This window comes from Streptococcus catagoni, from assembly GCF_011421425.1.
Lineage (GTDB): Bacteria > Bacillota > Bacilli > Lactobacillales > Streptococcaceae > Streptococcus > Streptococcus catagoni.
Window position 1 is genome coordinate 519042 of the sequence record NZ_WPCW01000001.1, and the last position, 57671, is coordinate 576712.

Here is a 57671-nt window from a genome sequence, read left to right on the forward strand (position 1 = left end):
AAGCAAGGCATTTTTTTGCTGACAATCAATATGATGATCCTCAACATACTGACAAAGAGCATCAGATAGGGCAGCGATATTATTCTCAGGCAGGGTCATTCCTGCTGCTCCACTGTGCCCTCCAAATGCACTTAAGAGCTTACTACAAGAGCTTAGGGCTTGGTAAATATTCAAAGCATCAATACTTCTTGCAGAACCTTTTGCCAGACCATCTTCAATGTTTAAAACAATAACTGTCTGTCCAGTTTCCTCCATAATACGCCCAGCCACTATACCAAGTACACCAGGATGCCAGCCAGCTTTAGCTAAAACCTGAACACTTTTAGCTGGATTAACCATATGCACAGCTTCTTCAAAGATCCTTTGGACCAAAGCTTTTCTTTCTTCATTTTTCTGATTAATTTGCAGAGCAATTTCAGAAGCAGTTTCATCATCAAAGCCTGTTAACAGTTCAATAGCTGGATTTGGATCATCCAGGCGGCCCAAAGCATTGAGTTGTGGTGCAATCTTAAAGCCTATGGCATCTTCATCAAAGTGATCAAAGTTTACCTTAGACAATGTCATCAATTCTTGTAAGCCAACTCTCTCTGTCCTTTTGAGGACTTGTAGGCCGTTTTTAACCAGGACACGGTTTTCGTCTTTCAATGAAACCATATCTGCAATGGTACCTATAGCCACCAAATCTAAGAACTCTGTCGGAACAGTTTCTAAAAGAGCTGAGGCTAATTTAAAGGCTACCCCACAACCTGCAAGTTTCTTGAAAGGATAATCTGCTTGGGGATGCTCAGGGTGAATAATGGCAAAGGCATCTGGTAAAGTCCCAGGTAGACTGTGATGATCTGTAACAATAACATCCACTCCACACTCCTGGGCATAAGAGATAGCCTCATGACCTGCAACACCATTATCTACAGTGATAATCAAGGATACTTTTTCTTGTTCAATGAAATATTTATAGACACTAAGGTTGGGGCCATAGCCATCTGTAAAACGATTAGGAAGATAAACGAGAACTTCAGCACCCATCATCTCCAAAGTCTCTTTCATAATAGAGGCTGAGGTCATGCCATCTGCATCATAGTCACCATAAATCAGAATGTTATCAGCATTCTCAATAGCTGTTCTTATCCTGTTGACAGCTTTATCCATGTCATTTAAGAGATAGGGATCATGAAGTAGAGATAAATCAGCACTTAAAAAGTCTTCCACAGCTTTTGTTTGGGTGATCCCCCGATGGTAGAGAATATCAGCTGCTGTCTCATTTAAACCTTTTGATTTGACTAGTTTAAAGAAGCCATCATCTGGCTTCTCCTTTGATATTTTCCAATCATACTTAGCATTAATCATTTATAGTTAAAAACCTTTCTTGCGAGAAAATCAGAAATTCTAGGAAACAAGGTATAGAACTTGTGGGTCAAAGCCAAGGTGAAAGGCAGGTTTACCTCCCGCTTATTTTTTCCTAAGATGGCAATGACTCTGGCTGCTACTTTTTCTGGTTTCAATGTCAGTTTACCAACACTTTTGAGGTATTGGCCTGAAGGATCGGCTTGATCAAAGAACTTGGTTGCAATAGGTCCTGGATTTATAGAGGTCACATAGACATTTTGGTCAGCCAATTCCAAACGAAGTGCATTGGAAAAACCAATCATTGCAAACTTGGTAGCGGAATAGATAGTTGACTTACTTGAGGCAATGAGCCCTGCTATAGAAATAATATTGACAATATGACCACGTCCCAAAGAAGCCATTTTCTTCCCTAGTAAGCGTGCAAAATGGATACTAGCTAGGGTATTAACCTCAAACATCTCTTCTATTTGCTGACTAGTAAAGTGATCAAATGTCTTAAAATCTCCAAATCCAGCATTATTAATTAAAATATCAATATGGCCAAAGTCTGCCCATAAAAGATCTACAGTCTTCTCTATGGCCTTAACATCTTTAATATCCATACCAATACAACGTTTATTAGGCCTGTCTGCATAGAGCTTTTCTAATTTTTCTTTACTTCTACCCACCAGCAAGAGAAAATCTTCTTCAGGTAATTGTTTCACAATCTCTTCTGCAAGTCCACCACTAGCTCCAGTAATTAGGATGATACGCTCTGCCATTATATACTTATTTCCTCTAAATCTTTAACAATCTTAACATTTTCAAAAATACTTGCTGCATCTTTTTCCATTTGACGACAGTCACGGCTTAAAAAACGAGCTGAAACATGGTTTAAGAGTAGTCGCTTGACATTGGCTGCCTTAGCAATTTGAGCAGCCTGCATATTGGTTGAGTGTCCATGGTTTTTTGCCAAACGTTCATCACCCTTGCCATAAGTTGATTCATGCACAAGAACATCTGCATCCTTGGCCAAGCGTTCACTGGCAAAGGTCTTTCTGGTATCTCCAATGATAGTAATAATTTTACCTTTTTTTGGAGCAGAAATAAAATCTTTAGCTAGGATTTCCCGGCCATCTTCTAAGACAATATCTTGTCCATTTTTGATTTTGCCAAATAAGGGACCAAAAGGGACACCTGCATTTTTTAAAGCTTCAGCGTCCAAGGTTCCTTCCAAGTCTTTTTGAACAATACGGTAGCCCAGACAAAAAATAGTATGTGCCAGACGTTCTGCATAGACCACAAACTTGTCAGTTTCTAAAATCTTACCTAAGTTATCTTCTGAAAATTCATGATAATGAATCCGATAAGGTAGTCTTGATCCTGAAACTTGTAAACTGTTTTGAACAAAGGCTCTTATCCCTATAGGTCCATAAATCTCTATATCTGTTTGCTCGTCACTGGCTTGGAAGGCACGACTAGATAAAAAACCTGGAAGGCCAAAGATATGATCTCCATGGAGATGGGTGATAAATATTTTTTGAATTTTTCGAGGTTTAATAGTGGTTTCAAGAATTTGTCTTTGTGTTCCTTCTCCACAATCAAACATCCAAACTTCATTAATTTCATCCAAGAGTTTCAAGACTAAGCTTGAAACATTACGCTGCTTTGCTGGCTGACCAGCTCCTGTCCCTAAAAATTGTAATTCCATACATTCTATACTTTCTAATTTTCTATATACAGTTTGAATTCTCTTTGTTCACAGCCATAATAAAAACGACCAGAGATTTTTTGACTGAGCTCTAATATTTCTTGACTGTTGTAGCCACTCAAAAGTCTTAATCTGTCATTTAACTGGTATTCTTTGGTCAACTGTCCTAAATCTTGATACTTGTCTGTCTGCTCAATGTCTTTAAAGACATTGGGTTTCATCTTGATAACCTCACTTTCAAGATAGACCAGATAATGTGGGAAGATCTGAGCAATTTCAAAGAGTAATTCCTGACTTGGAAAAGATGGTAGCTCAGAAAAGACGATAGCAATTTCTTCTTGCGAATTTTCATAAGCAAAACCATAGGCCCTTCCTGAGAGGTTGAGTCTGACAAAAGGTTTGTCTTCTTTGAAACTTGGAGATTTCTGTTCTAAGCGTAAGGCACTTGTCAACTCCAAATAGTAGTCTGTTGCAGCCTTTGGAAATTGCTTTTGGTAGATTTCAGCAAAATAAGCATTAATGACACTTGGTGGTGGGGTTATAAAGGATAATTTTTCTTGATCACTTAGTTCTGATAATATATTTTTCAAATAGTGACGGTCTAAACTTGTAAAACCACCATAAGTTAAAGCTAATTCTATATAATCACTCATAAAAATCTTCTAATCTCCATTTATTTTTGCTTGCAATATAACCAGAGATTTCTTCTACTTCCTGATCAAAGGAATAAGGATCTAATAAGGCAACCCTATTTAAATCATAAAGTTTATAAGCCTTATCCTGACCTACCTTAAGGGAAAAAGGTTGATAAAGATCACGTATCTGATCAATAAGTAGGTTTCTTAAAATTCTCCGACTTTCTCTATCTTTTGCAGAAATTCTAATGTTGGGAAATGCTGTTGCGCTCAAAACTTCAGTCTTATCCATTTTATTATAGATTGCTAAGCGTGGAATCTTTAGCATATCTAAGTCTTTTAAAATATCTAAAACAACTTTTTCATGTTCAGAATGGTTGGGATCACTGGCATCTATAACATGTAAAAGTAAGTCTACATGACGGCTTTCTTCCAAAGTTGATTTAAAGGCAGCCACTAACTCCGTTGGCAAATCCTGGATAAAACCGACGGTATCTGTTAAAGTCACCTGAAATTGATCCTGCAAGTAAATTCTCTTTGTTGTGGCATCCAAGGTTGCAAAGAGTTCATTGGCTTCATACTGCCTATCATCTGTTAAGAGGTTCATGATGGTTGACTTACCAGCATTGGTATAACCAATTAGGCCAATTTTAAAGGCATCCGACTCCAATCTACGGTCACGAATTGTTTGACGGTTCTTTTCAACAATGGCAAGTTGTCTTTCAATGTCTGTAATTTGATGACGAATGGACCGACGATTTAATTCTAACTGACTTTCTCCGGGGCCACGACTTCCGATCCCACCGGCCTGTCTACTTAGCATAACCCCTTGTCCAGCCAGTCTAGGTAGCATATATTTTAGCTGAGCTAGATGGACTTGTAGTTTTCCTTCATGACTTCTAGCTCTCATTGCAAAGATGTCTAAAATCAATTGCATGCGATCAATGACCTTAACTTGGAGAATGGTTTCCAAATTAGCATTTTGCCGGGGGCTCAGACGGTTATTAACTATCACCGTATCAACCTGGTCTGCTTCAATGATTTCTGTTAGCTCTGCTAATTTCCCAGAGCCAATAAAGGTTTTACTATCATATTTTTCTCTTTTTTGACTGTAATTTCCAACAACTTGAGCACCAGCAGTTTCAGCAAGGCTAGCCAATTCTTGCATAGACATGTCAAAGTTTTCAGTTCTTTGTAGACATACGCCTAGGAGTATCACACGCTCTTTTTTGAGTTCTGTTTTTGTCATTGCCAATTAGCTAATCCTCCAAAATCCATAAAGCTTATTATAACATAAATCTAGTTCTTTTCATTTTTTTAAAAGGCTACTGATTCTTTTTTTCAAGAAAATCTTTCACTAGGGAAAAGATGTTTTTGGGATAATCTTGGTCCGTAATGGAATAAAAGGAAACGGACATCCTATTTCGAAACCAGGTCAATTGCCTTTTAGCAAATCGTCGTGTGTTTTGTTTTAACTTCTCACTAGCCTCTTCCAAGCTCATATCACCTGAGAAGTAGGGAAAAAGCTCCTTATAGCCAATACCCCGGCTGGCTTGAACATCAGGATGCTCTTCATATAAATACCTAGCTTCCTCTACTAGTCCCTTTGCAATCATGTCATCAACCCGTCTATTAATACGGTCGTAAATAATCTGGCGCTCATCATTTAAACCAATCACTAAACTTTGATAAGGAAAGTCTTCATTACTTAAATCTTTGCCAAAGCGGTCTAATTCCAGAGCTCTGATGGCACGTCTTCTATTTAGTTCCTTGATATGAATCCCCTTGGTCTCAAGCTGATCAAAAAGGCTCTGATCAGAAAGTTTTTCAAGCTCAGAACGATAAGCTAAAAGAGCATCTTGATCCAATGAGCCTCCTAAATGATAGCCTTCAAGTAGGCTTTGCAAATATAGGCCAGTGCCACCAACTATGATCGGTAGCTTACCTTTAGCTCTGATCTCTTCAATGGCCTTTCTAGCATCTTGCACAAAATCAAAGGCAGAATAGCCTTCAGTGACTTCTCTAATATCAATCAGGTGATGTACAGCCTGCTCTTGCTCTTTTTTACTGGCTTTAGCAGTTCCTATATCTAAGCCCTTATAAACTTGTTGGCTATCACCAGAGATGATTTCTCCTTCAAAGCGCTCTGCTAATTGTATACCTAAATGTGTCTTTCCAACTGCTGTTGGACCAACAATAAGAATGATTTTTCCTTTTGAATCCATTTTAACTTTCTATTTTAAAAAGAGGTTTATGAAACATCTTTTTCTTGATATTTCTAGCTTTTTCCGTTACCATATATTATAACATAAGTATTCAAGACACTGATTGTGTCTAAGTATAGAAACGGAGAAAGTTATGACTAAGAAATATCAATTCGCAAAAGGCTTAGCAACAGGTGTTTTTGCTACAGTTGCTACGGTTGCAGGAGCTGTCTTTGCTGTTAAAAAAACAATTATTGAACCCGAAGAAGAAAAAGAAGCCTTCATCGAAGAAAACCGTAAAAAAGCTGCACGTCGCCGTGTAGCACGCTAAGAAGAGGCTGGATCAAAAAGATTTTCTATGCAGAAATTCTTTACAGACAAGTCTTAATCTCATATCAGTAATAAAAGTGAAGAACTTATACCTTCTATTAATCAAAAGGTGTAAGTTCTTTGCTTTTCTATTACATCTAAAGGCTTAGATCTGAAATACCAAGGGCAATACTTCTCTCAAAGCGCAAAATCCAAAAGTTAAAGCAAGTAAAAAAGATTCAGAGGAAAACTGAATCTTTTTAGTCTTTATGCACCTGCATATTCTGGCAAGCTTTCACCAAGGGCTGCAAGTCTATTTTGCCATTCTTCTCGGCTTAGTCCATTTTCTGATACGTAGCGGTTCTTTTCATGAGCGCGACACTGAGGAGAACAAGCTCGAAGGTATTTTGCTTCATTTTCTTCTGTTGCAAAAATTTGTTTGTTACAAAACGGATTAGCACAGTTAACATAGCGTTCACATGGTTGCCCATCAAAATAATCCTTAGCAATAACAGTTGGTTGGACATGATTAATAGGCACTGCTATTCGTTCATCAAAAACATACATAGCACCATCCCAAAGATCTCCTTGAACTTCTGGATCTTTTCCATAGGTGGCAATCCCTCCATGCAATTGTCCAACATCCTTGAAGCCTTCACGAACCATCCAGCCTGAGAATTTCTCACAGCGTACACCGCCCGTACAATAAACAACCACACGTTTTTCCATAAATTTATCCTTATTATCACGAACCCACTGAGGAAGTTCACGGAAATTACGGATATCTGGACGCACTGCTCCACGGAAATGTCCCAAATCATATTCATAATCATTACGAGTATCAAGGACAACTGTATCTTCGTCAAGAAGGGCTTCTTTAAATTCCTTAGGTGATAGATATTGTCCTGTTGTTTCCAAAGGATTAATATCAGCATCAAAGCCATTATCTTCTAGGCCTAAATGAACAATTTCTTTCTTATAACGCACAAACATTTTCTTGAAAGCTTGTTTGTCTTCTTCATCTTCTTTAAACCAAAGATCTGCAAAACGTTCATCGCTGTGAACCCAATCCATATATTTCTGAGTTGTTTCATAGTCTCCAGAGACAGTTCCGTTAATGCCTTCTTCAGCAATCAAAATGCGTCCTTTAAGACCTATTGATTTACAAAAAGCTAGGTGTTTTTGAGCATAGTCTTTAGCATTTTCAATGTTAACATATTTATAGTAGAGAAGTACTCTAATTTTTTTTGACATCATATCTCCTATAATAAAATAATTCTATAATTTCTATTATATCGCCATTCTTTAGACAGATGCAAAAAATAAGCTTGTACACTTTGTCACAATGTTAAAGGGATTTCCTGCTTAAAAGTTTCAACTATTTGACTTGCCAAAAATAATATGTCAGAATGTGCTTAAGTCAAAGACGTCAGCTTTTCTGGAAAATTCAGACCTTGACGTCAAACTGCCTATGGCTAATAGGTCACAAGAGAGATGACTGCTCAAAGAAGAATCAAACTACAGCTAAACTACTGCAAACAGACTAGGCTGATCTTCCATTTTAAAAGACCTCAAAAAGGAGTTAGAACATGACTTATGAACTATGCTTAGAATACGGCACCTACCCCTTAACAGTTACTGATGCTCAACTTGGTGAAGACAAGCAAATACCTGAATTCATTAAAGAAGATCAGGAATTACTGGATAAATTAGACAAACTAAATACCCTTTTTCATGATCTCTTTTTAACAATTGAAAGTCAGTTCCATTATGTTGGCCACAATTTTCCTGAAAAAAGACAAGAAATAGAGCAAGTCTACAGTCAAGTTGTTAAAGATTTAAAAGCCAAGTATCCTGACCAAGATATCATCATTACCAAACTTCTCATTAGCTAAAAGAACATTAAAAAGAACGGATTTTTTCCGTTCTTTTTAATATAAACTCTTATTTAGAGTGCCAAATATCTTCATTGTACTGTTCGATAGTACGGTCAGATGAGAAGAATCCTGCTTTGGCAATGTTATGCACAACTTTAGTCATCCAAAGTTTTTGATCTTCATAGTCAGCTAACATTTTTTCTTTGACCTCGATATATTCTTCTAGGTCAATCAAAGTCATAAACCAGTCTTTCTGAAGCAGCTCTTTATAGAGACGCTCTAAACGTTCTTTATTTCCAATGTCAGAGATTTCAGGGCTAACGATAAAGTCAACTGCTTCTTTAATTTGTGGACAAGCATCGTAATAAGACTTAGAAACATAGCTAGCGTCAGCATAGAGTCCAATAATGGTATCAGAATCTTTACCAAAGGTATAAATATTATCCATACCAGCTAATTCTGCAATCTCAACGTTAGCACCGTCCATTGTTCCAAGGGTTAAGGCACCATTCAACATGAACTTCATGTTACCTGTACCAGATGCTTCTTTAGAAGCTAGTGAGATTTGTTCTGAAATATCAGTGGCAGGAATCAGGTGTTCAGCTACTGTCACATTATAGTTTTCAACCAAATGAACATTGAGATATGGGCTCACATCAGGATCATTATTGATTAACTCTGATAAGCAAAGAATTAAGTGAATGATATCTTGAGCAATGATATAAGCAGGGGCTGCCTTTCCTCCAAAGATAACTGTGATTTTACGTTTTGGAAGGTTGCCTTTTTTGATTTCAAGGTATTTGTGAATAACATAAAGAGCGTTCATCTGTTGACGTTTGTACTCATGGAAACGTTTGATTTGCGTATCAATGATTGAATTTTCATCCAGATTAATACCCTTATTCTCTTTAAGGTAGCGTTTTAAGGCTAATTTATTAGCATGCTTGATGTCTGCTAATTTGTCATGGACAGCTTCTTCATCAGCAAAAGCCATCAATTTTTCAAGCTTGGTAGCATCAGTTAGGTAGTCGTCACCAATCAATTCTTTAATGTAGGCCGCTAAATCTTGGTTGGCAAACTCTAACCAACGACGGAATGTAATACCATTGGTCTTGTTGTTGAATTTTTCAGGATAAAGGTCATAAAACACTTTTAGTTCACTGTTTTTCAAAATCTCAGTGTGAAGTGCTGCTACTCCATTAACGCTAGTTGCAAAGTGAATATCCATATGTGCCATGTGCACACGACCTGTTTCATCAATAATCTGAACTGCTGGATCTTTGTGTTCAGCACGGACAAGAGCATCTAATTTTTCAATGATGGTCACCAAGTGAGGAACAACTTCATTGAGGTAATCTAAAGGCCATTTTTCAAGAGCTTCAGCCAAAATAGTATGATTTGTGTAGCCAACCATAGCCTTCACTACAGAAACTGCTTGATCAAAGTCAAAGCCATGTTTTTCAGTCAAGAGACGGATTAATTCTGGAATGACCATGGATGGGTGAGTATCATTGATTTGCACATAAGCATAGTCAGCAAGATCATGCAAGTTTGATCCACGTTCGATAGCTTCATCAATGATCAATTGCGCCGCATTTGAGACCATAAAGTACTGTTGATAAATACGAAGTAATTCCCCATTTTTGTCAGAATCATCTGGATACAAGAAGAGGGTAAGGTTTTTCTTGATTTCAGTTTTATCAAATGAAATACCATCTTTAATCAGACCGTAATCAACACCTTCGATATCAAATAAGTTAAGGTAGTTTTTGCTATCACGTTTGTAGCCTAAAACATCAAGTCGATCAAGACGAGATTTCAAGGTAAAGTTTTTGAATGGTACATCATATGAAATGCTTGTTGGAACTAACCATGATTGTTCTTCAATCCAGTAGTTTGGTTCAGCTTCTTGTTGATTATCGACAAAAACTTGTTTAAACAAACCGCAATGATAGTTTAAACCAACACCTTCTCCATTTATTCCTAAACTTGACATTGAGTCTATAAAGCATGAAGCTAGACGACCTAGTCCACCATTTCCTAAAGATGGTTCCAATTCCACATCTTCTATTTCTGCAATATTTTTCCCTGCAACTGCCAATTCTTCTTTGACATCTTGGTAGATTCCTAGATTTATCAAATTATTGGAGAGCAATTTACCAATCAAAAATTCTGCAGAAATGTAATAAACTTTTCTTTTGGCAGTATTTTTAGGTTTTTCTTCTGCTACTGCTTTTACATAATTTAATAAGGAAATATAGAGTTCCTTGTTTGAAGCATCTGCAAGTTTTTTCCCATAATTGTTTTCAGTAAATGTTGTAAAATTAGTCATTATAGCCTCTTCCTATCAAATTTTTTCGTCATTATTAGCACGACCATAGCGTTCGGTTAGTTCTCTTAAAAATGTTTTATGCTCTTTTTGTAAATCATCTTTTAGCATACGCCATTGCCAGTTTCCCCCAACTGTGTTTGGTAAGTTCATCCGAGTTTCGGCATCTTTATCAAGTAAATCCTGCATACATAAGATAGCAATATCACCGACAGAAGCAAAAATGGTTCTAAGCATTGCTTTTGAAATGGGCTCATCATGAGAACGACCTATATACTTATCTACAAATCGAGCCTGTTTAACAGTGAGATTTTCATACCAACCATTAACAACTTCATTGTCATGAGTTCCTGTATAAACAACACAATTGTTATCATAATTATGAGGCAGATCAAAGCTTTGACTTGTCTCGTCATACAAACCAAACTCTAGAATTTTCATTCCAGGGAAAGCTGTTTCTGCTAGAAGTTGTCTAGCTCTTTCATCTACATAACCTAAGTTTTCTGCAATGATAGGCAGAGTCCCCAATTTTTCTCGAATTGTTGAAAATAGTTCAAAACCGGGCGCAGACTCCCAATGACCATTAACAGCCGTTTTATCTCCACTTGGGATTTCCCAAAAATCAGAGAAGCCCTTAAAGTGATCAATACGAACCTTGTCATATAACTTGCAGCTTTCTTGAATCCTATAAACCCACCAGTCAAAGTTTGTCTTCTTATGGTTTGCCCAATCATAGATAGGATTGCCCCAAAGTTGTCCGTCATCACTGAAACCATCAGCTGGCACTCCTGCAATGTATATGGGCTTTTTCAGTTCATCCACTTTAAAGAGTTCTGGTTTAGTCCAAACTTCTACACTATCTGCAGCAACGTAGATTGGCATATCACCGATAATCTCAATACCATTTGTATTGGCGTAAAGTTTTAGTTCCAACCATTGTTGATAGAAAAAGTATTGACAAACCTTATAGTAAAAGATTGTACTAGCCAATTTTTCACGATAGTAGTCTAGGGATTCTGCTTCACGTTTAATAATGGAAAGATCATCCCATTCCTGTAAGGCCTTAAAATTAAAGTGTTCTTTAATAGCCATAAATTCAGCATAGTCATTTAACCAAGTAGCTGTTCCTTCAAAAGCAGTTAAGCGTTTTAGGCCATCCTCACTTTTTAAAAAGTTAGCCACTGCTTTTTCCAGAATTGGACGTCTCTGCTTAAAAATCAAGGCATAGTCAACTTTTTCTGGGTCACTGCCAAAATCCACATTTTCATAATCTTCTTTTCGTAAAAAACCACTTTTACTTAAGAGATCGAAATCAATAAAATGAGTATTTCCAGCAATAGCAGAAAACGATTGGTAAGGAGAATCTCCAAAACTGGTTGTAGACAATGGTAAGATTTGCCAATAGCTTTGCTTTGTTTCTTTTAGAAAATCAATAAAGTCATAGGCAGATTGTCCAAAAGTTCCTATTCCAAATTTGCCAGGTAAAGAACTGATATGCAGTAAAATACCACTTGCACGTTTATTCATAAAAGTCTCCTCATAATAGTGTAATTATGATAGATTATAACGCAACCGGTTGCACAAGTCAATATGAATTGTAAGATATTTAACAAAATTCTTATCTTAAGCATAAAAATTTCAGTTAAAAGCCTTAATTAGCTTAACTTTTACTAGCTATTTATCATTCATTTTCTTTTCAATCATTGGCTTCCTTTCAATAAATTATAGAAAGATCTTATTACAATAAGAGCAAAGCAGTAGAATGAACTTAGCTGCCGCTCATCATATTTAATAAGAAAATAGCAATTATTAAGCAATCGTTTTCCTTGAAATGCAAAAAAATAAAACAGAAATTTAGCATTTCTGTTTTTCTTTGTCTATTTATTTAAATCTCGGATACTTTCTCGAATTTTCAAACTAAATGGGACGAGAATCTTCTGACTTAAAGTTTGCTCATGATTTTTAATGATTTCTAAAAGTTGTTTGAAACTTGTCTTGCCTAGATTATCAACATTAATATCAAAAGTGGTTAAGTAAGGATGCAAGAGCTTACTGTAGGTTGAATTATTGAAGGTTATGATTGAGATATCATCAGGAACTTTTAAGCCATAAAAAGAGAGTAACTGAATCATCCTAACTGATAGGATATCACCAATAACAATGAGAGCTGTCGTTTTAAAATCAACTATTGATTTCATCAACTGGGCAACATTCAACGGATCTTGCCGATCAAATAGAAGCATCTGTCGGGAATTCAAACCGAATTTCATACAACCCTTTAAATAACCAATATAACGTTCCGAAGCCACTTCTGACTCTAAATCATCAGTAATGAACAAAATATTGCGATGACCTTTACTATATAAATGATCAACTGCTGTTTTAGCCATCAATTGATTGTCATTATCAATATAGGTTATGCGGTTTTCATCTCCTTCTGGAGCTCCTACAATTACAAAGGGAATAGCATTGGCCATTAAGTATTTACGAACAGGATCATCATGTTCTGAATATAATATGATAAAGCCGTCAACCCGTTTTTGAAGATGCATGAGCTTCACTTGTTCTTCTAAGGCTTCCACGGTCATAGCCGTTGCTATTGAAACAGTAAAATGATTTTTTTTAGCCTCACTGGTTATGGTTGATAAAATTTGCATGAAAAAAGGTTCACTCAAACGATCTTGAAAGGTAATGGGAGGAAAGACCAGACCCACATTATGTGTTAGACCACTAGCAAGAATTTGGGCAGCAACATTAGGAACATAACCCAATTCCGACATAGCTTTTCTGACCTTATCTTTGGTTTTTTGGGAAATAGAACGGTTATCCTTTAAAACCCTACTAACAGTAGAAGGATTCACACCAGCTTTTTGTGCTACATCTTTTATGGTTACCATTCTTACCTCTTTCATCAATCAGTTTACTATAATTCATAAGCATTTTTTTCCATTATACAATTATCTCCTTAAAAATCAATAATTTCCTAAAATATTAATTTAATGACTATTACTTGTAATGACACTATTCAAATATTTAAAAAAAGTATTGACATTTTCTGCAAACGGTTGCATAATAGATATATAAAATATTCCTTAGGAGGACATAGCTATGAAAGCATGGCAAAAAATTATCGTTGGTAGTGCAAGTTTGACACTTGCTAGTACCTTGTTAGTAGGTTGTGGAGCTGGTTCAAAAGATAAAGATAAAACAGCTTCTGGTTCTGATGCAAAAACAATTAAACTTTGGGTTCCAACTGGAGCTAAAAAATCTTACACTGATATTGTTGCAAAATTTGAAAAAGATTCAGGTTTCAAAGTAAAGGTTGTTGAATCAGAAGATCCAAAAGCACAAGAAAAAATCAAAAAAGATGCTTCAACTGCTGCCGATGTCTTCTCGCTTCCTCATGATCAACTTGGTCAACTTGTTGAATCTGGAATTATCCAAGAAGTTCCAAAAGAATACAGTAAAGAAATTGCTGCAACTGCAACTGACCAAGCTGTCGTGGGTGCCCAATACAAAGGAAAAACTTATGCATTCCCATTTGGAATTGAATCACAAGTCCTTTTCTACAACAAATCAAAATTAGCTGCTGAAGATGTGACTTCTTACGAAACCATCACAAGCAAAGCTAGCTTCGGTGGTACTTTCAAACAAGCTAATACCTATGCTACTGGTCCATTGTTTATGTCCGTTGGAAATACCCTATTTGGTAAAGATGGTGAAGATGTAAAAGGAACTAACTGGGGCAATGAAAAAGGTGTTGCTGTTCTTAAATGGATTGCAGACCAAGCTTCAAACAAAGGTTTTGTCAGCCTAGATGCTAACAACGTTATGTCTAAATTCGGTGATGGTTCCGTTGCCTCATTTGAATCAGGTCCATGGGATTATGAAGCTGCTCAAAAAGCAATTGGAAAAGACAAACTTGGCGTTGCTGTTTATCCAAAAGTAACTATTGGCGGCGAAACAGTTCAACAAAAAGCATTCTTAGGTGTTAAATTATATGCCGTTAACCAAGCCGCTGCTAAAGGTGATACTAAACGTATCGCAGCTAGCTACAAACTGGCTTCATATTTAACAAATGCTGAAAGTCAAGAAAATCAATTCAAGACTCGTAACATTGTTCCAGCTAACAAAACTGTTCAAGCTTCTAAAACTGTTCAATCAAATGAACTTGCTAAGACAGTTATCACAATGGGCTCTTCTTCAAACTATACTGTAGTTATGCCTAAACTTAGCCAAATGGGAACATTCTGGACAGAAAGTGCTGCTATTCTTAGCGATACTTTCAATGGTAAAATCAAAGAAGGCGACTACCTTGCTAAATTGCAACAATTTGACAAAGATATCGCTGCTACAAAATAAGGCTAAGGCTCTTTACTAATACTATGTCAAAACAAGTATAGAGGTGAGTAACTTCTAAAGGCTATCCTGTCTACTCATCTTAGAGGGAGTGGAACTAAGCTCCATTATGATCCATTGGGGGCTTGGTCCCACTCCTACTTGTTTTTGATCTTACTAAGTAGCTAGGTGCTACTTAAATTTTTAAGACCTTAAAGATTTACGTAACACTTAGCTTTTGACTATTTGAAGAAAAACTTTAGAACACATAGCAAGCTTGTGTCCTAAAACAAAGGAGAACGTTTATGACTCAGTCAAGTTTGACACCACAAGTATCCGTAGGAGAAGCCTTAAAAAAAGGTGGATGGGATATTAAACTTTCGGCTATTATCATGGGGTTTGCCAACCTTGCTAATAAACAATTTGTAAAAGGGACCCTATTTTTAATTAGCGAGATCGTCTTTTTAATTGCTTTTATATCACAAATCATTCCAGCTATTACCGGGCTCTTCACGCTCGGTAGTCAAAGTCAAGGAATGGTCACAAAAACCATTGATGGCATTAAAATTCAGGTTGCTGTTGAGGGAGATAACTCCATGCTCATGCTTATCTTTGGCTTAGCATCCTTAATTTTCTGCCTGGTTTTTGTCTATATTTATTGGTGCAACCTAAAAAGTGCAGGCCGCTTATATTTACTAAAAAAAGAAGGTGCTAAACTTCCTACTTTTAAAGAAGATTTTGCCACATTAACCAATGGGCGTTTCCATATGACCTTAATGACGATTCCATTGATTGGGGTTCTTCTCTTTACCATCCTTCCTTTAATTTATATGATTTGTTTGGCCTTCACTAATTTCGATCATAATCATCTACCACCAAAATCACTTTTTGATTGGGTTGGACTTGAAAATTTTGGAAGTATTTTTAGTGGCCGAATGGCTGGAACCTTTTTCCCAGTCCTTTCATGGACCATCATTTGGGCTGTATTTGCTACTGTTACCAACTTCTTCTTTGGAGTTGTTTTAGCTCTTTTAATTAATACCAAAGGTCTTAAGTGGAAGAAATTGTGGCGCACTATTTTCGTTATTACTATAGCAGTTCCTCAATTTATCTCCCTTTTAATCATGCGCAACCTTTTAAATGATGAAGGACCAGTTAACTCCTTATTATATCAACTAGGACTGATCAAACATGCTCTGCCATTCTTATCAGATCCTATCTGGGCAAAATTCTCCATTATTTTTGTCAATATGTGGATTGGGATCCCCTTTACAATGCTGATTGCCACAGGTATTATCATGAATTTACCTAGTGAACAAATTGAAGCCGCTGAGATTGATGGTGCAAGTAAGTTCCAAGTCTTTAAATCAATTACTTTCCCACAAATTCTCTTGATTATGACACCAAACCTCATACAGCAATTTATTGGAAATATCAACAACTTCAATGTTATCTACCTCCTAACTGGTGGTGGTCCAACCAATTCCCAATATTATCAAGCTGGATCGACCGACTTACTTGTTACCTGGCTCTATAAATTAACAGTAACAGCAGCTGACTACAATCTTGCTTCAGTTATCGGTATCCTCATCTTTGCAGTTTCTGCAATCTTCAGTTTACTTGCCTATACAAGAACGTCATCATATACGGAAGGAGTGACAAAATAATGAAAAATAAAAGTAGATTTCAACTAGGACTAGTTTATGCTACCCTAACCTTATTATCAATTATTTGGCTTTTTCCAATAGTCTGGGTTGTCTTAACCAGTCTTAGAGGTGAAGGAACTGCCTACGTCAACTACTTCATTCCTAAAACATTCACATTGGAAAATTATATTAGGCTTTTCACCAATGAATCCTTCCCATTTGGACGTTGGTTCATTAATACCTTCATCGTTGCAAGCTTTACCTGTTTAATTTCAACCTTTATCACCGTAGCAATGTCCTACTCATTAAGTCGTATTAAATTTAAACACCGTAATGGCTTCTTAAAATTAGCACTTGTCCTAAACATGTTTCCTGGATTTATGAGCATGATTGCTGTTTACTATATCCTAAAGGCATTAGGACTAACACAAACCTTAACAGCTCTGGTCTTTGTTTACTCATCTGGTGCTGCCTTAACTTTTTACATTGCTAAAGGCTTCTTTGACACCATTCCTTACTCATTAGATGAGTCGGCAATGATAGATGGCGCAAGCAAAATGGATATCTTTTTCAAGATTACCCTGCCATTGTCTAAACCTATTATTGTTTATACAGCCCTACTAGCCTTCATGGGACCTTGGATTGACTTCATCTTTGCTCAGGTTATACTTGGAGATGCAACAAGTAAATACACTGTTGCTATTGGTCTCTTCTCAATGCTACAGCCAGATACCATTAACAATTGGTTTATGGCCTTTGCTGCTGGTTCAGTTATTATTGCTATCCCTATCACACTTCTCTTTATCTTCATGCAAAAATATTATGTTGAAGGGATCACCGGTGGTTCTGTAAAATAAAAAGAGCGCCTTTCAGATAAAGAAACTAAGACTCATTTATTTAACAATATAAAAAAGCTCCTAGAACTCTCTTAAGAGAATTCTAGGAGCTTTTATGATTTATGTGACTTTCAATCCGTTTTGCTCCGAAGGTGCAAAACAAAAAACCATCCGCTATTGCGGGTGCGCATCGAAAGTTATACTATAAAAAACTCCAAATGCGCTATAATAAAGGTGTTCACCCCTAAGTATAGACGAAAAGTAATCTATAATCAATATAGAGGAAGTCTGGGAGAAATATTCCAGAGATTGTGTAGCTACAAAGGAGTAGAAATAGTTGAAGGACATTTGATGCCAGTTCATGTTCACATGTTAGTAAGCATTCCACCCAGATTAAGTGTGTCAAGTTTCATGGGATACCTGAAAGGTAAAAGTGCACTTATGATGTTCGATAAACACGCCAACTTGAAATACAAATTTGGTCATCGACACTTTTGGGCTGAAGGATATTATGTCAGTATAGTTGGACTAAACGAAGCCACTATAAAAAAATATATTCAAGAACAAGAAAAACATGATATAGCACTAGATTCTTGAGTGTTAAAGAATATGAAGATCCCTTTAGGGATCATGGTAAGTAATACAAACGCCTCTTTGAGAGGCTAGTGACGAGTCAAAAGCAATAAGGCTTGAACAAAGTGAAAGCCAGCGTCTTTAGGCGCTGGCTAGTTATTTGGGCTTACAGCCCTGGACCAAACCACCCGTTTGACGGGTGGTTATGATTTAGAGTCCAAAAAAGATTGAAGAACATTGACCACATAGAGTCTATTTCTTCAATCCAAGTATTTCTATATCACTGTTTGTGTCATCATTTTCCTAAGCTGAGCTTTATTTCTTAACTTGATAGTTAAGGTTTGCCCATTCTTTTGAAAGAAAATAGTCATTAACATGATAGTCTGTACTTATTTTTTTCTTCATAAAAGGAAGAACTTTTTTATCCAATTCAAGCCAACCATTCCATCCTAAGTGGATAGTATCTTGCATGAAGTAGGGTTTCCCACCTTCTTTTGAAAAATCGACAACCTCTGTAAAGCCTTGAGATTGCAGCTGATACTTGATCTTTTGAACAGCCCGTTGATACTTGCCTTGGTTTAAGCCTGTATAATCAGCCCACTTTTTATTAACTGGAGGGATTACAAAGAGTACTTGAACCTTATCCTCCGCTAATTGACTAAGTAGTAACTGAAAATCTGTATATTCTGGTGAAATAATAAAGGAATTGTTAGCCTGAAAGTTCTTATAAGAAGCGTATTGAGGGGCAATCCTTTTGCTATAGAAATTATTATTTATCCCAAAACGGTTATTTGAGGAACCTGCTTCCCCTCTTTGCATGGCCAAATGGCCTAGTTTATCATAAGAAAAAGTTTTTGGTAAGCCCTTTAATCTTGGTTCTATTCTATCCTGATAGTTGGTAGAATAGCTGAACTGACTAAAGAATGACTCTTCTTTTAAACTTATTTTATGAGCACAGTTGAGCAAGTGATTGTCAAGAGCACTTAAACTATCTCCTCTAGCAATCTTTTTCATCAATCTTGAATAAGCAACACCCGGATTTAATTGTAGTAATCTTTGAGCGGCAATTCGTGATTCTGTTTTATGAAACTTGGCATTTCGTAAAAAAGAAATAATTTGTGAATTAGACATGTATTTCTGAACAGCCAAGGTATCTGTCCCCTGTGGTGAAAACCACTGTGGAGATATCACTAGAACAGCTTTGCCATTTTCTAATTCCTTCTTAAATCCCTGAATACCAAAGTAATGAGAAAGACTTTGAGTCCCACGTTTTCCTACCAAATAAGGTCTATAATCACGCTTGTATTTCTCAGCCAGAATATAAGGATGCATACTATCCATCCGACTCCACTCACTTGAACCAAAAAATGGAACAAATTTATGTTTGGGATCTGAAAAGGCTTGTTTTTTTACTAAGGAATTTTTAAAAGAGGTATCTGATAATGATACAGCATTTGTTTTTTCTTGTTTTAGATTGTGTGGAAGACAGATAGGTGAGCTTCCTATGGTCACTACAACTAATATGATAGCCACTAGCAAGGGGCCAAAGACAAGTCCAAGCTTTTTAAGCATTTTGAAGTTCCTTTACTCCTTCAATAATTTTGTTAACGGTATTCCAATCTTGTCTTCCAAACTCGGAAACAGGAATCTTGATTTGAAACATTTCTTCTAATTCCACAATAAGTTCAACTGTCCCTAAACTATCTAAAACACCTTCATCAAAGAGATCTTCATCCATGATATCTGAAACATCTTCCATAAACAAACGATCAAATAATGCAATAATCTTTTCTTCCATTTTAATATATACCTCAATTCTTATTTTGTAACTTTGACAAACCATAAATCATTCAAAAAACCAGAGAATATTAACAATGAGAACATAACAATATGAAAGGTTAATATGATTGATAGTAGGTAGAAAATTTTTCCTGTGAAAATTGGTTTTTTACCCAATTTCTTCCTATTGCGATTGACAGATTTTTTCCAATTTAGAAACTTATCTGTCAGGATGAGTCCAACTCCGTGAAATAAACCATAGGCAATGTAATACCAAGTTATTCCATGCCAGAATCCCATTAATAACATGTTAATCAAATAAGATGTATTTGATATTGTGATACGGTTCTTGAAGGTCTTATGTTTGAAAAAGGTATGCACCAATCTCATGAAAACATAGTCTCTAAACCAAAAGGATAGGGTCATATGCCATCTATTCCAAAAATCTTTTAAACTGGTTGACAAGAAAGGTTTGTCAAAGTTTTCTGGCGTTTTTATTCCCAATACATAAGATATAGCAATGGCAAACATAGAATAACCAGCAAAATCAAAGAATAGGTTTAAACCATAAAAATACATCACAGCAATCGTAGAGGTATTGAAATAACCACCAGTCATCAATGCCTTATTTTTGGCAAGCGGCAACAAGAGACTACCTAGATAGTAGGATAAGATAAATTTATAAAGACAGCCAAGCATCAAGTACATGATAGCCTTTTCTAGCATCTTTAAATACTCATCTTTATCTGGTAGCTGGTTATAGTCTGCTTCAAATCGCTTAAATCGATCAATTGGCCCACTAGAAAGAGTTGGCATAAAGATCATAAATCTCATAAATGATTTCAAGGAAAAATCTTTAAGAGTTCCATCTCTGATTTCAATTATCATAGCAAGAGATTTAAAAGTCAAATAAGAAATTCCTAAAAAAGAAAAAAGTGATTGAATTTTTAAGAAGGGAATAATTGGTAGCAGCTTAACACTTAGTAAAGGAAAAAGACTGCTAAAAATAGCTAGGTAATAAATACCTGTTCCATTGCTTTTTTCACGATATTTTCGGTAAGCAAAGACAGTGATCGTCTGCCAAACAATATAAAATATAAAAGCAAAGAACTGATAAGAATTCTCCCCAGAAAACATTAACAAAATGAAAAGGAAACTGACTAAGAATTCATAAAGGGCTAATCGGACACCTCTAAAGATTCCAATAATAATAGGAATAAGTAAGAGGACTAAGTAAACTAAATACTGGGGATTTGCATAAGGTTCTACATAAGGTAAGTTCATAAAAAACGAGTTCATCTTTCATTAACCTCATTGATCAAGAATTTAATATCTATTTTCCCATTTGCAGTCAATGGTAATTGCTGACGGAAAATAAATTTACTTGGCATCATGTAAGCCATTAAGTGGGACTCTACAGATTGTTTAATAGCCTTAGTTATTTGACGGTCATTAGCAAAGTTTTCTCTGACGCCATCTTTTAAGACCACATAAGCCAATAGATTTTGAACCTTATGTTCCTCATTATAACGGGGCACAGCCACAGCTGCTTCAACATATTCTGATTGATTCAATTGTTGTGAAATATCTTCTAATTCAATACGATAACCAGCATATTTGATCTGGAAATCCTTGCGGCCAGAATATAAGAGGATGTTATCCTCAGAAAATTGACCTAAGTCTCCAGTGTGATATGCTTGAACACCATTTAAGGTGAAGAAAGCTTCTTCTGTTTTTTCAGGATTATTAAGATAACCTTTAGAAACAGCAGGGCCAGTAACCACAATCTCTCCCAATGTTCCTTTAGGTAAAATATTTAATTGTTCATCTACAACATAAGTAGGCGAATCTTCTTTAGTATAACCAATAGGAAGTCTTACAGATTGTTTTATGATCTGATCATCAATTGCAATTGCAGATAGAGCTACTGTTGCTTCTGTCGGTCCATAAGCATTAACAATACGAGCATCTGGGAAACGTGTACGCAATTTCTGAGCAGTAGAAACCGTTAACTCTTCACCATCGAAGTAAAAGTGTGTCAGATTTTTCATTTTCTCTTGGCAAAAATCATCACTTAACAAGGCCATTTCTGCAAAGGACGGTGTTGATGTCCAAATGCCAAAAGGCATATCTTCCAAGGTTTTAAATAAGAGTTTAAAGTCAGCTGTTATCTCCTTTGGTAAGACGTGTAAAGTCCCTCCTAAAGCCAAGGCAGGCGCCCAAGACATAACAGATAGGTCAAAGGAATATGGTGCCTGAATAAGCATCTGTGGGCTATTAGGCAAGGCAAACTGGTCATCTTCTATCATCCAATTTGTAAAGCTTAATAAGTTGGTATGTGAGATTTGAACTCCCTTAGGTTGTCCAGTTGTTCCTGATGTAAAGATAATATAATAATTATCATCGTCCAAAACAGGATGAGTTAGAACATAGCTAGCCTTTTTCTCTTTGGCTGCTTCAATCTCACTAAGTGTGATAATCTCTTGTCCTTCAATTTCAATTGGTAGAGGCTCAATAGCAATGATTAAACTAGGTTTAGCAATGTCAATGATGGATAAGAGGCGCTCACTAACTGTATGGCTATCCACCGGAATAAAGGCGTGACCACTTTTAGACAAAGCAAAAAAAGTTGCTAACATATCATAAGTCTGACCACCAAATACCAAGACATGGGACTGATCTGCCTCTAAAATACTATCGATATAGTGTGCAATACTATCAGAGTCTTCTTTTAACTGTCTATATGATCGAAGATCACCCAGATAATTATAAGCAATTGCCTCTGGCTGACTCACAGCAAAGTTATCAACTGTTTCTATAAAATTCCTAATCACTCTATTACTCCTTAAAACTCGTTATAAATGTACGAACCTTGTCCGTGGCCAACATATCCAAAAAAATAAATAAGTAGCATCAGTATGATGTAGAACAAGATAACTTTTCCCAGAAATAGGATGAAAGCATTTAATTTTTGCTTTTTGATGAACATTTTTTACTCCTCGATCATTTCAACATACATAAGAAAGATTTTACATTATTTTAAGCATTAGAGCAAGATAAAACAAGATTATTAAAGATATAAATTTTCTAATAATCACCCTAATGTTACAAAAGTATTGTTTATGTATCTTTTTGATGTCAATTTGATGTTATAGTTTTAACTTAAGAAACTTAAATAAAACTTAACTGACCTAAAGCCCTGCAAAATAAGGGGCAGAACACCATCACTCTTTCACTTAGTCCATTGCTTTAAGCTCTAAAACCATGTCCCTAATCTGCGCAGCTAATTCAAAATCAAGCATTTCTGCTGCCTCATGCATTTGTTTTTGTAATTTCTTGATGGCATCCTTGCGCTCACTCTTGTTCATGACTGAATAATCAACTGTTTCTTCTGCGATTTCTCCATCACTTCCCTTAGTGATTGAAATTAAGTCACGAATCTCTTTTTTAATGGTTTGCGGCGTAATGCCATGTTCTTTATTGTAGGCCATTTGTATCTCACGACGACGAGCTGTTTCGTCCATGGCTTTCTGCATCGAATCAGTAATCTTATCCGCATACATAATTACATGCCCTTGGGCATTACGAGCAGCCCTACCAATGGTCTGAATCAGACCACGTTCATTGCGTAAGAACCCTTCTTTGTCCGCATCTAAGATGGCCACTAAACTGACTTCTGGCACATCAATTCCCTCACGTAGAAGGTTGATCCCAATTAAAACATCAAACACCCCCAGGCGAAGATCACGGATAATCTCTGTTCGTTCCAATGTTTTAATATCACTGTGCATATACTTCACTTTAACTCCCATTTCCTTAAGGTAGTCTGTTAAGTCTTCTGCCATTTTCTTGGTTAAGGTTGTTATAAAGGTGCGCTCACCTTTTTCAGTACGGCTATTAATTTCACCTAAGAGATCATCCATTTGCCCCATGGTTGGTCTCACTTCGACTTCTGGATCCAGCAGTCCTGTAGGTCTAATAATTTGTTCAATGATAGTATCGGTTTGCTCGTTTTCATAGTCACCTGGAGTTGCAGAAACATAGACAATTTGATGCACATGACTTTCAAATTCTTCGCGACGCAAAGGACGATTATCCAGTGCCGACGGCAAACGAAAACCATAATCAACCAGCATCTTTTTACGTGCCTGGTCACCATTATACATACCTTTAATTTGCCCCATTGTCATGTGACTTTCATCAATCATGATCAGGAAATCCTCAGGGAAAAAGTCTAGGAGGGTATAGGGTGGCTCACCTTCTGAACGGCCATCCATATGACGTGAATAATTTTCAACACCATTGGTATAACCCATTTCACGAAGCATTTCAATATCATATTCTGTTCTTTGTTTCAGACGCTGTGCTTCTAATAACTTACCTTCAGATTCAAACAGCTTTAACTGCTTTTCAAGTTCAGCTTGAATTTTGGCAATGGAAGCTTCCATATGTTCGTCATTTGTCACAAAGTGAGTTGCGGGAAAGAGAACCAAGTGATCTGCCTCTCCTAGAATTTTCCCAGTTAAGCTCTCAATCTCTCTGATGCGATCGATTTCATCACCAAAAAATTCGATTCTAAAAGCATGTTCGTCTCGGGATGCTGGAAATACTTCGACAACGTCGCCTCGAACTCGGAAACGTCCCCGTTGAAAATCAATATCATTTCGTTCAAATTGGATATCCACTAGCTGATTTAAGAGTTGATCACGTGAGATTTCTTGACCAGGTCTCAAACTAACTGCAGAGTTGGCATATTCCTTAGGAGAACCCAAGCCATAGATACACGAAACAGAGGCTACGACAATGACATCGTTTCTTTCTAACAATGAAGAGGTGGCAGAATGCCTGAGTTTATCTATCTCATCATTGACTGAGCTATCTTTTTCAATATAGGTATCACTAGAAGGAACATAGGCTTCTGGTTGATAATAATCATAATAAGACACAAAATATTCAACAGCATTGTCAGGGAAAAATTCTTTAAATTCTCCATAAAGCTGTCCTGCCAAGGTTTTGTTATGTGCAATAACAAGGGTAGGTTTGTTAACCTTACTGATGACTTGACTCATGGTGTAGGTTTTCCCTGTTCCCGTTGCTCCTAAAAGGATCTGGGCTTTTTCGTCACCCTCTATATTGTCAACCAATTCGGCTATGGCCTGTGGCTGATCTCCAGAAGGCTGGTATTTAGATACCAACTTAAATTTTTTATCTTCTCTTTTATCAATCATAGTAAACCTTCTTTAATAGACTTACCTCTATTTTAGCATAGACATTTTTATTTTTGATAGATTTAATGTTATTATTTGATGTTAGGTTTTCTGACATAGATGTGAGGAAAGAGTTGCCCTCTTGGAACTTTTCTGTTATAATGAGGAATATTTTTTAAGGAGACATGTATGAAGAATAAACTAAAGGTTTTTTTATTTGCACTGCTATCACTAATTATTTTAAGTGGTGGTCATGCAAAAGCAGAAACCATATCAATTGCTTCTGATACGGCTTATGCGCCTTTTGAGTATAAGGATTCTGATCAGATCTACAAAGGTATTGATGTTGATATTATTAAAGAAGTTGCTAAACGCCAAAATTGGAACTATAAAATGTCCTACCCTGGCTTTGATGCTGCTGTCAATGCCGTCCAATCTGGTCAAGCTAAGGCTTTAATGGCTGGTACTACTATAACAGAGGCTCGTCAGAAAGTTTTTCATTTTTCTGAGCCTTATTATGACACTAAAATTGTTATTGCTAGTCGAAAAGATAACCCTATTAAAAGCTATAAGGATCTTAAAGGGAAAACAGTTGGTGTTAAAAATGGCACAGCTTCACAAACTTTTCTAGATAAAAACCAAGCCAAATACGGTTATAATGTAAAAACCTTTGATACCGGCGATTTAATGTATAATAGCCTCTCATCTGCCTCCATTGCTGCTGTTATGGATGATGAACCTGTTATTCAGTTTGCCATAAGGCAAAATCAGAACATCGCCATCAACATGCAAGGGGAAGCTATTGGTAGCTTTGGCTTTGCTGTTAAAAAAGACAGTGGCTATGATTATTTAATTGAAGATTTTAATAAGGCCCTCAAGGAAATGAAGGAAGATGGGACTTATCAAGAAATCATGACCAAGTGGTTGGGTGGTTCTGGTAAAAAGACTCTTCTCAAATCAACTGAAAACGCCAATGCCAAAGCTACTCCTTTAAAAGCAAAATACAAGATAACAGCCGATTCTTCTTTTGCACCATTTGAATTCCAAAATGGCAAGGGAGAATACGTCGGTATTGATATGGAACTCCTTAAAGCCATTGCAGAGCAGCAAGGTTTTACAATTGAAATTTCAAATCCTGGCTTTGATGCAGCCCTTAATGCTGTCCAATCTGGACAGGCTGACGCTGCCATTGCTGGAATGTCTATTACAGATGCTCGAAAGAAAATTTTTGACTTTTCTGATTCTTATTACACCTCTAACATCCTATTAGGAACAAAATCAGGCAGTGGTATCAAAGCTTATAGTGATCTCAAAGGTAAGACAGTGGGAGCTAAAAAAGGTACTGCTTCATACGATTTCTTAGATAAACATAAAGACCAGTATCAGTACAAGTTAAAAGCCTTTGATGAGGCTTCGTCCATGTATGACAGCTTAAATTCTGGTTCAATTGAAGCTCTGATGGATGATGAAGCTATCTTAAAATATTCCATCCAACAAGGCCGTCAGTTTGAGACACCAGTAAAAGGGGAACCATCAGGTGAATACGGTTTTGCGGTTAAAAAAGGAAGCAACCCAGAATTAATTGAAATGTTCAACAACGGTTTAGCCAAACTAAAAGAAAATGGACAATACGATAAGATTATCAATAAATACTTGGCTTCTGACAAGGAAGATAAAGCCAGGGAAGTGATAGCTGATGAATCAACCATTTTTGGCTTACTATCTAATAACTACAAACAAATTCTTTCTGGTCTAGGAACCACCTTGAGCTTGACTTTGATCTCCTTTGCCATTGCTATATTGATCGGTCTCTTTTTTGGAATGATAGCAGTTGCACCAAGCAAGGCTCTACGGATGGTTGCTACAATCTTTGTAGATCTTGTTCGTGGTGTGCCACTGATGATAGTTGCAGCCTTTATCTTCTGGGGAATTCCAAATCTGATCGAAAATATCACAGGTCATCAATCTCCAATTAACGATTTCTTAGCAGCTACCATTGCCCTATCCTTAAATGGTGGAGCCTACATTGCTGAGATTGTACGTGGGGGGATCGAAGCTGTTCCCAAAGGACAGATGGAAGCTAGCCGCAGTCTAGGAATTCCTTACAAAACAACTATGCGTAAGGTCATCTTACCACAAGCTATTAAAGTCATGTTACCAAACTTTATCAACCAATTTGTTATCTCACTTAAAGATACAACTATTGTCTCTGCTATCGGTTTGGTTGAATTATTCCAAACAGGTAAAATAATTATTGCAAGAAACTATCAATCATTCCGTATGTATGCTATTCTAGCAATTATTTACTTGATTATGATTACACTCTTAACAAGACTTGCAAAACGTTTAGAAAAGAGGCTTAAATAATGGCAGAATTGAAAATTGACGTTCAAAATTTACATAAGTCTTTTGGACAAAATGAAGTATTAAAAGGGATTGATGCTAAATTCTATGAAGGTGATGTTGTTTGTATCATCGGACCTTCTGGTTCTGGTAAATCAACATTTTTACGGACCTTAAACTTACTTGAAAGTATTACCAGTGGTAAAGTTATGGTCGATGGCTATGAATTATCAAACCCTAAAACTAACATTGACAAGGCCAGAGAAAATATCGGAATGGTATTTCAACATTTCAACCTCTTCCCGCATATGACTGTTTTAGAAAATATCATGTTTGGCCCAGTTGAACTTGGAAAAGAAAGTAAGGAAAGTGCTAAAAAACATGGTCTGGAATTACTTGAAAAAGTTGGTCTTATTGACAAAGCCGATGTTTTACCTGGCAGCCTATCCGGCGGACAAAAACAAAGGGTAGCTATTGCTAGATCCTTAGCTATGAATCCTGATATTATGCTCTTTGATGAACCGACTTCTGCACTTGACCCTGAGATGGTCGGTGATGTTTTGAATGTTATGAGAGACCTCGCCAAACAAGGTATGACTATGTTGATTGTAACGCATGAAATGGGATTTGCTCGTCAAGTAGCTAACCGTGTTATCTTTACAGATGGGGGCCAATTCTTAGAAGATGGTAGCCCTGAAGATATCTTCGACCGTCCAAAACATCCACGTCTCATTGAGTTCTTGGATAAGGTTTTAAATGTTTAAAAAAGCTGGGATATAAAGATTTTCTAGATAGATCTTAATCCCCTATTAGCAATAAAAAAGAAGGCTCTAAACTTCTATGTTTTCTTTAACATAAAGTGTAGGGTCTTTTCTTTATCATCTATTTATGTGTAACTGCTAAACCATCCCTTCTGTCCAAGCAGCCAAAGATAGTCAAGCCAAAATAAAAGGACTGAGTCCTCTAGCAGAGGAAACTCAATCCTTAACCTAAACTATTATGTCCAATTTTTCGAGGGCAGTACCTAAAAAATTTTAATGATTTATAAATGTGTGACTTTGGGAATTATAGAGCCTTCTCTAGGTGGATAAATGACTAAGATAAGATCTCTTAAGCCTTCACCAATGATAGTCGCTAAAGCACTTATTAATCAATATGTTTGATTTGATTTTTGTAAGTTTCTATCATATTCCACACATTTCGTTTCTTGATGTCAAGTGCATTATCAAAAGAGTATCCTAAAATAGTATGAGCTCTAGTATCACCTGACACAATAATAAAGCCTATGGGAGATAGAGAATAGATATATAATTCACTACTCAAATGATCATTATCCAAAGGATAAATCAATTGCTGTACACGTGCGCTATTTTTGTTCATTAATTGTTCTTTACAAAATGTTTCAGCTATGTCACGTGCTTGATTTTCTGTTCTAACAAAGTCATTATTCATATTTAAGGTTTAATTCCTACAACAGCACTTTGGCTGTAGTTGAAGCCACCAGCTCCTCCGCCAGTACCTAGGGATCCAGGATTTAAGGCATCTAACCTAAAGAAACCGTCAGAAGATCCACCCCAACCCCAGTTAACGTGGTAGAACTCATTACCATCAGAACCATCTATAACAAATGCATGTCCACCTGCTGTACCCAATCCTTGGTAATATACTGGTTGACTTTGTTTAAGATCGTTATCAATTTGAGTTTCCCAATCTTCTTTGCTAAAGGAATCGCGATTAATTTGACGAACAGATTGGGCATAGCCAAAGTTTTCTTTCAAGGCTCTTTGAACTACAGGGCTACCGCTGCTACCGCTAGATGGTCCATAATCCATGTCTACTGCAATACCGACATCTGCCATCAATTCTGATATAGCATCTTTTTGAGCTTGATTTTCTCTTCCTGAATATGAAGGTAAAATGTTCTGCCAATCATACTGTCTAGTAGAAATTGATGCAAATAAGTGAAGGGGTTCATTGAAGTAGTCATTAGTTAGGACGTAAGAGTGATCCTTTACCCCTTTGTTAGGATAATTATGGTATTTCATTATCTGTGCAGTTGCAGTAGCAACACATCCTGTCGCTGCATGTTGACCTACATATGAACGTTCTCCTGGTTTTACTTTTTCTATAACAGGTGTCAATAGGTTATAAGGATTACCTTGATTATAGTGGATTCCTCTAGCATCTAGTAGAGAGTTAACAATAGGATGTTTGTTTGCTGCAATTGAATTAGAATATTCTGTCTTTAGTTCTTTATTCTTTGTGATTTGATCAGCATAGGTCTTGATGAAAGAAGAAATATTTTCTTTGTTCTTGCTGTCAAATGTTCCTTTTGTAGAGTAACCTAAAACTTCTGGTGAACGTTTATCTGCTGAAACAATGACAAATCCGCCAGTAGATAGGTTATAGACGTACATATTAGAATTAGAAGCTTCATCATTTAAGGTTACTTTATTAAGAGTAATTTGTTCAGCACTTCTCTTTGCACGTCTACTATCAAATCGTCCATTAAGACCAGCTGTTTTTTCAATGAATGTAATAGCAGTATCTTTAGCTTCTTTTTCATTGCGGGTAAAGTTTTCTGCAGCAAATGCTGAACTAGATAAAACAGATCCACTTAATAGTAATAAAAGACTTAATACTTTGACACTCAGTTTCTTTTTGTTCATGTCTTACTCCTTCTTTAAACACAAATGAGTTTAAGGTGTACTGCCCCCAAAAAGTTAGACATAATGGTTTAAGTTAAGGATTGAATCCTGAAGTTTACAGCAGACTTTCTTGCTTCCTTCTGTATCAGTTCCACTCTCTTGGTCTAAACCATGCATTTCTATATTTTTCATTATTAATATTAATGCCATAAAAAAGACCCAAGCCTGAGAGTTTTACTCTAGCTTTTTGGGGGCAACACAAGTGTATTCCCTTTTTTCATTCATTTCTTATTCCTCCCTTCCAACTTGTCTAATATTTTTTACACTTGTATAATATCATACAAGACAAAAAAATGTAAACGTTTTTCTAAAAAAATTTTTAAGTGTGTTTTTAGCCTATTTTAATGCATTTTCGATTATAAACAGACAAATTTTACTATTTTATGTTAGAATAAAAGAAGACATTTGAGTACAATCAATTAGACAAGTCTTGATAAAATTATTTTGAGTCTGCTGTCAAATTTAAAAATAAGTAATTATATATGAGGTAAAATCGTGAATCAATACGAAGTATATAAAAAATTTAAGAAGTTAAAACATGTGCAGGCATATGACAAAATTTACCAGCTCATTCAAGATGGTGTATACAGTCCAGATATGCCATTGCCCTCTGAAGCGGAGCTAGCAGAGCAACTAAATGTTAGTCGAATGACCTTGAGAAAATCCCTGGCTCTACTCCAAGAAGATCATCTTATTAAAAACATTAAAGGAAAAGGCATCTTTGTTTGCAAAGGCTCCATTAATTGTCATGAGAAAGGGTTAGAAACCCTTCAACATCCTATCAAAGCCTGTTTTCACAACTCTATTAGTGAGACTGAACTTGAATTTCATATCGAAGTTCCGACTGAATCTATAAGGGACACCTTGAAACAAGAGACTCCACTTGTTGTCGTTACAGATCGCTGGTATCATCAAAATGACTCTGTCGTTGCCTATTCATTATCTTTTCTACCATTAGAAGTTCTATCAGATTATTCCATTAATTTAACTAATACAGAGGATCTAAGAACATTCCTAGAAGAAACCATTTATCAAGATAATAATTCTTGCTGCGCACAAAATGAACTTTGCTTTACTAAGTCTGGGAACTTTGCAGCATCAAAATACAATCTGTCAGAAAACAGTGCCTTTATGCTCGTCCAAGAAACAATCTTTAAGAAACACAAAATTTTGGTCGTAAGCAAACATTATATTCCTGTCGAATACTTCGAACTGCACGTTTTTTCCAAAAGAAAGGATTTAAAATGACCCCTTCTGGAAAAGAACTTTAGAGTTCATTGAGACTACTATATGTCACATTAAAGCACCAGTTCACACTGGTGCTTCAGATTGAAGACAAACCTTATTTACCTAAGCCAATAGAGTAAAAAACTTCTTCAGGCTATCAATAGATCTCCAATTTCTGCAAGCAACCGCGAGCTTATTAAGGCGACTTCCGCCCTGCTGAAAGTATCCAAAATGCCTTTAATAGCAACATTTTAGCCACTGGCAACTTACCAGACCCTAGGCTCGAAAGTTAGGTATGGAATTCTTTGGCTTTCTTAAACAGTTACTCCTCTGACTGTTTAACCTACCGTCCGACAGCACTTAAGAAAGGTATCAAAAAATGACTTTTTCTTAGATGGTAGAGTCAACAGTCACTTCTTTTTAAGAACGGATCCCAGGTCTCAAAACCTTCCCATCGCCTGAAAGAGAAGGATTCCAAGTACTCTTACCACGGCAAAAACAACTGAAACAATGCTATAAAAAGTACATCCTAAGAATTTTTATAAGGTCAAATTGACAGCTTGATCAAAAGGTGCTAAAATACAAATGATTATTATTAGGAGGTAGGGCGCATATGAACAACTAAAAAACTAAAAGAAGAGAAATCCTTTTCAAGTTTTAGTTTTTTAGTGTGCCTATATCCAAACAGCTCAATAGCTACTTTTATCATCTATTGCTCTGTCTTATTTTGTACACTTCTTCAAACTCTTTACTTGTCAAGGTAGGGAGTTCTTTTATTTCCCACCCTTCTTTTACATGATATGGTCAACTATTTGCTTACATTTGCTCATAAAAAAGGAGGTTCTTACATGTTAAACATTAAAGATCTAACTATTACACACGAAAAAGATTTACAGTTACTCATTGATCATCTTACCTTAAGCGTACATCCAGGTGATAAACTAGCTATTATAGGGGAAGAAGGTACAGGAAAATCAACATTCATTAAATGTCTTTTTGATCCAGACCTTATTAAGTCTTATAGTTCTATAAAAGGAACAATCAGCAATCACTTTGGGAAAAGCGCCTATATTGGACAAGCTTTAGACTCAAAGACCAGCCAGATGATCCTTTCAGACTATTTATATGAGGGCAGGAACATGGAATACTTTGATTTTAATTATTTTTTCCAATTGGCCAATCAGTTGGCATTTAACTGCGACCTCATTGATAACCCTTCCTTAAAAGTGAAAGATCTTTCAGGTGGGGAACAATTAAAACTTCAACTCTTGAAAAAACTTGCCTATCATCCTGATTTGGTGCTTCTAGATGAACCTTCCAGTGATTTAGATATTTACTCCATTAAGTGGTTAGAAAACTTTATAAGAAGGTCCGAACTCAGTTTTATTTTTATTTCACATGATGAAAGTTTTCTCACAAAGACGGCCACTAGTATTCTTCATTTGGAACTTTTAAAGAGACGAAGTAAGGCTGTCTACCATTACTTTAAGGGAGACTATCCTGCCTATGTCGACTATCGGAAAAAAAGTTTTGAGAAACAGAGTCAACTGGCTTCAAAAGAACGTAAGGAATTCGAGAAAAAGAAGGAACGCTTTAAAAAAATACATGATGGCGTTGAACACCAATTACGACATACAAAAGATTCCACAGCTGGTAGATTATTAGCTAAAAAAATGAAGGCGGTGAAGTCTCAAGAACGACGCTTATGTAAAGAAAGCGAGCAAGTGACCGAAAAACCACAAGCAATGGATACGATTAATGTCTTTTTTTCAGATATCAAGCCCTTAGCCAAGCAAAAAATACTTTTAAACTGGACAAATCATAGACTGCTCAGTGGACAAACTGCAACCTTTCTTTTTAAGGGACAAGATAAGATTTTTATTAGGGGAAGAAATGGCATTGGCAAGAGCCGGCTTTTAGAGGAGATTCGTCAATTACTATTAAATATGCCTAAAATTTCTCTTGGTTTTATGCCACAAAATTATGATGATAACTTACCTTTAGAAAGCAGCCCTATAGACTATCTTAGTTCGCATAGTAGAGAAAAAGTACGAAGCTTGCTAGCTAGTTTTGATTTTACTAAGGAAGAAATGAACCATGCCATTGCTCATTTGTCAGGAGGACAAAAGGCTAAATTATTCCTTGCCAAGATAATCTTGGATAAAAATAATCTTATCTTGTTGGACGAACCCACAAGGCACTTTTCCCCCATGAGTCAACCTGTCATTAAAAGGATCATTTCTGAATATCCTGGAGCTATTTTAGCCGTTAGTCATGATCGAACCTTTATGGCATCAGAAGACTTTATCACTTATGAGTTAAATAGTCTGACTTTTCAAGAAATCTCTATTGACAGATAGCTTTTCCTATGTTTGAATTAAGTTATGACTATTTTATCCTACTTTTCAAAAACCGAGTGGTTACTTTGGATAATGTCCCTTCTTACCATACTGATAACTTATATCTTATTTGAAACCAATAGCCCCTTGGCTTTAACTGCTTCATTGATTGGGGCAACCTCCCTTATTTTTTCATCAAAAGGAAATCCAATTGGCCAGGGACTAACTATTATCTTTGCAATCATTTATGCCTATCTATCTTTAGAAAATCATTATTATGGAGAAGTGATAACCTATTTTTTTATGACCTTGCCAATGGCTATTTTCTCACTTTTTTCCTGGTTGAATCACCCTTTTGAAGGGAAAAAATCACAGGTGCTAATTAGTCGGCTGACACAAAATGACCTCTATTTATTAGTGATTTCAACAGCATTCATTACTCTTGCTTTTTATTTTATTTTGGCATTTTTTCACACAGCCTTTTTATGGATTTCTACCTTGTCAATAGCGACTTCCTTTTCAGCAACCTTTTTAAGCTATAAAAGGAGCCCCTATTTTGCCCTTACTTTTGGCTTCAACGACTTGGTCCTTATCATCTTATGGCTCATTGAAGCACAAAAAGATTACAGTCATTACTCCTTAGTTATTTGTTTTGCCATATTTTTACTGAACGACATTTATACCTTTTATAATTGGATAAGGTTACAAAATAGCCAAGAAAACTTAAAAGAAGGATAGGCAGATTGCCTATCCTTCTTTTTCTGCTTTTTCGCGTTCTAATCTTAGCCGTCGGTTTGGATTTAACTGATTGAAAAGCTCTTCAAGTTTTTTTGCATTCCAAACGTCTGCTGCAGAGACGAAATTGCCGTCTTTATCTCTAAATGATATTGGTTTATCTCCCATCAGAAAACCTCCACTACTAAGTTATTATCTTATCAGTTTATTCTTAGTCAACAAATTCAAATTCAAAGTTGCCTATTCTAACGATATCACCGTCTTTTGCTCCGCGTTCACGAAGGGCTTCATCAACACCCATTCCCCGTAATTGTCTAGCAAATTTCATAATGGATTCATCACGTTCCATGTTGGTCATGACAAAGAGGCGTTCCAGTTTTTCACCAGAAAGAACCCAGGCAGCATCATCGTCTCGACTGATGTCAAAGGCTTTTTCTTCACCATCAAATCCATAGTAAGCCTCTTCTTCTGTGATCATATCAGCTTCATCATATAATAAGAATTCATCAGTCTCAGATAATAGCTCTGCAGTAGCTTCTAGTAAATTATCCAAACCTTTCTGTGCTAGAGTTGATACAGGAAAGACTAGAGGGGGTTGCTCGAATTCATCATATTGTGCAGCTAATTTTTCTTTGAACTCTTTTAAATTTCCTTCTGAGTCTGGCATGTCCATTTTATTGGCAACAATAATTTGTGGGCGTTCCATTAATCTCAAATTGTAGGTTTCAAGTTCTTTGTTGATTGACAGGTAATCGTCAAAGGGATCGCGTCCTTCTGAAGCTGACATATCAATAACATGAAGTAGGACACGTGTTCTTTCGATATGTCGAAGGAACTGTGTTCCAAGTCCAACACCCTGGCTGGCACCCTCGATTAAACCAGGCAGGTCTGCCATAGCAAAACTATCACCAGCTTTGGTTCTAACCATGCCTAAGTTAGGAACGATGGTTGTAAAATGATAAGCTCCAATTTTAGGTTTTGCTGATGTAACAACACTTAATAAAGTTGACTTCCCTACTGATGGAAAACCGACAAGTCCAACATCTGCAAGGATTTTCAGTTCTAATTCTAACTGACGTTCTTCACCAGGCTCACCATTTTCAGCTATTTCAGGAGCTGGATTCCGTGGTGTTGCAAAGCGGATGTTACCACGACCACCTCGGCCACCTCTAGCAATAACAAATTCTTGTCCATTTTCAACAAGATCTGTGATAACTTTTCCAGTCTCCGCATCTTTGACAGTAGTCCCTTGAGGAACTGGCACGATCAAGTCTTCTGAACCTCGGCCATGCATGCCTTTGGTCATCCCTTTCTCGCCTGCTTTTGCTTTAAACTTACGGTTATAACGAAAGTCCATCAAGGTTCTAAGGCCTTCATCAACCTTAAATACCACTGAACCACCTTTTCCACCGTCGCCTCCCCAAGGACCGCCATTAGGAACATATTTTTCCCTTCTAAAGGCAACCATACCATCACCACCACGACCAGCCTGAACACTGATCTTAGCAGTATCTAAAAACATACTCATCTTTTTTTCTCAATCTTTCACTTATTTGAAAAAAACGCCTTTCAGCGTTTTTACCTCAATACTGATAGGGCACCTGCAATGAGTCCACCAACAGTAACTAGAACCATTAATATAACAACAACCATTGTAATCTTTTCAAATGTTGTTTTCTTACGGGGTCCATTTTCTCCAAAAGCCACTTCTATTACCTCGACTATCGATTTTTTCTTTCTATATATTAACATGAATAAGGGCAATTAGCAAATATCAAGTGGTTTTCTAAGTCTATCTAACATGGATATGACTAGCCTTATCTTGAGCTTTGCTGATTATTATGCTAAATTAGAATCTATAATAACTAATATTTCAAGGAGTCCCAAATGGTTTTACCCAATTTCGATCAAAATTTAGAAAAATATGCAAACCTTCTCATAAAAAAAGGTCTGAATGTTCAAGAAGGACATACTATTGTTATTACAATTGCAGTTGAACATCACCACTTTGCCCGTATCTTAACTCAGAAGGCCTATGAAAATGGTGCTGCTGAAGTCTTTGTTGATTACACTGATGATATCATTACACGGGAAAAATTGCTGCACGCTGACACAGAACGTTTAAGCAATATTCCAAACTTTGTAGTGGAAAAATCAGACTACCTTTTGGAGAAAAAAGCCAGTCGTCTGGTGGTCAGATCGGCTAACCCAAATGTCTTTGCCAACGTAGATCCTGATCGTTTATCCACCTTGACCAAAGCGACCTCCCTTGCCTTAGAAAATCAACGAGCTGCCACTCAAGCTAACAAGGTCAGCTGGAATCTAGTGGCTGCAGCAAGTCCTGAATGGGCAGCCATGGTCTTTCCAGAACTAAATAGTCAAGAAGAACAAGTAGATGCTCTTTGGGATGCTATTTTTAAGATGAATCGAATCTACGAAGCTGATCCTATTGAGGCCTGGAATAAGCATCAGGAACGTCTGGAAGAAAAAGCAAACTTACTAAATGACTATCAATTTGATGCCCTTCATTATATGGCTCCGGGGACAGACCTAACCCTTGGTATGCCTGAAAATCACCTATGGGAAGCTGCAGGAAGTACAAATGCTCAAGGCGAAGTCTTTATTGCCAATATGCCAACCGAAGAGGTCTTTTCTGCACCTGACTATCGCAGAGCTGATGGCTATGTTTCTTCTACAAAACCATTATCCTATGCTGGAGTTGTAATTGAAGACATGACCTTTACCTTTAAAGATGGGCAAATTGTTGATGTCACTGCTAAAAAAGGTGAAGAAACCATCAAACGTTTGGTTCAAGAAAATGATGGAGCACGCGCCCTTGGTGAGGTCGCTCTTGTTCCTCATAAGACACCCATCTCCTTATCAGGATTAACCTTTTTCAATACCTTGTTTGACGAAAATGCTTCTAATCACTTAGCAATTGGTGCTGCCTATGCTTTTAGCATTAAAGGGGGTACAGAAATGTCAAATGATGAGCTTAAAGCTGCTGGTTTAAACCGCTCAAATGTCCATGTGGACTTTATGATTGGCTCTGAAAAGATGGATATTGATGGTATTACCAAAGATGGACAAGTTATTCCTATTTTCCGCAGTGGAGAGTGGGCAATCTAAGAAAAGTCAGATAAATCTGGCTTTTTTTCTTTATTGGGCATATAATAGGCTTATGTACTATCAAATATTAGAAAAATTAAAAATAAGCACCTTTGAAGACTGTCTCAAGGAGCAAAAGATTCCTTTTGTAGCAGTTCTAAAACCTGAAGAATGGATCAATGTGCAAGATCAAGTGCACATGGGCATTGATATGGATTTTAATATCCACTCAGCTAATTCGACTAAGGCTGAGGTCAATCTAGATTCCTTGACAGGCACCTTTAAAATCCCTAAAAGAGACAATTTATTGGGCCAAGCTCATGATTTTTCCTTCGTTTTAGATGAACGGGCTATTATTTTTATAGACGAACATGACTATGTTCAAGATCAAATCAAAAAGATTCAAAAAACCAAGAAATGGAAATACCCATCCTTGGAACGCTTTATCTATGACTTTTTAGAAAATATCATCAAAGAGGATTTAGTCCTTCTAGAAAAAATTGATCGAGATATTAATCTCATTGAAGAAAACATTATTAGTGCTTCCAATCAAAACCATAACTATGACCTTATTCTCTTTAGAAGAAAACTGACAAAATTGAATGTACACTATAGTCAACTAATCGATTTGAGTCAGGAATTTTATGAAAATGAAAATGATTTTTTTGCTGAAGAACAGTTGCGCTTCTTCCACCTTTTTGCTTCCAGAGTTTCAAGGCTGCAATCTATGGTTTTGACCCTACGTGAGACAATTGTTCAGATAAGAGATTTATCAAATGCTCAATTAGAAATGAAACAAAATAAGATCATGGCAGTCCTTACAGTCATAACAGCATCTTGTATGCCTTTGACTATTTTAGTTGGCTGGTATGGCATGAACTTTAAATACATGCCTGAACTCTCAAGTCCTTGGGGCTATCCCCTTATTATAATTGTAGCCATCCTCTTATTTACAAGTTCCATACTCTATTTTAAATCTAAAAAATGGTTGTAACAATCACCTCAAAGAGCCCTCTTGACTATAGTCAAGAGGGCTTTTTAAAACATGTCACTGAATGCTTCTAAAGATGGTCACAATAAGTTGATAATGAAAGCAGCTCTGCTTCTGTTAGAGGACGGTATTGACCTTTTTCTAGATTTGAATCCAATTCTAGCGGTCCCATACTGATGCGTTGTAAATCAATCACTTCTTTCCCACAAGCCTTGACCATACGTTTGACTTGATGGTACTTGCCTTCTTTTAGGGTAATTTTAACCTTAGACAAATTGTCTTCTTTGTGGACTTCTAGAATTTCCAATTTGGCAGCTTGACAGGTAAAATCTTTTAAAACAATCCCTTCCGTAAATGCCTTAGCATCCTCAGCTGTCATTATTCCTGATACAAGAGCCATGTATTCTTTTTCAACATGTTTCTTGGGTGACAAGAGCCTGTGAGCCAGATCACCATTGTTGGTTAAAAGCAATAAGCCGTGGGTATCCTTATCTAGGCGACCAACTGGGAAGACTGACTTTTGAAAGGCTTTTTCATCTAGCAAATCCAGTACAGTCTTTTGGCTTTTATCTTCCCTTGCTGACAGAACACCCTTAGGCTTATTGAGCATATAATATAAAAACTTTTCATAATGTATTTGCTCACCATTGTAGCAAATCTGGTCTTCATTTTCCTTGATATGTACTTTGGGGGAGCTTTCTATCTTGCCATTTATGCTAATGGCTTTTTTCTTAAGTAGAGTCTTTACCTGATTGCGACTGCCTAAGCCAGCCTCAACCAAAAATTTATCCAATCTCATCTTTCTTCCTTTTTCTCTGATATATTCGTGTTAACAGTATAGCATATCTACAGTTTATTTGAGACTGTAAGCCCTTAATATATTATAATAATAGGCAAAAAGGAGGTCTTGTATGTCCATCTATTCACAGATTTATGAAACAAAAGAAAAACATTCAGCTCAAGCTATGGGCTCTGGTGGTTTAGAAGTATTAGCTACCCCAGCTCTGGTAAGTTTTATGGAAAATGCTGCTTTTCTCTTCATCCAGGCAGAGCTAGAATCTGGTCTTAGCACAGTAGGAAGTGAAATGGCTGTTCAACATCTTGCTGCTTCAAGAATTGGACAAGCTGTTACCATTGTCATTACATCCCTAAAAGAAGAGGGACGAAAGTACGATTTTCGCATGGAAGCCTTTGTTGGCGATAAACTCATTGGAAAAGCTTGCCATAGCCGAGTCAGAGTTGATAGCGAAACTTTTATGAACAAACTTTAAAAATAACAATAAAAAAACTAGCTCAAGCATCCTTTTAATGTAGGTATTACTGAGCTAGTTTTTTAATTTTCTTAACTATTAAATTAGGTCTGTTTCATAATATTCGACCTCTATACCAATCTTGTCACTAGGGTGATAGTATTCCATACCTGTCTTAATTAAGCGTGTAAAACCCCATTTTTGGTATATGGTTTTATTCCTAATTTCTGAAGGTTCTACTCCTAAACTAACTGAAGTATGGCCTCTGGCTTTTAAATCATCTAACATAAATTGAACTAATGTCGAAAAATAACCCTTTCCTTCTTCCTCTGGAATTGTCCGAAATGCCATTAGATAAGCTTTCTTTTGATCAATCAGATCTTGGGCATTTTGAATTCCTTTTGGACTAAAAACAGCTGTAGGTTCTGTAATAATTGTTCCATTCAATATATCATAGTAAGACTGTCTTTGTCCCTTTTCAAAAGCATCAAGAGACTCGTCTTTCCATCTTACCCAATTAGGGTCATGAGGATGCCTAGAAATTTCTTCTTGCCATTTTACAAGCATTTGTTCTTTGTTTGCCATACAACAATAATAGGTCATAAGCTGTCCTTTTTTATAATTTGATCAGTTCCTGATAAGGCTCTGCTTTTAAATTCTTTATTGTCCACATAGCTACAAAACTAATAAAATATAAAGATGCTAAAAACACCATAACTGTAGAGACACCTAAATTATCAAGAATTTTTCCGATAATAACTGAAGAGAATCCTCCAAGAGCTCGTCCAACATTTAAAATGACGTTATTAGCTGTTGAACGGATATGATGGGGATAGAGCCTGGTTATCATGGCGCCATAGCCAGCAAACATGCCATTGACAAAAAATCCCACAATGGCTCCGCCAATAAGCATAGCATACATAGAATTAGCAAACTGGAAGAGATAAACACAGACTGATGAAGATAAGAGAAAGACTGAATAGACTAAGCGTGGTCCATATTTATCTAGAATATGACCAAAGAGTAGCATGCCTAAGCACATGCCTAAGATGGTTGAGATCATCCACAAAGAGGAATCTTTGACAGAAATATTCAGACTGGTCTGTATAATAGTTGGCAGCCAATTCATCATACCAAAATAGCCAGCAATTTGAACCGTTGTCATGACCATTAAAGCTAGTGTCTGGGCTGTTAGTGCTGGGCTTTTGAAGAGTTCATTGATTTTGACAGGCTGACTGCTTTCTTCACTGCCTCTATCCCATATCTTATGGTCATCAATGGCAAATAGCATCCAAATCACTAATAGGATTGGTAGCAGACCAAAAAGAAATAGTCCGCGCCAGCCCAAAGTCGGTGCTAACCAACCAGCTAAAAGAGCTGAGCTGATCGAACCAACTTGTCCTGCTATGCCATTAAAAGAGGAAATACGTCCCATCTTGTCTGCTGGAACAATCCCCGCCATGATGGCTATGGCCACACCGTATTCTCCACCTACGCCGATCCCTGCTATAAATCGTAAGAGATAAAGATAAGAAATACTTTTGGTAAAGTAAATTAAGCCAGTTGCAAGGGAAAAAATCAAGATGGTCCATTTAAAGACTTTAAATTTGTGGTGTCTATCTGCAAGGAGACCAAAAATCAGCCCTCCTGCTAGCATGCCTAGGTTTGTGATGGTTGCTATCCAACCACCCTGACTACCAGTAATACCTAGTTCTGAAATGATAGATGACATGGAAAATGCTAGAAACATCACATTAAGGTCATCTGTTCCTGAAGCTACAATAGCAGCTATAAGGGCGCGCCTGTTGTTTTTGTCGAGGGACAAGGTTGACATCATATTTCTCCTTTTAATAGTAGCTCTCTGACTACCTTAATTAATCAAAACTTCTTTAAGCGCAAGAAAAAACTCCAGCAGTGATCCGGAGTCATTTTTAGTCTACAGTAAATGAGAGCATAACCTGAGCAGTTATTCTCTACTTTTAACTTTTATGTCTCACGGAACATCTTTAAAGTTGTATTTAATTGTAAATAGTATATGATAGTATCTCCTAATTGTCAATACAAAGCTTAGGATAAATAAGGACAAAGCTCTGCTTGAACCTACTTCCAAACTTCAAGGGATGGCAGGAATTAACCCTTCAAAACACATCATTAAAAAGAGAAGACAAAGCCTAAAAAACTTTTCACTTATCTACTTTTCTTTGTTATAATGCTAAGCAGAGGAGAAAATTAATGAAAAAAACTGCTTTTGATTCAGATAAGTATCTTAATCTGCAAAGAGATCATATCTTAGAAAGAATTGGTCAATTCGACGGAAAACTCTACATGGAGTTCGGTGGTAAAATGCTTGAAGATAATCATGCTGCACGTGTTTTACCGGGTTATGAACCTGATAACAAAATCAAACTTTTAAAAGAGTTAAAAGATCAGGTAGAAATTGTCATTGCCATCAGTGCCAACAATATAGAACACTCAAAAGCCAGAGGCGATTTGGGGATTTCTTATGATCAAGAGGTCTTTCGCTTAATTGATAAATTTAATTCTTTGGGTATTTACGTTGGTTCTGTGGTTATTACACAGTACAACAATCAACCAGCAGCCGATGCCTTTCGTAAACAACTTGAAAAAAATGATATTGCCTCTTATTTACATTACAGAATAAAGGGCTATCCTGCTGATATTGACCATATTATTTCACCTGAAGGCATGGGCAAAAACAACTATATCAAGACCAGTCGTAATTTAATTGTGGTCACTGCTCCTGGTCCTGGTTCTGGTAAGCTAGCAACTTGTATGTCTCAAATGTATCATGATCAAATAAATGGGGTTAAATCAGGTTATGCCAAATTTGAAACCTTCCCAGTCTGGAACCTCCCTCTACACCATCCTGTTAATCTCGCTTATGAAGCAGCTACTGCCGATTTAGACGATGTCAACATGCTTGATCCTTTCCACTTAGAAACCTATGGTAAAACTGCTGTTAACTACAACCGTGATATTGAAGTTTTTCCAGTTTTAAATAGAACATTTGAACGTATCTTGAGCAAATCACCATATGCTTCACCAACTGATATGGGTGTTAATATGGTTGGTTATTCCATTATTGATGAAGAAGCGGCTATTGAAGCTTCAAAAGAGGAAATCATTCGACGTTACTACCAGACCTTAGTTGATTTCAAAGCTGAACGTGTTTCAGAATCAGCTATTAAAAAAATTGAACTTCTCATGAATGATATCGGGGTCTCACCAGAAGATCGCCAAGTGACCGTGGTTGCTCGTAACAAAGCAGAAGCAACTGGCCAACCAGCACTGGCTCTCCAATTACCAGATGGTCGTGTCGTTACAGGTAAAACCTCTGATTTATTTGGTCCTACTGCTGCTGTTGTCATCAATGCCATTAAAACCTTAGCTAAGATTGATAAAGAAACGCATTTAATTGAACCAGAATATGTTAAGCCTATACAGGGACTTAAAGTGAATCATTTGGGAAGTCAGAACCCTCGTCTTCATTCAAATGAAATCCTGATTGCCTTAGCCATCACTGCTATGAACAAGCCTGAAGCTGATCTGGCCATGAAGCAACTAGGCAATCTTAAAGGTAGCGAAGCTCATTCTACAGTGACACTAACAGACGAAGATAAAAATGTCTTGCGTAAGTTAGGGGTTAATGTCACCTTTGATCCTATCTATCAGCACAACAAATTATATCGTAAATAAAAAATATCAAAAGAAAAAGTTTAACAGAAGCATTCCGCTTCTGTTTTTTAATGATTTCTAAGGACCAGCTGTTTCTGAGGGTTGAAAAAGCTGCGATAAGAAAGGTAGGTTGCTACAAAAGAGGCTATTGACGTGGTTGATAAGAGCATAAAGGTCACCACCATTTGATATTTTACAGCTTGAATTGGAGAGGTTCCTGCCAAAATAAGTCCTGTCATCATTCCAGGTAAGGAAACAATACCCAAGGTTTTTGCTGAATCAATAGTTGGAACCATGCCTGTTTTGATCACTTCTCTCAAAATATCTATGGAAGCTGATAGAACATCAGAACCCAAAGCCAGTTTGGTTTCAACTTCTTCTTGCTTATCATGAAATTCTGTTAAAAGTTGCTTGTAACAAAGTCCAATAGCTACCATGGAATTGCTAATAATCATTCCACCAACAGGTATCATTTGATTAGGAACAAAGTCTAATATTCCTGAAAAAATAAGAACTGACAGGGTAATGAAGCTACCAAGCGCTATAGCTGAAAAAGAAATTAGGAAACTATTTTTGATGCCCTTCCCTCTTTTTGAAGCATTGTAGGCTGCATTGATTATCATAAATAATAATAAAAAGGCTGTGAAGATGGGATTCTTATAGCCAAAGACATAGTCCAAAACAAAACCTACCAACAAGAGTTGAATAACAGCTCTAATGGCACTTATGAGGATGTCTGCTTCCAATTTCAATTTTTGCCAATAGGAAAAGAAAAGGGTAATGAGAACTAAAGAGGAAGCAAGGAGTAAAGACATTACCGAAATATGATTTGCACCATTCATTTTAGATTTCCTCCATTGATTCTAGCTGACCATCAACGATTGTCATTACTTTGTTAGCAAATTTGTGACTTTGACTCCTATCATGGGTTATCCATAAAATGGTGATTCCCTTATCATGTAAGGCTTTGATAACATCTTCAACGATCTCTTTATTCTTGACATCAAGTGCCGAGGTGACTTCATCAAGAAGCAAAATTTTAGGTTCAAATAAGAGCTGTCTGATCAGTGCTATTCTTTGTTTTTCACCACCTGAGAGTTTTTTGACATCATAATCTAGAAGGGCCGTATCCATTTTAAAGAGTTTAAACAATTCTTCTACCCTATTATGATCATATTTTTCATTTCTAATGCTGTAGGGAAAGTCAATATTTTCTTGTACTCTTTTTCCAAAGAGTTGTGGCATTTGAAAGCAATAAGAAATCGTTTTTCTCAGTTCAACGGGATCCAGTTGTTTAAGGTCTTTATCTAAGTAGCTAATTTCACCCTGGCTTGGACTAATTAAAAAACTGGCTAATTTTAATATGGTACTTTTACCACCACCTGAAGGACCAATGATTGAAATAAAATCCCCTTGCTCTACTTGAAAAGTAAGGTCTTTAATTATTTCCTTGTCAGCAACTCTAAAGCTAACCTTCTTAAAGCTTAATATGGACATTTTTATCTTCTTTCTTCTTCATCATTAAGTGTTTATTTATAATCATTCTTAATAACTAGTTTATCACGATTTGCCATTTCTGTCTCTTTTAAAGATTAGAAAAAGCAATCTACTTTAGAATAGACTGCTCTTCTTAATTTTCACGTTTTCCTGTTACAAACATGGTAAAGCTTGCCTTGGTTAAGACTTGATTTTTTTGGTTACGAATAACAACCTCGTTGACCTTTGTCTTTCTGCCATCATGGATGCATTTTCCTTCAATAGTGAGGGTATCTCCCAGTCGTCCAGCACCAAGGTAGTTAATATTTGATTGTTGGGTCACTGCATCAACCCCTGTTGTGACACATACGCCACCTGAAACCTGATCACTAAGGGCAAATAGGTAGCCACCATGGGCCGTTTGATGATAGTTTAAGGAAGAATCAACAACCTCTGTGCTGACAATAATGTGACCATAGTCTATTTTTTCTGTTTTATAATTTTCAAAAATTCTTAGTTCTTTTGTCTTAAAGTCTTTCATGTGAGTTCCTCTATATTAACAGATTTTTTAATTACAAAAGACATTATACTATAAAATTGACTTTTTGTTGACTAAGTTGACTAATAATAGCTAAGCTGCTTAGGTCATTGCTATTTCTCATTATTGTTTGTAAATTTATAAAAGCCCTTTAAGATCGTTTCAAAAACGTAATTTTCTATAGTAGAATATTTTTTCTTCAGAGGTCGACAAAAAATAGGCTTATAAGGGATGGGATCATCGAAACGTTTTTCCACAACACCAATATAATTAAGACGATCTAAGTAACGATGAAAGCGGGCTGTTGGTAACAAGGCAATCACGTCATTTATAGCACTTGACTCTACCAAATAATCCCAGCTAGAAGAGGTCATTAGCAATTTAGCATCCGATTTTTCTTTTTCTAATTTATTCATGATCAGGCTATTAGAGGCAAAACCTTCATTAAGTAAAGTGATGAATTGATTGTCTAAGTCTGACCAGGAAAGTATTTGTTTTTTAGCAAGTGGACTTTCTGGCCGCATAAAGGCTGCTATTTCAGATAATAAGACTAGGTGTTGCTCAAATTTTTTATCATCAAGATAGGTAGGAGCTTCTAAAATGGCAAAATGAAGATCATTATCAATAAGCATTTCCCTTAACCTTTTATTATCTTCTTCAACAATTTCAATTTGAACATCTGGATTTTGCATGAGAAAATTAGGGAAAAAACGGGTAAAGAGTATTCTTAGAGCGGTCGAAGGGATGCCAATACGTATCATTCCTCGACGTTTTTGACCTTCACGTTCAATGACATTTCCTAAATGATCAAATTTTTTAATGATGTCTAGGACTTCTGAATACATTCGTTTTCCGATGGGAGTTAGACTGATCAACCTTCCATTTTTGCGGTTAAAGAGTTTCACATTTTCAGACCTTTCAAAATTGGAGATGAATTGACTCAAGGTTGACTGGGTCACATAAATTTGTTTGGCTGCCACCGACAGGTTAAAGTCCGCATCTACAATGGCAATCAAATAATTCATTTGTGCTATATCTAATTTCATCTTTTCCCCCTTCACTTTTCCTAATCCTTTGTTATCATCATTATAATTAAAAGAAGGGGGTACAGCAAGAAAAAAAGGCTTTAAAAAAGGCCCTGTTCCTTTTATCAAGAACAAGATCCTCTTTATATATGTTGAGCAAACATTTCTTCTAAAAAGAATTACTACCAAAGTAATCAACGGTCTCCTACATATTCGAAGATTCCAGCTGCTCCCATGCCAACACCAATACACATGGAAACTAGACCATACTTAGTCTGTGGACGCTTACTCATCTCAGAAAGGAGCCGAGAGGTTAGGATTGCACCTGTGGCTCCCAGAGGGTGTCCTAGTGCTATAGCTCCGCCATTAACATTGGTAATGTCCAAGTTAAGATTCAATTCCCTGGCTGAAGCTAATGCTTGTGCAGCAAAGGCTTCATTTAATTCTATTAAATCAATATCTTCCAGTTTCAAATTGGCCTCTTCAAGCACTTCTGAAATAGCATAGGCTGGTCCAATTCCCATCACTTTGGGATCCACTCCTACTGCTTTAAAGCCGACAAAGCGAGCTATTGGTTTAATATTTAGCTCTTCCATCATTTCTTTAGACATGAGGATGACAAAGGCTGCCCCATCTGAAATCTGTGATGAGGTGGCTGCTGTCACAGTACCATCTGCTTTAAATACTGTCCTTAGTTGTCCTAAGGATTCTGGAGTAGACTCTGGACGAATGCCCTGGTCTGTTTTGAAGACTTCCTTGATTACTTCTGGACCTTTTGCTGTATATTTAATCTGCTCGATTTCCACAGGGACAATTTCTTTTTCGAATTTGCCGCTGCTTTGTGCCTGGTAAGCCTTTTGGTGACTAGCTGCCCCAAAGGCATCTTGATCGGCGCGGCTAATATGATATTTTTCGGCAACATTTTCGGCAGTTAATCCCATTGGATAAGAAGCCCCCATGTCTTCTTTTTGAAGGCTTGGGTTAACAGTGGGTTCGCCGCCTCCCATTGGTACTGCAGACATAAATTCAACACCACCTGCCACCATACATTTGGCTTGTCCAGCAAGAATGGCATTTGCTGCGGTAGCTATAGTTTGTAAACCTGATGAACAAAAACGATTGACTGTTTGTCCTGCTACTGACACAGGCAGTCCTGCCCGCAATGCGATTGTCCGTGCAAAGTTGATCCCTTGGATAGCTTCTGGGAAAGAACAACCCACAATAACATCTTCAATGTATTTAGGGTCAAAATCTCCTTCTACGCGATCAATAACTCCTTTGAGAACTTCTGCTGCTACATCGTCAGGACGGCTGTGGGCATAGGCACCTTTGGCATTACCTTTACCAATTGCGGAACGTCCGTAAGCAACTATATAAGCTTCATGCATATTATCTTCTCCTTCTATTCACTCAATTCTTTCAATACTTGGCTAGTTACGTAATGGTCGTTTGGTTTCTAGCATATGTGTGATACGTTCATATGTCTTTTGATTGCCACTAAGTTTTAAGAAGTTTTTCTTTTCTAAGCCCAGTAGGTAGTCATGGTTAATGTAGGTATTGCGAGGTAGATCACTACCAGCTACGACATCAGCTACAGCCATACCAACTTCCATATCATAGTCACTAATGAAGTGACCTAGGCGCATAGCATCAAGATTGGATTCAACAATAGCTTTAAAATCACGACCTGGAGCTAGGTAAGTATATTTCTTGGCAGATTGATAACCATATTGTGAGTAGAATTTAGCTAGTTCTAAGGCAGCATAGACACGGATTTCCTCATTTTGAACAATGACATCTGTATCACGGAGGAAACCAGCATCCTTAGCCTGATAAGCATTCATAGAGACAAAGGCAGTGGACACTGCTTGAACCAATTTAGCCAGGCGAGCAAATCTGTTGGCTGGTGTTTCATCAACTTTCAGAATACGTTCTGTCAATTCTGCAAGTCCACCACCTGAAGGGATCAGTCCCACTCCAACTTCAACAAGTCCCATATAAGTTTCAGCAGCAGCAACCACATATGGAGAAGCAAGAAGTAATTCTGCACCGCCTCCAAGAGCACGACCCTGAGCTGCTGTTACAATTGGCTTTTTAGCATAACGAACACGTTTGATCGCATCATGTAAAAGATCTACTCCGGGAGCGATTGCTTCATTAATTTGACCAGCTTCAATGGCTTGACGCATTCCCATTAAGTTTGCACCCACGCAGAAGTTTGCACCATTGGAATAGAGAACCATGCTGGAATAGTCTCCTTTTTCAAGGACCTGCACAGCCTCAGCCAAATTTTGTGAGAAGCCAGGAGTTATAGAATTAGCTGGAGTTTGCATCTTCAACAACAACTGATTGCCATTGACTACTGAAAGATTGCTATCATCCTTATTCCAGATTTCTTTTTCAAGCTGGCTTTCAATAGGCTGTATATAATTGATGCTTTCTCCTGCCTTATAGAATGAATCTTTTTTAGCTTCGATCCATTCTGGCAATTGACCAAGTTCTGCTTTCATGCGTTCCTTGACTTGTTCAAATCCCATCAAATCCCATAATTGAAAAGGTCCCAATTTCCAGTTGTAGCCCCAAACCAGTGCTCGGTCAATATTTTTAAAGTCATTGGCCGCCTTAGGCACATTCAAGGCTGAATAATACATGACATTTCGTAGGGTTTCCCAGAGGAATATGCCTTCTTTTTCTTTGGAATTGAAGATAACCTGCAGATTCTTTTTCAAACTACGGCCAAGTTCTTTTTGAATGGGTAGCTTAACCTTTTCCAGTGGTTTATATTCCATTGTTTCTGGATCTATGACAAAACGCTTAGACCCTTCTTTTTTGTAAGAACCTTGTTTTGTTTTATTACCCAGATAACCAGCTTGAATCATTTTTTCAAGCATAGCTGGCACTGAAAAGAATGCCTTTTCTTCTGGATCTTGCATCATGCCTTTGGTAACATTATAGGCAATGTCTAATCCAACCATATCCCCCAACTTAAAGGTTCCCATTTTAGGACGGCCAATATACTGACCAGTCAAGGCATCAACTTCTTGGATAGAAAGTCCTGCTTTCTCAGCTCGGCGCATAATATCCATTGAAGAATAGGTTCCGATACGGTTGGCGATAAAGCCACTGACATCATTGGCTTCTACAATTCCTTTACCCAGTTTAGTCACTGAAAATTCACTGATCCGATCAATAGTCTCTTGTGAAGTTTGACTATTAGGAATTAATTCGACCAATTTCATAAAACGTGGTGGGTTAAAGAAATGCATACCAATAAAACGTTTGCGACTTTCTGGATCAAGAGCTTTAGCAATAACTTCAATAGGAATACCTGAAGTATTGGTCGCTAAGATAGCATCCTTTTTAGCAATTTTAGCCACTTCAGTCCATAAATGGTGTTTGATATCAACTTTTTCGGCCACTGCTTCAATAAAGAGATCAGAATCACTGTCTTTTGAAAAGGCATCGGTAAAGTTACTGTAGGTTAGGTTTGAAGCAAAGGAAGGGTCGTAGAGCATCCCTTTTTTAGGATGAGTGATCCGTTCATACGCTCCCTTAGATAATTTGTTTTTATCATTTTCATCAATAACAATATCTAATAATTCAACTTCTACACCTGCATTGACTAGCAAGGCAGCAATTTGGCTGCCCATAACGCCAGCACCTAAGATACTTGCTTTAGTAATTGTCATTCTTTTTCCTCCCTTTAATTGTGAAATTTATCATGGAATTTACGTAAGATACCTGTTTTTTCTGCTTCTTCTTTTAAGGCTTGTCGAAAATCAGGATGTGCAACTGCAATTAAGGCCAGAGCACGCTCTTCCATAGTCTTATTGTATAGGTCAGCAATACCATACTCAGTAACAATATACATAACATCAGCTCGTGGAACTGAGATAGGTGTTCCTAGTTCAAAGCCTGTCACGATATTGGAATAAACCTTTCCCTTTGTTTCATCAACACGGGTGGAAGCCACACAGATAAAGCTTTGTCCTCCCTTTGAAGCTCCTGCTCCACGAACAAAATCACTAGCTCCACCAACAGAACTGACAATCCGATGACCTGAACCTTCAGAGACAACCTGTCCAGTCAGATCAACCATCAAACAAGCATTGATGGAAACAAAATCATCATATTTTGCCACTTCAAAGGCCTGGTTTACGTTTGAAACCAAATCAACTTCAACCTGTTTATTATCACCTGTCCACTCATAGAGTTCATTGGAACCAAAGGCAAATCCTCCCTTGATCTTACCAGTAATAGCTCCAACTTCAGCCAGATACTTCATTGATTCTGTAATCATTTCTGTGTGAACACAAAGATCTTTCTTATCTTTGAGGCCATAAGAAACAGCTCCAGAAAGCCCTCCAAAGCCAATCTGAATGGTCGAACCATCCTTGATTTTGGGAACAATTAAGTTGGCTATTTCTTGGTCAACCCCTCTAGGTTTTGGTTCAGGTAGGGGCATCATTTCATATTCTTTTTCAATAATATAATCAATTTCTGAGATATGAATGCGCGTGTTTTTGCCATGAACTCTAGGTATCTTATCTGAGACTTGAACGATAACCTTGCTGGCATTTTCTGTGGATTCACGACCAAGTGATGTCCCCATGGGTCCAAAGTTAAAGTAGCCCTCTTCATCCATTGGTGAAACAGTTGTCACAAAAACATTAGGCTTAATAACATCTTTAATAGCTTTTCCTATATTAGAAAAGTTAACTGACATCATGGATTCATAACCAAGGGGATAAACTTTGCGATCTACAGGTCCCATGAAAAAGCCTGTAAAATGGATCTTCTCAGCTACCTTGGGATCCATAAGAAAAGCCAAGGGTGCTAAAGGAAAGGAGGAAATAACATTGACGTTTTCTAATTCTTCGTATCTCTTTGCTAAGAGTGTCAAAAATTCTAAGGGCATCTGGGCTGCGGGACTTACAATAATGCGATCATTAGATTGGATTAAGCTTACGGCTTCCTCCATTGCTACTAGTTTTTGGGTGTATTCTTGCTTGTCAGTCATTGGCTACTCCTATATTTTTTCTCCATAAAAGTAAAGTTGGAATCAGCTGACCCCAAACTTTACTTTTTTGTCCAAGTTCTTTTAAATAAAGGCTTGTTTACCAGTCAAAGCACGTCCAATTACTAATGCATTGATCTCATGAGTGCCCTCATAGGTGTAAATAGCTTCAGCATCACAGAAGAAACGAGCAATATCATGATCCACTGTTATACCATTACCACCACAGATACCACGACCCATAGCCACTGTTTCACGCAGGCGAAGAGCATTAAACATTTTAGCCATTGACGTTGCAATTTCGCTGTACTGTCCAGATTCTTGCATACGGGCTAATTGTGTTGAATAGGCTAAGCCAGACATGGTATTTGCTTGCATCATTGCTAGCTTTTCTTGAATTAATTGATAATTTGAAATTTCCTTGCCGAATTGTTTACGACCAGTAACATATTTTAGGGTAGCTTGCAAAGCACCACTCATCCCCCCAGCGGCCATAGCTGCAACACCTGCACGAGTTGAGTAAAGAATCTTGGCTACATCTTTGAAACCATTAATCCTTTGAAGACGTCTTGATTCAGGAACCTTAACATCTTTTAGATGGAGGTTGGCATTTGGAACGATACGTAAAGCAATCTTATTTTCAATAACATCCGCTGTGAAACCTTCTTGTCCTTTTTCAACAATGAAGCATTTAACTTGGTCAGTATCAACATCACGGGCAAAGACAGGAATCACATCAGCTACAGCTCCGCCACCAATCCAACGTTTTTCACCATTGATAATCCAGTTTTCACCATCAAATTTAGCCGATGTTGCTAGCCCACCTGCAACATCGGAACCATGTTCAGGCTCAGTTAGAGCAAAACAAGTCATTAATTCATGCGATTGTAATTTTGGAACATAGTATTTGACCTGTTCTTCACTACCACCAAAGAGGAAGGTATTATGTCCTAGACCAATATGAACTCCAATAAAGGTATTCATTGAAATATCAAAACGTGATAACTCATAACACATAAAGGCGAAGTACATTTCACTAAGACGTTTAGCTCCTGGACGTCCTTCAAAAAGTAAAGGATCATTTAAGTAGTTCATTCTACCCATGTCTTTGAAAAAACCATCTGGAACTTGAGCATTCATCCAACAGTCGTTGACTACTGAACGGTATTTTGTTTCAAGTAATTCACGAATTTGTGAAAGCTTTTTAACTTCACCTTCAGTTAATTCTTGTGAGAAGCCCATAATATCTTCTGGATAAAGTTCTTTAAGCATTTCTTCTTTTGTGGACATAATCTGTCTCCTTTTCTTTGTTTAGAAATTGACTCTGCTTATTTATTAAGCGCTTACAATTAGATTATAGTTCACCACTTTATAATTTACAAATTAAGCTTTTTTATAAGAAGTATTAATCAGTCTAATAGCTCCCTTAATAGCTTTGAAACTTAAAACTATATTTATTAAGAGTGCTTTCCCTATAAAATAAGGGTTTAGAACCTCACTTTTTCAGTCAGAACAGCATCATTTAACATTTTTTTCAACTGCATTTTATCTATTTTACCAATGGCATTCCTTGGAAAGTCATCTAGGACAATATAAGCCTTTGGCACCTTATAACCTGCTAAATGTTCAAGGCAATAACGGTTTAAATGGATGGCATAATCTTCAAAATCAGCTTCCAATAGTAAGATGGCACCAACAGACTCACCAAATTCAGGATTATCATAGCCCAAGACAACAGATTCTTTGATAAGAGGATGGTTATTTAAGACAGACTCCACCTCAGAAGGCAAGACATTCTCACCACCAGTAATAATTAATTCTTTTTTCCTATTAACAATATAGTAAAAGCCGTCCTCATCCTGCCTTGCCAGATCCCCCGTGCAAAAATACTTACCGTGGAAGGCTTTTTCTGTTTCTGCAGAATTTTCCCAGTAGCCCTGACAAACTTGTTGACCGGAAAGCAGTAACTCTCCAACCTCTCCTTGCTTGACATCTTGAAATTCTGAATCAACAATCCTTGCTCCAACAAACATGATGGGCTTCCCAATACTTTTAGGGTGAGCGGCTACCTCTTCTGGCAGGATTCTAAAATTGTTGGGACCCACCTCAGTCAGACCATAAGAATTGATAATGGTATGGCCATACTGGGAAAATACTTCTTGTACATAATCAGAAGCCGGTGCTCCTCCAGAAATCATTGTTTGGACAGAGGAGAAAGCTTTGGCATTGAAACTTTCATGAGTCACAAGTGTATAATACATGGTTGGTACCATAAAAAGATGGGTCACCTGATAGTCTTCAATTAACTGGATGGCCTCACGAGGATTAAAGTATCTCTCAATAACAACACTGGCTCCATGCAATATAAAAGGAATGGCCAGACCACAAAAAGCCGCTATGTGAAACATGGGAGCACTAACCAGGGTAGAATCCGTATCCTTAAAGTTCCAACTAGCAATACCATTCAAAGCATTCTGGATCATGCCATTATGGGAAATCATAACTCCCTTTGGCATACCTGTTGATCCACTGGTGTACATGATAAAAGCTGGGCTATACTTATCAACCTTAATATGGGGAATAGCAGAGCTGACTTCTCTTTCACAAATAAGATCATATTCTCTTGAATCAACATCAATCATTTGACTCTCTGTAAAAATATTTTCCAAGCGATCCTTATGATGGCTAGCATAAAAAACTAGCTTAGGACTGCAATCTTCAATAATTTTTTTAATCTCAATTGGCTTAAGGCGCCAGTTTAAAGGCACAAGACTTGCGCCAATCTTTGTACAAGCAAATAATAAATCATAATATGAGATATCATTTGGTGAAAAAAGGGCCACCCTATCACCCTTACTGATTCCATACCTTAAAAGGTAGGAGGCCAAATTAATCGCCCTTTTTTCTAACTGGCTGTAAGTCCAGCTTCTCTCTTTTAAAGGATCATAAACTGCTACCTTGTTTGAACTATATCTAGCTCTTGTTTTTAAGAAATCGACATCCATTTTCGCTCTCCTATTTTAAACTTGTAAGCACTTACATAAAGTGTAGCACTCTCCTTTGTGAAAAGCTAACAAAGTGTTTTATAAACTAAATGCGGAGCACTAAAAAAGAGAAAAGTCTAGCAACTTTTCTCTTTGTTTTAGTGATATCATGATCCAACAGCTAGCTTCTTTTCCCTTTCATAAAGCTTTGAGAATGATAGAAATAATGCTTGACCAGCTCGGCTGTCAGAGCATACAGAAAGACCAAAAGCAGGAAAAGAGCCAACTGCTCTAAAGGAACAGGCTGCAAACCAATCAGATGTCCCACAGGTGTATAGATGATAAACAAAACGACCAGAAGAATTATCCCCACTGCCATTGCCAGAGCCTTGCTGGGCCTACTTTGAAAGATGGAGCGATTGCTTCTCACAATCAGCATGACAATGGTAGCTGAGAAAATAGATTCTAAAAACCAACCTGATTGAAAAGCAAGTTCATTGCTATGAAAAATCGCTAATAAAACATAGAAGGTTAGATAATCAAAAATAGTGGATACTAGTCCAAAAACAATCATAAAACGTTGAATAAACTGCATGTTCCAGGTCATTGGCTGTAGGATCCATTCTTTTTCCACACTATCAGTTGACATCTGCAAGGCAGGAAAATCAGTCAACAAATTCATGCTTAAAATTTGTTGAGGTAAGAGGGGCAAAAAAGGTAGAAATAAGGATGCGCCAGCCATGGAAAACATATTGCCAAAATTAGCTGACGTTGCTATAAAAATATATTTCAAAGTATTGGCAAAAATACGACGCCCCTCTAAAACCCCATCTATCAGTACTCTCAAGTCTTGTTCTAAAAGTACAATTGAGGCTGCATCCTTGGCTGTATCAGCTGCAGTATTAACAGAGATACCAACATCAGCGGCTTTAATAGAAGGGGCGTCATTGATACCATCACCCATGTAGCCCACAACCTCTCCAGATGATTTAAAGGCTCTGATAATTTTTTCCTTTTGATTGGGACTGACTTCTGCAAAAACGTCAACATCACTAATGCGCTGCACTAATTGGCTTGGTGAGTAGCTATCAATCTCTTGTCCCAGGAGGATTTCCTTAGTTTTTAAGTCAATTTCATTGGCAATATTACTAGCAATCAGGTGATTATCACCTGTAATCATTTTTAAGGCAATTCCTAATTTTTTCAGCTCTGCTATGTTGTCTGCCAAATCTGCCTTTATGGGATCCTTCAAGCTAATAAAACCAGAAAATGTCGAAGCTTCTGCTGTCAATTCTTTGGATGATTCTAATCTTTTAGCGGCCACAGCAAGGACTCTTTAGCCCTTCTGACTAAGCTCTTCAAAGACACTATCTATATTTTCTCGTACAGATTCAATGGGAAGTAAACTTCCATCAGCTAGTCTAATATCCTGACATAAGGCCAGAACCTCTCTAAAGGCTCCTTTTGTAATAAGTTCCTTGATTGAAGCAGATTCAACCTGTCTTTGAACAAGTACAGAGAGGTATTTATTTTGAAAAGAATAAGGAATTTCCCCCAGAGAAATAGCATGATCACTCTCAATAGTTGAGCTTTTCAGGATGGCTAAGTCAATAGGGTTCTTATAACCTTTTTGCAGCTTGGCATTAAGATAGGCTAGTCTTTCCACTGTAGAATCTACTTGCCCTTGGTAGTTCAAGTATTGACCTACCTTTACTTCTCCTTCTGTCAAGGTTCCTGTCTTATCAGAACAAAGAACGGTCATGGAGCCAAAATTCTCAACAGCTGGCAACTTTTTAACAATAACCTTTTTCTCAGCCATTCTCTTTGCTCCCTTTGACAGGTTCATAGAGATAATTGCCGGTAACATTTGAGGTGTTAGCCCAACAGCCAGAGCCAAAGCAAACATAAATGAGTCAAAGACAGGTTTATGTAGAAGGATATTGAGAAGAAAAATAAATCCAATCATTAAGGAGGTGATCCTCACCAAAAGAAAACCAAACTTTTGAATTCCAAGATCAAAGTCTGAGGACTTGCTCCTTTTATTGAGAGCCCTTGTGATTTTCCCAAACTCTGTGTCTTTAGCAAGATTAAGAACCAGGGCCAAGCCTTGACCTGACACAACATGTGTCCCCATCCAAAGTGCGTTTTTCCTAGCAGCCAAGGGCGTTGTGGCAGCAGCTTTGCCAGGAACCTTCTCCACAGGAAAGGTTTCCCCAGTTAGAGTAGATTCATCTAGAAAAAGCTGATTGCCTTCAATAAGAGCACAGTCTGATGGAATCAGATCCCCTGCTGATAACGTGATAATATCTCCCACAGTTAGTCTTTTTGTATCGACTTTTTGAACTTTGCCATCACGACGTACCTCAACAGAGACACTGACTAATTTCAGAAGCTCCTCCACTGAACGATCCGCCGTATATTCTTGACGAAAACTTAAAAAAGCTGATAGGAGAATAATAAGGATAATGATGGCTGACTCGGTGGTATCCCCTACAAAAAAAGAGACCAGAGCAGCAAAGATAAGAATAATGGTCACAGGATTTTTCAATTGTCTCATAAAGAGTAAAAAAGGCGACAGAGACTTATCTTTATGCAAACTATTGTCTCCATGTTCATTAAAACGTCTTTCAGCTTCAGCTGTAGATAAGCCATCCTTTTGACTTTTCGTTTTTTCCAGTAGTTCTTCAGGATTATATTGCCAAAATTCTTTCATAATAAGCCTCACCACAGTCAATCTTTTTTTCATTATAAATCTTAAAGGGACTAATAGCAACGAAAAAAAGCAAAGAAAAGAAGACTTGCGCACGTCTTATCCTGCTTGCTAGGACAGACATTGACGCAGATACTCTGAGCCTGACATTAAAAAAATAAGCTATGTTTTCACTGAAAGCTTCAAAAGCTTTTAAGAGACGCTCTATGACCACCATTACTAAGTAATAAGAGGAAATGAGCTAAAAGTAGCAATGCTTTTCTTTAGTGTAACCGCTTACTTAGTGCTATAATGAAGGGGTAAAAATTTAAGGTAAAACCAATGTTATGGTAGCTTAATTATAGGAGGAATCTATTATGAACTATGATCCAAGAGAAAAAAATGGTCTAGGTGAAAACCTAAGTTCTCAAAACAAAAATGTTGGAAATGATCCTGGCATGTCAACTGCTGCCGGCAGACCTGTCTATGATAATAATGATACCATGACAGCTGGTAAACGTGGGCCAGCCATGTTACAGGATGTCTGGTTGCAAGAAAAACTAGCCCAATTTAATCGTGAAATCATCCCTGAACGACGTATGCATGCCAAGGGCTCTGGTGCTTTTGGTACCTTCACTGTCACCAATGATATTAGCCAGTATTCCAAGGCAAAAATCTTCTCAAAACTTGGTAAAAAAACTGAAATGTTTGCCCGCTTCTCCACAGTAGCTGGTGAACGCGGTGCCGCTGATACAGAGCGTGATATTCGCGGCTT

50 protein-coding genes and 1 pseudogene (2 of these 51 cut by a window edge) are annotated in these 57671 nt (G+C 37.1%); 16 read left to right on the forward strand and 35 right to left on the reverse strand.

Translation table 11 applies throughout. The features are described 5' to 3' along the window. The 6 genes from recJ to miaA form a co-directional block, all read right to left on the reverse strand. Positions 1–1347, reverse strand: partial view of a single-stranded-DNA-specific exonuclease RecJ gene (gene recJ, locus HBN42_RS02490; RefSeq protein ID WP_165993393.1) — the 5' portion only. 855 nt of this gene lie to the left of the window's left edge; only the first 1347 of its 2202 coding nucleotides appear in the window; the start codon lies at positions 1345–1347; its stop codon lies off the left edge, out of view. Then, the gene (locus HBN42_RS02495; RefSeq protein WP_165993395.1) at positions 1344–2108 is read right to left on the reverse strand and encodes an SDR family NAD(P)-dependent oxidoreductase; all 765 of its coding nucleotides are present in this window, start codon (positions 2106–2108) and stop codon (positions 1344–1346) included. Before HBN42_RS02495 ends, recJ begins: the two co-directional genes overlap by 4 nt. Further along, positions 2108–3037: a ribonuclease Z gene (rnz, locus tag HBN42_RS02500; protein WP_165993397.1), complete on the reverse strand. Its 930-nt coding sequence runs from the start codon at positions 3035–3037 to the stop codon at positions 2108–2110. Before rnz ends, HBN42_RS02495 begins: the two co-directional genes overlap by 1 nt. A 14-nt stretch (positions 3038–3051) precedes the next feature. Further along, positions 3052–3690 (reverse strand): cystathionine beta-lyase, encoded by a 639-nt coding sequence (locus tag HBN42_RS02505; protein ID WP_165993399.1) that lies wholly within the window; start codon positions 3688–3690, stop codon positions 3052–3054. Continuing rightward, positions 3683–4921, reverse strand: a complete 1239-nt coding sequence (gene hflX, locus HBN42_RS02510; protein ID WP_207927389.1) for a GTPase HflX — start codon at positions 4919–4921, stop codon at positions 3683–3685. Before hflX ends, HBN42_RS02505 begins: the two co-directional genes overlap by 8 nt. 76 nt (positions 4922–4997) lie before the next feature. Further along, entirely contained in the window at positions 4998–5897 is a 900-nt protein-coding gene (gene miaA, locus HBN42_RS02515) for a tRNA (adenosine(37)-N6)-dimethylallyltransferase MiaA (RefSeq protein ID WP_165993403.1), read from the reverse strand. A 133-nt stretch (positions 5898–6030) separates the two neighbouring features. Between miaA and HBN42_RS02520 the strand changes: the two genes are divergently transcribed. Beyond that, complete coding sequence (locus tag HBN42_RS02520; RefSeq protein ID WP_165993405.1) at positions 6031–6207, forward strand: DUF3042 family protein; 177 nt, start codon at positions 6031–6033, stop codon at positions 6205–6207. A gap of 245 nt (positions 6208–6452) precedes the next feature. Here HBN42_RS02520 and trhO read toward each other — a convergent pair whose 3' ends face one another. Beyond that, on the reverse strand, positions 6453–7439 hold the full coding sequence (trhO, locus tag HBN42_RS02525; protein WP_165993407.1) for an oxygen-dependent tRNA uridine(34) hydroxylase TrhO: 987 nt from the start codon (positions 7437–7439) through the stop codon (positions 6453–6455). A gap of 335 nt (positions 7440–7774) precedes the next feature. Between trhO and HBN42_RS02530 the strand changes: the two genes are divergently transcribed. Beyond that, positions 7775–8080 (forward strand): hypothetical protein, encoded by a 306-nt coding sequence (locus HBN42_RS02530; protein WP_165993409.1) that lies wholly within the window; start codon positions 7775–7777, stop codon positions 8078–8080. 49 nt (positions 8081–8129) lie between these two features. Here HBN42_RS02530 and glgP read toward each other — a convergent pair whose 3' ends face one another. The 3 genes from glgP to HBN42_RS02545 form a co-directional block, all read right to left on the reverse strand. Beyond that, positions 8130–10394 (reverse strand): glycogen/starch/alpha-glucan family phosphorylase, encoded by a 2265-nt coding sequence (gene glgP, locus HBN42_RS02535; RefSeq protein WP_165993411.1) that lies wholly within the window; start codon positions 10392–10394, stop codon positions 8130–8132. Positions 10395–10409: 15 nt separating this feature from the next. Then, on the reverse strand, positions 10410–11918 hold the full coding sequence (malQ, locus tag HBN42_RS02540) for a 4-alpha-glucanotransferase (RefSeq protein ID WP_165993413.1): 1509 nt from the start codon (positions 11916–11918) through the stop codon (positions 10410–10412). Positions 11919–12268: 350 nt separating this feature from the next. Then, entirely contained in the window at positions 12269–13288 is a 1020-nt protein-coding gene (locus tag HBN42_RS02545) for a LacI family DNA-binding transcriptional regulator (protein ID WP_165993415.1), read from the reverse strand. Between the two features lie 211 nt (positions 13289–13499). Here HBN42_RS02545 and HBN42_RS02550 point away from each other — a divergent pair, with 211 nt between their 5' ends. The 4 genes and pseudogenes from HBN42_RS02550 (at position 13500) to tnpA (ending at position 17852) form a co-directional block, all read left to right on the forward strand. Beyond that, complete coding sequence (locus tag HBN42_RS02550) at positions 13500–14753, forward strand: extracellular solute-binding protein (RefSeq protein WP_165993416.1); 1254 nt, start codon at positions 13500–13502, stop codon at positions 14751–14753. Positions 14754–15034: 281 nt separating this feature from the next. Beyond that, positions 15035–16396 (forward strand): carbohydrate ABC transporter permease, encoded by a 1362-nt coding sequence (locus HBN42_RS02555; RefSeq protein ID WP_165993419.1) that lies wholly within the window; start codon positions 15035–15037, stop codon positions 16394–16396. Beyond that, the gene (locus HBN42_RS02560; protein ID WP_165993421.1) at positions 16396–17232 is read left to right on the forward strand and encodes a sugar ABC transporter permease; all 837 of its coding nucleotides are present in this window, start codon (positions 16396–16398) and stop codon (positions 17230–17232) included. The genes HBN42_RS02555 and HBN42_RS02560 overlap by 1 nt, the downstream gene beginning before the upstream one ends. A 162-nt stretch (positions 17233–17394) precedes the next feature. Next, positions 17395–17852 (forward strand): annotated as a pseudogene (tnpA, locus tag HBN42_RS02565) (IS200/IS605 family transposase). Between the two features lie 247 nt (positions 17853–18099). Here tnpA and dltD read toward each other — a convergent pair. The 6 genes from dltD to uvrB all read right to left on the reverse strand — a co-directional run bounded on the left by dltD (position 18100) and on the right by uvrB (position 24791). After that, positions 18100–19356, reverse strand: a complete 1257-nt coding sequence (gene dltD / locus HBN42_RS02570; protein WP_165993423.1) for a D-alanyl-lipoteichoic acid biosynthesis protein DltD — start codon at positions 19354–19356, stop codon at positions 18100–18102. Continuing rightward, on the reverse strand, positions 19349–19582 hold the full coding sequence (dltC, locus tag HBN42_RS02575; RefSeq protein ID WP_413251918.1) for a D-alanine--poly(phosphoribitol) ligase subunit DltC: 234 nt from the start codon (positions 19580–19582) through the stop codon (positions 19349–19351). Before dltC ends, dltD begins: the two co-directional genes overlap by 8 nt. Before the next feature lie 20 nt (positions 19583–19602). Beyond that, positions 19603–20862 (reverse strand): D-alanyl-lipoteichoic acid biosynthesis protein DltB, encoded by a 1260-nt coding sequence (gene dltB, locus HBN42_RS02580; protein WP_165993425.1) that lies wholly within the window; start codon positions 20860–20862, stop codon positions 19603–19605. Next, on the reverse strand, positions 20859–22397 hold the full coding sequence (gene dltA / locus HBN42_RS02585) for a D-alanine--poly(phosphoribitol) ligase subunit DltA (protein WP_165993427.1): 1539 nt from the start codon (positions 22395–22397) through the stop codon (positions 20859–20861). The genes dltB and dltA overlap by 4 nt, the downstream gene beginning before the upstream one ends. Positions 22398–22408: 11 nt before the next feature. Then, positions 22409–22552, reverse strand: a complete 144-nt coding sequence (locus tag HBN42_RS02590) for a teichoic acid D-Ala incorporation-associated protein DltX (protein WP_165993429.1) — start codon at positions 22550–22552, stop codon at positions 22409–22411. A 247-nt stretch (positions 22553–22799) separates the two neighbouring features. Continuing rightward, entirely contained in the window at positions 22800–24791 is a 1992-nt protein-coding gene (uvrB, locus tag HBN42_RS02595) for an excinuclease ABC subunit UvrB (protein WP_165993431.1), read from the reverse strand. A 168-nt stretch (positions 24792–24959) separates the two neighbouring features. Here uvrB and HBN42_RS02600 point away from each other — a divergent pair, with 168 nt between their 5' ends. Both HBN42_RS02600 and HBN42_RS02605 read left to right on the forward strand, forming a co-directional pair. Beyond that, the gene (locus HBN42_RS02600; protein ID WP_165993433.1) at positions 24960–27137 is read left to right on the forward strand and encodes an ABC transporter substrate-binding protein/permease; all 2178 of its coding nucleotides are present in this window, start codon (positions 24960–24962) and stop codon (positions 27135–27137) included. Further along, a complete protein-coding gene (locus HBN42_RS02605; protein WP_165993435.1) occupies positions 27137–27877 on the forward strand; it encodes an amino acid ABC transporter ATP-binding protein in 741 nt (246 codons plus the stop codon). Before HBN42_RS02600 ends, HBN42_RS02605 begins: the two co-directional genes overlap by 1 nt. Before the next feature lie 382 nt (positions 27878–28259). On the opposite strand, the gene HBN42_RS02610 is transcribed toward HBN42_RS02605, so the two are convergent. Both HBN42_RS02610 and HBN42_RS02615 read right to left on the reverse strand, forming a co-directional pair. Further along, the gene (locus HBN42_RS02610; RefSeq protein ID WP_165993437.1) at positions 28260–28565 is read right to left on the reverse strand and encodes a Spi family protease inhibitor; all 306 of its coding nucleotides are present in this window, start codon (positions 28563–28565) and stop codon (positions 28260–28262) included. Positions 28566–28567: 2 nt separating this feature from the next. After that, positions 28568–29782, reverse strand: coding sequence for a C10 family peptidase (locus HBN42_RS02615; protein ID WP_165993439.1), 1215 nt, complete (start codon positions 29780–29782; stop codon positions 28568–28570). A 534-nt stretch (positions 29783–30316) separates the two neighbouring features. On the opposite strand from HBN42_RS02615, the gene HBN42_RS02620 reads away from it, so the two are divergent. The 3 genes from HBN42_RS02620 (at position 30317) to pnuC (ending at position 34125) form a co-directional block, all read left to right on the forward strand. Then, a complete protein-coding gene (locus HBN42_RS02620) occupies positions 30317–31069 on the forward strand; it encodes a GntR family transcriptional regulator (protein ID WP_165993441.1) in 753 nt (250 codons plus the stop codon). An 827-nt stretch (positions 31070–31896) separates the two neighbouring features. Next, entirely contained in the window at positions 31897–33408 is a 1512-nt protein-coding gene (locus HBN42_RS02625) for an ATP-binding cassette domain-containing protein (protein WP_165993443.1), read from the forward strand. Positions 33409–33432: 24 nt separating this feature from the next. Continuing rightward, a complete protein-coding gene (pnuC, locus tag HBN42_RS02630) occupies positions 33433–34125 on the forward strand; it encodes a nicotinamide riboside transporter PnuC (RefSeq protein WP_165993445.1) in 693 nt (230 codons plus the stop codon). A 9-nt stretch (positions 34126–34134) separates the two neighbouring features. Here pnuC and HBN42_RS02635 read toward each other — a convergent pair whose 3' ends face one another. Genes HBN42_RS02635 through HBN42_RS02645 form a run of 3 tightly spaced genes read right to left on the reverse strand, consistent with a single transcriptional unit; the run spans position 34135 to position 35829 of the window. After that, positions 34135–34290, reverse strand: coding sequence for a hypothetical protein (locus HBN42_RS02635; RefSeq protein WP_165993447.1), 156 nt, complete (start codon positions 34288–34290; stop codon positions 34135–34137). A gap of 43 nt (positions 34291–34333) precedes the next feature. Continuing rightward, entirely contained in the window at positions 34334–35650 is a 1317-nt protein-coding gene (gene obgE / locus HBN42_RS02640; RefSeq protein WP_165993449.1) for a GTPase ObgE, read from the reverse strand. Positions 35651–35700: 50 nt separating this feature from the next. Then, complete coding sequence (locus HBN42_RS02645) at positions 35701–35829, reverse strand: DUF4044 domain-containing protein (RefSeq protein ID WP_165993451.1); 129 nt, start codon at positions 35827–35829, stop codon at positions 35701–35703. 180 nt (positions 35830–36009) lie between these two features. Between HBN42_RS02645 and HBN42_RS02650 the strand changes: the two genes are divergently transcribed. Beyond that, on the forward strand, positions 36010–37251 hold the full coding sequence (locus tag HBN42_RS02650) for an aminopeptidase (protein WP_165993453.1): 1242 nt from the start codon (positions 36010–36012) through the stop codon (positions 37249–37251). A gap of 52 nt (positions 37252–37303) precedes the next feature. Continuing rightward, positions 37304–38224 carry a magnesium transporter CorA family protein gene (locus HBN42_RS02655; protein WP_165993455.1) on the forward strand — a complete coding sequence of 307 codons (921 nt, stop codon included), beginning with the start codon at positions 37304–37306 and terminating at the stop codon, positions 38222–38224. Positions 38225–38291: 67 nt separating this feature from the next. Here the strand turns inward: HBN42_RS02655 and HBN42_RS02660 are convergent, their stop codons facing one another. Further along, a complete protein-coding gene (locus HBN42_RS02660; RefSeq protein ID WP_165993457.1) occupies positions 38292–39020 on the reverse strand; it encodes a pseudouridine synthase in 729 nt (242 codons plus the stop codon). Positions 39021–39132: 112 nt separating this feature from the next. Between HBN42_RS02660 and HBN42_RS02665 the strand changes: the two genes are divergently transcribed. After that, positions 39133–39492: a thioesterase family protein gene (locus HBN42_RS02665; RefSeq protein WP_165993459.1), complete on the forward strand. Its 360-nt coding sequence runs from the start codon at positions 39133–39135 to the stop codon at positions 39490–39492. Positions 39493–39570: 78 nt separating this feature from the next. On the opposite strand, the gene HBN42_RS02670 is transcribed toward HBN42_RS02665, so the two are convergent. Continuing rightward, positions 39571–40074: a GNAT family N-acetyltransferase gene (locus HBN42_RS02670; RefSeq protein ID WP_165993461.1), complete on the reverse strand. Its 504-nt coding sequence runs from the start codon at positions 40072–40074 to the stop codon at positions 39571–39573. Positions 40075–40087: 13 nt separating this feature from the next. Then, the gene (locus HBN42_RS02675) at positions 40088–41305 is read right to left on the reverse strand and encodes an MFS transporter (RefSeq protein WP_165993463.1); all 1218 of its coding nucleotides are present in this window, start codon (positions 41303–41305) and stop codon (positions 40088–40090) included. Positions 41306–41703: 398 nt separating this feature from the next. Between HBN42_RS02675 and HBN42_RS02680 the strand changes: the two genes are divergently transcribed. Continuing rightward, the gene (locus HBN42_RS02680) at positions 41704–43188 is read left to right on the forward strand and encodes a DUF1846 domain-containing protein (protein ID WP_165993465.1); all 1485 of its coding nucleotides are present in this window, start codon (positions 41704–41706) and stop codon (positions 43186–43188) included. A gap of 47 nt (positions 43189–43235) precedes the next feature. Here the strand turns inward: HBN42_RS02680 and HBN42_RS02685 are convergent, their stop codons facing one another. The 11 genes from HBN42_RS02685 to HBN42_RS09965 form a co-directional block, all read right to left on the reverse strand. Next, positions 43236–44009 carry an ABC transporter permease gene (locus tag HBN42_RS02685; protein ID WP_165993467.1) on the reverse strand — a complete coding sequence of 258 codons (774 nt, stop codon included), beginning with the start codon at positions 44007–44009 and terminating at the stop codon, positions 43236–43238. Between the two features lies 1 nt (position 44010). Next, entirely contained in the window at positions 44011–44664 is a 654-nt protein-coding gene (locus HBN42_RS02690) for an ABC transporter ATP-binding protein (protein ID WP_165993469.1), read from the reverse strand. 133 nt (positions 44665–44797) lie between these two features. Next, positions 44798–45184: a PaaI family thioesterase gene (locus HBN42_RS02695; RefSeq protein WP_165993471.1), complete on the reverse strand. Its 387-nt coding sequence runs from the start codon at positions 45182–45184 to the stop codon at positions 44798–44800. A gap of 110 nt (positions 45185–45294) precedes the next feature. Beyond that, positions 45295–46227 carry a LysR family transcriptional regulator gene (locus HBN42_RS02700; RefSeq protein ID WP_165993473.1) on the reverse strand — a complete coding sequence of 311 codons (933 nt, stop codon included), beginning with the start codon at positions 46225–46227 and terminating at the stop codon, positions 45295–45297. 173 nt (positions 46228–46400) lie between these two features. Then, positions 46401–47594: a thiolase family protein gene (locus HBN42_RS02705; protein ID WP_165993475.1), complete on the reverse strand. Its 1194-nt coding sequence runs from the start codon at positions 47592–47594 to the stop codon at positions 46401–46403. 42 nt (positions 47595–47636) lie between these two features. Beyond that, a complete protein-coding gene (gene fadB / locus HBN42_RS02710) occupies positions 47637–49895 on the reverse strand; it encodes a 3-hydroxyacyl-CoA dehydrogenase/crotonase FadB (RefSeq protein WP_165993477.1) in 2259 nt (752 codons plus the stop codon). Between the two features lie 14 nt (positions 49896–49909). Further along, positions 49910–51226, reverse strand: a complete 1317-nt coding sequence (locus HBN42_RS02715) for an acetyl-CoA hydrolase/transferase family protein (RefSeq protein WP_165993479.1) — start codon at positions 51224–51226, stop codon at positions 49910–49912. An 81-nt stretch (positions 51227–51307) separates the two neighbouring features. After that, positions 51308–52513 (reverse strand): acyl-CoA dehydrogenase FadE, encoded by a 1206-nt coding sequence (gene fadE / locus HBN42_RS02720; RefSeq protein WP_165993481.1) that lies wholly within the window; start codon positions 52511–52513, stop codon positions 51308–51310. A gap of 197 nt (positions 52514–52710) precedes the next feature. After that, entirely contained in the window at positions 52711–54228 is a 1518-nt protein-coding gene (gene fadD, locus HBN42_RS02725; protein WP_165993483.1) for a long-chain-fatty-acid--CoA ligase FadD, read from the reverse strand. 160 nt (positions 54229–54388) lie between these two features. Continuing rightward, the gene (locus tag HBN42_RS09960; protein ID WP_207927372.1) at positions 54389–55531 is read right to left on the reverse strand and encodes an HAD-IC family P-type ATPase; all 1143 of its coding nucleotides are present in this window, start codon (positions 55529–55531) and stop codon (positions 54389–54391) included. Between the two features lie 12 nt (positions 55532–55543). Further along, positions 55544–56920, reverse strand: a complete 1377-nt coding sequence (locus tag HBN42_RS09965) for a cation-translocating P-type ATPase (RefSeq protein WP_207927371.1) — start codon at positions 56918–56920, stop codon at positions 55544–55546. Between the two features lie 353 nt (positions 56921–57273). Here HBN42_RS09965 and HBN42_RS02735 point away from each other — a divergent pair, with 353 nt between their 5' ends. Beyond that, positions 57274–57671, forward strand: partial view of a catalase gene (locus HBN42_RS02735; protein WP_165993485.1) — the 5' end (the start) only. The gene runs 1312 nt beyond the window's last position; only the first 398 of its 1710 coding nucleotides appear in the window; it begins with the start codon at positions 57274–57276; its stop codon lies beyond the right edge, outside the window.

Bases quoted from the DNA above. Each gene is read 5' to 3' on its own strand.
- HBN42_RS02495 (WP_165993395.1), bottom strand. From the start codon at position 2,108: ATGGCAGAGCGTATCATCCTAATTACTGGAGCTAGTGGTGGACTTGCA.
- rnz (WP_165993397.1), bottom strand. From the start codon at position 3,037: ATGGAATTACAATTTTTAGGGACAGGAGCTGGTCAGCCAGCAAAGCAG.
- HBN42_RS02505 (WP_165993399.1), bottom strand. From the start codon at position 3,690: ATGAGTGATTATATAGAATTAGCTTTAACTTATGGTGGTTTTACAAGT.
- hflX (WP_207927389.1), bottom strand. From the start codon at position 4,921: ATGACAAAAACAGAACTCAAAAAAGAGCGTGTGATACTCCTAGGCGTA.
- miaA (WP_165993403.1), bottom strand. From the start codon at position 5,897: ATGGATTCAAAAGGAAAAATCATTCTTATTGTTGGTCCAACAGCAGTT.
- HBN42_RS02520 (WP_165993405.1), top strand. From the start codon at position 6,031: ATGACTAAGAAATATCAATTCGCAAAAGGCTTAGCAACAGGTGTTTTT.
- trhO (WP_165993407.1), bottom strand. From the start codon at position 7,439: ATGTCAAAAAAAATTAGAGTACTTCTCTACTATAAATATGTTAACATT.
- HBN42_RS02530 (WP_165993409.1), top strand. From the start codon at position 7,775: ATGACTTATGAACTATGCTTAGAATACGGCACCTACCCCTTAACAGTT.
- glgP (WP_165993411.1), bottom strand. From the start codon at position 10,394: ATGACTAATTTTACAACATTTACTGAAAACAATTATGGGAAAAAACTT.
- malQ (WP_165993413.1), bottom strand. From the start codon at position 11,918: ATGAATAAACGTGCAAGTGGTATTTTACTGCATATCAGTTCTTTACCT.
- HBN42_RS02545 (WP_165993415.1), bottom strand. From the start codon at position 13,288: ATGGTAACCATAAAAGATGTAGCACAAAAAGCTGGTGTGAATCCTTCT.
- HBN42_RS02550 (WP_165993416.1), top strand. From the start codon at position 13,500: ATGAAAGCATGGCAAAAAATTATCGTTGGTAGTGCAAGTTTGACACTT.
- HBN42_RS02555 (WP_165993419.1), top strand. From the start codon at position 15,035: ATGACTCAGTCAAGTTTGACACCACAAGTATCCGTAGGAGAAGCCTTA.
- HBN42_RS02560 (WP_165993421.1), top strand. From the start codon at position 16,396: ATGAAAAATAAAAGTAGATTTCAACTAGGACTAGTTTATGCTACCCTA.
- dltD (WP_165993423.1), bottom strand. From the start codon at position 19,356: ATGCTTAAAAAGCTTGGACTTGTCTTTGGCCCCTTGCTAGTGGCTATC.
- dltC (WP_413251918.1), bottom strand. From the start codon at position 19,582: ATGGAAGAAAAGATTATTGCATTATTTGATCGTTTGTTTATGGAAGAT.
- dltB (WP_165993425.1), bottom strand. From the start codon at position 20,862: ATGAACTCGTTTTTTATGAACTTACCTTATGTAGAACCTTATGCAAAT.
- HBN42_RS02590 (WP_165993429.1), bottom strand. From the start codon at position 22,552: ATGTTCATCAAAAAGCAAAAATTAAATGCTTTCATCCTATTTCTGGGA.
- uvrB (WP_165993431.1), bottom strand. From the start codon at position 24,791: ATGATTGATAAAAGAGAAGATAAAAAATTTAAGTTGGTATCTAAATAC.
- HBN42_RS02600 (WP_165993433.1), top strand. From the start codon at position 24,960: ATGAAGAATAAACTAAAGGTTTTTTTATTTGCACTGCTATCACTAATT.
- HBN42_RS02605 (WP_165993435.1), top strand. From the start codon at position 27,137: ATGGCAGAATTGAAAATTGACGTTCAAAATTTACATAAGTCTTTTGGA.
- HBN42_RS02610 (WP_165993437.1), bottom strand. From the start codon at position 28,565: ATGAATAATGACTTTGTTAGAACAGAAAATCAAGCACGTGACATAGCT.
- HBN42_RS02615 (WP_165993439.1), bottom strand. From the start codon at position 29,782: ATGAACAAAAAGAAACTGAGTGTCAAAGTATTAAGTCTTTTATTACTA.
- HBN42_RS02625 (WP_165993443.1), top strand. From the start codon at position 31,897: ATGTTAAACATTAAAGATCTAACTATTACACACGAAAAAGATTTACAG.
- pnuC (WP_165993445.1), top strand. From the start codon at position 33,433: ATGACTATTTTATCCTACTTTTCAAAAACCGAGTGGTTACTTTGGATA.
- HBN42_RS02635 (WP_165993447.1), bottom strand. From the start codon at position 34,290: ATGGGAGATAAACCAATATCATTTAGAGATAAAGACGGCAATTTCGTC.
- obgE (WP_165993449.1), bottom strand. From the start codon at position 35,650: ATGAGTATGTTTTTAGATACTGCTAAGATCAGTGTTCAGGCTGGTCGT.
- HBN42_RS02650 (WP_165993453.1), top strand. From the start codon at position 36,010: ATGGTTTTACCCAATTTCGATCAAAATTTAGAAAAATATGCAAACCTT.
- HBN42_RS02655 (WP_165993455.1), top strand. From the start codon at position 37,304: ATGTACTATCAAATATTAGAAAAATTAAAAATAAGCACCTTTGAAGAC.
- HBN42_RS02660 (WP_165993457.1), bottom strand. From the start codon at position 39,020: ATGAGATTGGATAAATTTTTGGTTGAGGCTGGCTTAGGCAGTCGCAAT.
- HBN42_RS02665 (WP_165993459.1), top strand. From the start codon at position 39,133: ATGTCCATCTATTCACAGATTTATGAAACAAAAGAAAAACATTCAGCT.
- HBN42_RS02670 (WP_165993461.1), bottom strand. From the start codon at position 40,074: ATGACCTATTATTGTTGTATGGCAAACAAAGAACAAATGCTTGTAAAA.
- HBN42_RS02675 (WP_165993463.1), bottom strand. From the start codon at position 41,305: ATGTCAACCTTGTCCCTCGACAAAAACAACAGGCGCGCCCTTATAGCT.
- HBN42_RS02680 (WP_165993465.1), top strand. From the start codon at position 41,704: ATGAAAAAAACTGCTTTTGATTCAGATAAGTATCTTAATCTGCAAAGA.
- HBN42_RS02685 (WP_165993467.1), bottom strand. From the start codon at position 44,009: ATGAATGGTGCAAATCATATTTCGGTAATGTCTTTACTCCTTGCTTCC.
- HBN42_RS02690 (WP_165993469.1), bottom strand. From the start codon at position 44,664: ATGTCCATATTAAGCTTTAAGAAGGTTAGCTTTAGAGTTGCTGACAAG.
- HBN42_RS02695 (WP_165993471.1), bottom strand. From the start codon at position 45,184: ATGAAAGACTTTAAGACAAAAGAACTAAGAATTTTTGAAAATTATAAA.
- HBN42_RS02700 (WP_165993473.1), bottom strand. From the start codon at position 46,227: ATGAAATTAGATATAGCACAAATGAATTATTTGATTGCCATTGTAGAT.
- HBN42_RS02705 (WP_165993475.1), bottom strand. From the start codon at position 47,594: ATGCATGAAGCTTATATAGTTGCTTACGGACGTTCCGCAATTGGTAAA.
- fadB (WP_165993477.1), bottom strand. From the start codon at position 49,895: ATGACAATTACTAAAGCAAGTATCTTAGGTGCTGGCGTTATGGGCAGC.
- HBN42_RS02715 (WP_165993479.1), bottom strand. From the start codon at position 51,226: ATGACTGACAAGCAAGAATACACCCAAAAACTAGTAGCAATGGAGGAA.
- fadE (WP_165993481.1), bottom strand. From the start codon at position 52,513: ATGTCCACAAAAGAAGAAATGCTTAAAGAACTTTATCCAGAAGATATT.
- fadD (WP_165993483.1), bottom strand. From the start codon at position 54,228: ATGGATGTCGATTTCTTAAAAACAAGAGCTAGATATAGTTCAAACAAG.
- HBN42_RS09965 (WP_207927371.1), bottom strand. From the start codon at position 56,920: ATGAAAGAATTTTGGCAATATAATCCTGAAGAACTACTGGAAAAAACG.